Here is a 57,671-nt window from a genome sequence, read left to right on the forward strand (position 1 = left end):
GCCGCCAGGTCTTCCAGTCTACCCTCACAAAACTAAGCCAAAACAAAATCAGCACTCTCTCAACCGCGGGGTGGAGCAGCCCGGTAGCTCGTCAGGCTCATAACCTGAAGGTCATAGGTTCAAATCCTATCCCCGCAACCATGAATTATCCAATATAAACAGCATGTTAAGCCGCCCTTACGGGCGGCTTTTTGCGTTTCTGCTTTACGCGCAGGATGCGTATAGGATGCAAATGGGAGTGAAACTCCAGCGTAGTTTGGGCTGATTTCACGTGTGCGTGAGGCTCTTTAGGCAGCCTGATCAAACTCGAAGCGCAATGTCGTGAGCAAAGTTCTGGCCAAGAGCTTCAGTTGTGATCGACGCCATACGATACCGACCTCGCTCAGGCTCCACGGAAATGGCCGCGTCAGGCACGTTCGCGAGCGACTGTGAACGCCATTATGGAAGCGACTGCTCTGCTTCTGGAAGAAGGAAAGTCCTGCAGCACTAACGCAATTGCGGAGCGTGTGACCCTGCCTTGAACTGGGGGCTGGCAATATCCGTCGGCCGCGCGATCTCTTAGCTATTGATTCTGCGAAGGAGGTTAGTATATAAACTATACGCATTATTGTGGGCACCTACATAATTTATATTCGAAAGAAATTGTTTGTGCGCTGGGGCATCGAGCAGAGGCTTGAGTTTATTGAGTTCCGCCTCTTCTGGGAGGGCTCCATCAACCGTGCCGATATTGTCGAATTTTTCAGCGTATCAGTTCCTCAGGCGTCAAAGGATCTGACGCTCTACCAGGAGCGAGCGCCGGGCAATATGGAGTATGATACGCGCGGTAAACGCTATGTCGCTGTTGAAAAATTCGTCCTGCGTTTTCTCGACCCCGATCCTTATGTCTACCTCCGACAGCTTCGCTCTGTGGCCGAAGATGCTACCCCCTTCCATGATTCCTGGATCGCGGCGTTTCCAGACGCCGACGTGGCCCTAACGCCTAAACGGGACATCGACATCGAGGTCTTCCGCAAGATTCTCAACGCAGTCCGCAAAGATATGTCCGTCGAGGTTTTCTACCAGTCGATGAACAAGATGCGTCCTGACCCGATCTGGCGCAGGATCACACCGCACGCCTTTGGCTATGATGGTTTTCGCTGGCATGTCCGAGCCTATTGCCACCTTGAGCATAAGTTCAAAGACTTCCTTTTGCCGCGTATTCTGAAGGTCGGCGCGACCGGCACACCCGGCGCGACCGGTGAGCAGGACTGGTTTTGGAACAATTATTTCGATGTGATCATCGGCCCGCATCCTGCTCTGACTGAAAGTCAGAAAAAGGTTGTTGCCAAGGATTACGGCTTGGATCAGGGCAATGGCGTCATGTCGGTTCGCTACGCGATGCTGTTCTACGTTTTGAAGAGACTTGGCCTACTCGGTGATGCAGCCAAGCAGAATGCTTACACACAGCATATCGTGACATTAAATCGCAAGGAAACAGAGGCCGCTTTAGACAAGGCGGGTTTTCAACTGTGAATGGGCGGAAAGGAAATGTCGGCGGATGGCGGCAAGGCTCGAAGACGTCAAGAACGGCGCATCAGTGCGGGGTATTGCTTCGTCGCAGGCCGTGCAGATCTTGTCTGTGGATTGGATCGGCGATCAGGCTATTAATGTCGTTTACCGCGATCATAACGGCGCAGTGGCTGATGCTGTTCTTTATCGGGATGACGAACATCGTCTTGAGGTCGAAAAGAACGGTCGGCCTTGGTCGTTCGATGCGGATGGTGCCCTGCTGCGCTTGGTAACGGAAGCCAATCGTATCAAACTGGCGTACTATTTCGATCCGTATCTGGCGATCCATACCAGTCTGATCGATCCTTTACCGCACCAGATATCAGCGGTCTACGGTGAGATGCTGCCTCGCCAGCCTCTTCGCTTTCTCCTCGCCGACGATCCCGGGGCAGGGAAGACGATTATGGCCGGACTGCTGATGAAGGAATTGATCGCCCGTAGCGATCTGGAGCGTTGTCTCATTGTTGCACCGGGCAGCCTGGTTGAGCAGTGGCAAGACGAACTTGGTCAGAAGTTCAATCTTGAGTTCGATATCCTTTCCCGCGAGATGATCGAGAATGCGCGATCGGGCAATCCCTTTAGTGACCGAGATCGGTTGATAGTCCGTCTCGATATGCTGGCGCGCAATGAGGAGCTTCAAGACAAGCTCATGAGTGCGCGCGAATGGGACCTGATTATCTGCGACGAAGCTCATCGCATGTCGGCTACTTATTTCGGCGGAGAGGTCAAATATACGCGGCGCTATCAGGTCGGCCAAAAGCTCGGCCAAGTCTGCCGCCACCTGCTGTTGATGTCGGCGACACCGCATAATGGCAAAGAAGAGGATTTTCAGCTCTTCATGGCTCTCCTCGACAGTGATCGGTTCGAGGGGCGGTTCCGTGATGGTGTTCACTATGCCGACACCGAAGACATGATGCGGCGGCTGACCAAGGAGGAGCTGCTCAAGTTCGATGGCCGCCCGCTCTTCCCAGAGCGGCGGGCACGTACGGTCAAGTATCAGCTATCGGAAGGAGAAACTGCGCTTTACACAGCCGTCACTGAATATGTTCGCACAGAGATGAACCGTGTGCAGCGCTTCGCCGAGGGTGACGGGAAAAAGCGCAACAATATCGGCTTCGCCTTGCAGATTCTTCAACGACGCCTCGCTTCGTCGCCAGCCGCCATCTACCAGTCACTCAAGCGCCGTCGGGAACGACTGGAAAACGAGCTTGGCGAAGCACGCCTTGCTGCAAAGTGTCGCCGGACTGGAACCGAGGTGGCCATTAATTCTGACATGCTGCGGAACATAGAGGAGTATGGCCAGGAAGAGATTGACGAGCTTGAAGATCTGATTTCGACAGGCGCGACGACGGCAGAGACAGTCGAGCAACTCGCCTTGGAAGTCGAGACACTGAAAGGGCTTGAGACGATGGCGCTCGGCGTGTTGCGCTCGGGCGTGGACACGAAATGGAGTCAGCTCAATCGTATTCTTGACGACGATTTGATGATGGACGCGGCCGGTAATCGCCGCAAGTTAATCATTTTCACAGAACCCAAGGACACGTTGCATTATTTACTCGACAAGGTACGGGCACGGCTCGGAACCTCCGAAGCCGTGGATGTGATCCACGGTGGCGTGTCGCGTGAAGAGCGCCGAAAGGTCGTTGAGCGCTTTATGCAGGACAAGAATATGCTGGTCCTCATCGCCAATGATGCGGCAGGTGAAGGTGTGAACCTCCAGCGCGGTCATCTCATGGTTAACTACGATCTGCCGTGGAATCCTAACAAGATCGAGCAGCGCTTCGGCCGTATCCATCGCATCGGTCAGACCGAGGTCTGTCACCTCTGGAATCTCGTCGCGGCTGATACCCGTGAGGGTGAGGTTTACGCGCGATTGCTGGAAAAATTGGAAGCTGCGCGCGAGGCGCTGGGCGGCCGTGTTTACGATGTGCTTGGCGAATTGTTTGAAGGGGTGGCACTGAAGGATTTGCTGTTCGAGGCGATCCAGTACGGCGAGCAGGAGGACGTGAAAGCGCGTCTTTTCCAACAGGTTGATGGTGCAGTCGATCAAGGGCATCTACTTGAATTGCTGCGGCGTCGCGCACTAACCAACGATGCGATGCCAGAGGCGAAGGTCGAGGAACTGAGGCTCGAAATGGAGCGCGCCGAGGCGCTACGCCTACAACCGCACCACATCCAGAGCTTTTTCGTCGAGGCGTTTCAGCATCTGGGTGGCCGGATCAAGCGTCGCGAGGAAGGACGTTGGGAAATCACTCATGTTCCTGTGCGCATCCGCGAGCGGGATCGCCAGATCGGGACAGGTGCACCGCTTCAAACTCAGTATGAGCGGATATGCTTCGAGAAGGATAAGATCAACCAGCAGCCCGTCGCCGCTTTCGTCTGTCCCGGCCATCCGTTGCTCGAAGCGGTAATTAGCCTAATCCGAGAGCAGTATGAGCAGATCATGCGGCAAGGGGCGATCCTGGTAGACGACACCGATGCAGGCGACGCGCTATCGGCAATTTTTCTACTGGAGCATACGGTCCAGGACGGACGTGTCACCAGTGCAGGCAAGCCGCATGTGATTTCGCAGCGGCTTCAGTTCGTAGCCATCGACAAGGCTGGGAACACTGTCAATGCTGGGATCGCGCCCCATTTGAATCTGCGGCCAGCTCAGGCGGAAGAGGTCGCCTGTGTGCGTGATCTTCTAGACGAGAGCTGGCTGACCACCGATCTTGAAAAGGCCGCTATCCGGTTTGCGACGGTCGAGCTGGCGCAGCGCCATGTCGCCGAAGTTAAGACCCGGCGTTTGCCGGAGATCGAGAAGGTCGAGCAGGAGGTTCGCGCTAGGCTTAAGAAAGAGATCAATTACTGGGACTCGCGTGCCTTCGAGCTGAAGGAAGAGGAACGTGCCGGCAAGAAAACGCGCGTGAACTGGCAGAACGCGCAGCGCCGGGCTGAAGAACTGGCGGATCGGCAGAAGCGTCGCATGGACCAGCTTGAGCGGGAGCGATTTATCTCATCACAACCGCCGCGGATACGGGGCGGCATGGTCGTTATCCCACGGGGCCTGCTGGAGGCCCGGCAGGCGGCAAGCGTTCCGGACCATTTCGCGGTAGACCCGGCAGCCCGCAGGGCGATTGAGTTGGCGGCGATGGAAGCCGTTATGGCGGCCGAGCGGTCGTTGGGCAACGAACCGGCCGATGTCTCCGCTCAGAAGATCGGTTATGATATCGCTTCCCACGATCCGAAATCAGGCCACCTGCGTTTTATTGAGGTCAAGGGCCGGATCGATGGTGCAGATTCCCTGATGGTTACACGGCAAGAGATCATCACCTCCTTAAACGAACCAGAAAAGTTTATTTTAGCGATTGTTTCCGTGACTAGTGGCATTGCGCAAGCACCGCGCTATGTGCGTGGTCCACTTGTTGATCGCGAACCATCGTTTCTCGAAACTGCTATTCAGTTTGATTTGAAACGCCTGTTGGAACGAGGAGAGGTGCCGAGGTGACCTGCGTCTCAACGATTAGAAGTAAGATATATGATCGCTTCAATTCGTCACAAAAACATAAGAACAAATATTGTGGTTTTTCTTCGGAAGATGATTACGCGGCTTACTATACCGCAATGTACCTCATTGATGATGCCCATCTTGCTTTATCAGAACACCGCTCGAAAGGATTTAGCCAATTATCAGGATTGGCTTATCTAGAACTCTGGGGTGTTCTACAGACCGTTATCATTCAGCAAGATGCGATAATGGAATTATACAGGGCCCTAAAAGGTGAAAAGCCAAACAAAGTTATGCTTGGCGGCTCATGGAAAGAGATTCGCGATCTAAGAAATGAAATCTCTGGTCATCCCATTTCGAGTGGTTACGGAAAATCACGGTCGTTTCTTGGGCGAGATTTCGGAAATTATCATTATATACAGTATGAGCGTTATAATGTCAGCGGCCAGGCAACAGAGCTCGGTATGCCAATCAGTTCCCCAGAAATTCATCTTGGTGCACTATTGGATTGCTACTATCGGCACGCAACTATCGTTTTGTATTGCGCTTACAGGCAGATGAGGAAGACATGGTGACCTCCCCCTACAAAAAGAAACTCATCGAAGTCGCCATCCCGCTGGAAGCGATCAATGCAGCGTCGGCACGAGAAAAGTCGATCCGGCGTGGGCATCCGTCCACACTGCATTTGTGGTGGGCGCGGCGGCCGCTTGCCGCTTGCCGGGCTGTGCTGTTCGCGCAACTGGTGGACGATCCGTCCAGTCATCCCGATCAGTTCCCCACTCATGATGAACAGGAGGCAGAACGCCAGCGATTGTTCGCCATTATTGAAGATCTTGTGAAATGGGAGAACTCGACCAACGAGGAAGTACTGGAACGTGCGAGGGTGGAAATTCGGCGATCATGCGGCGGGATGCTTCCGCCAGTCTATGACCCGTTCTCAGGCGGCGGATCGATACCCCTAGAAGCGCAGCGACTGGGGCTGCCCGCTTATGGGTCCGACTTGAACCCGGTGGCGGTGATGATCGGCAAAGCGATGATCGAGATCCCGCCGAAGTTCAAAGACATGCCCCCCATTCACCCCGGTATCAAGGAGCGGTCGTTCTATCGCAATGCGGAAGGACTGGCCGAGGACGTAAAATACTACGGGGAATGGATGCGTGAGAAGGCGTGGGAGCGTATTGGGCATCTTTACCCGCAGGTGGATCTGCCTAAGGAATATGGTGGTGGTAAAGCGACTGTAGTCGCCTGGATATGGGCCCGGACGGTACCGAGTCCAGATCCCGCCTTTGCGGATGTGCAGGTACCGATTGCATCGAGTTTCCTCTTGAGTTCCAAGGCAGGGAAAGAGACTTGGATTGAGCCCATCGTGGACCGGCAGGCCAAAACGATCATCTATCGCATCCGACATGGTGGGACAAAGGCTGAGCTTGCCGCAGCGAAGGAAGGAACGAAGGCAGGTCGCGGCGCGAATTTCCGCTGCCTTATGTCAGATACAGCGATCACTCCCGACTATGTGAAAAGCAGCGGACGTGCTGGCAACATGGGGCAGACGCTAATCGCTATCGTCGCGGAGGGCAATCGTAGCCGGGTCTATGTAGCGCCTACGGAGGCGCACCAAGCACTTGCGTTCTCGGCTAAGCCTAAGTCGAAACCGGAATTCAGCTTACCGAACGACCATCGTAATTTCTGGACGGTGGACTATGGCTTGACGACTTTCGGCGATCTGTTTACCGACCGTCAGCTTGTCGCGCTGAACACCTTCAGTGATCTCGTGCATGAGGCGCGAGCGCAGATTGAGGCCGATGCCCTCTCTGCCGGCCTTTCCGAGGATGAAACTCCGCTCCGCAACAACGGCAAAGGTGCTAAAGCATATGCTGAAGCAGTCAGCGTATATTTGTCCTTTGCGATTGACCGGCTTGCTGATGCTGGCAGTTCCATAGCCACATGGTCATCATCGGAGTTTATCCGATTCACGTTTGCTCGGCAGGCGATCCCGATGACCTGGGATTTCGCTGAATGCAATGTTTTTAGCAATAGCACTGGAAATTATCTTGGTGCTGTCGATTGGGTCGGGAAGGCGCTTTGTGGTCTGGGGCCAAACGCCGTTGGCAAGGAAATTCAGCACGATGCGCAAAATGTGCGTTTGCCGGATGGGGCAGTGGTGTCGACCGATCCACCATACTACGACAATATCGGTTATGCCGATTTGTCCGACTATTTCTATGTCTGGCTCAGACGCAACATTAAAGATGTCTATCCCGATCTGGGAAGCACCATTTCTGTTCCGAAAGAAGAGGAATTGGTGGCTACGCCTTATCGTCATGGTGGGAAAGCTAAAGCTGAAGAACATTTTCTCACGGGTATGACGTCGGCAATCTCGAGTCTTGCACGTCAATCATCGTCAGCTTTCCCTGCCACGATCTATTATGCTTTTAAGCAGAGCGAAGTTGAGCAAGATGGATTGAGTTCGACAGGATGGGCGACTTTCCTTCAGGCCGTGACTAAAGCAGGTTACGCGATTGTCGGCACTTGGCCTGTTCGCACGGAGCGCTCAGCCCGGACAATAGCTACTGGCACCAATGCTCTTGCAAATTCAGTTGTCTTGGTGTGCCGAAAAAAGGAGAGTACAGCCGAGGTCATTACCCGAGCCGAGGTCATTCGTGCTCTCAAGCGCGAACTGCCTCCGGCGATCGCCGAGCTTCAGGCCGCCAACATTGCACCTGCTGACATGCCGCAATCAGCCATTGGACCCGGCATGGGTGTCTTTTCGCGCTACAAGGCTGTGCTGGAATCCGATGACAGTCCTATGAGCGTAAAGACCGCGCTTCAACTCATTAATCGAGAACTCGACGAATATCTTGGCGGCATTCAGGGAGAGTTCGATCCCGACACGCGCTTTGCGATTACTTGGTTCGAGCAGAACGGAAACGGCAAAGGGGACTATGGCGTGGCCGACAACCTTGCCCGGGCTCGTGGCATCTCGGTCGAAAGCATCAAGCACGCTGGGATTGTCGAAAGCGCTGCTGGCAAGGTACGTATCCTGACGCGCGACGAACTCGATGAAGATTGGGAGCCGGAAAGGGATGACCACCTGACGGTGTGGGAGTGCCTCCAGCACCTCGTCAAGTCGCATGAGAAGGATGGCATTTCACATGATACCGCCGTGTTGCTGAAGAAGATCGGGAGCCAGGCCGAGGCGGTGAAGGATCTGGCCTATTGTCTTTATGACATCAGCGCCAACAAGCGAAAGGATGCGAAGGAGGCGACCGCCTACAACGCTCTGATCGCCGATTGGGCCGAACTGACGAATGCGGCTGCGGCCATCCACGATACCAGCGGCGATCGTCAGATCCGGCTGGACATTTGAGGGGGAACGGAACGTGGCAAAAAGCACGCGTCAATCTGTATTTGAAGGGATGGAGTTGCTCCCGGCAGCATTAATCCCCTTCGTCGAAAAGAGGTTAGAAACCTCCCTCAAAGGATACTGGCAGGTCCAGGTTCTTGAAAAACTGCCGAACCTGCGCCCCAGCAGCAATGGTGAGATTGGTTGGGATCAGGCCGCGCTGTTCAATGCGATGGACCGGTTTTGGAGCGAAGCATTCAAGGCGGTCCTTGGCCGCGCCGAACGCTCGTTGGTCAACGAGCTGGGTGATGTCCGCAACAAGCTCTCGCATAACGAGACCTTCACGTACGATGATGCCGAACGTGCGCTCGATTCCATGCGCCGCCTGATGGAGGCGATCAGCGCTGGGGAGGCGGCGGAGCAACTCGGCAAGATGCGTGACACGATCCTGCGCACAAAGTTCACCGAGCTTCAGCGCAATGAGGAACGACGGAAAACCCAGCGCCTCGACATTTCGGTTGAGACTGTGGCAGGGCTTTTGCCATGGCGTGAGGTGGTCGAGCCACATCAGGATGTCGCTACTGGCGAGTTCCAGCAAGCCGAGTTCGCCGCCGACCTTGCCAAAGTATATTCAGGCAGCGCACCGGCTGAGTATCGCGATCCGAAGCAGTTTTTCAGCCGGACCTATCTGACCGAAGGTCTTAGCGCGCTTCTAATTGGAGCGGCTCGGCGGCTCTCAGGTACCGGCGGCGATCCGGTCGTCGAACTGCAGACGAATTTCGGCGGCGGTAAGACGCACTCAATGCTAGCGCTCTACCACATGGCCGGCCCGATCCCGGCCCATGATTTGTCTGGGCTCGACCAGTTGCTGGACAAGCAGGGGTTGAGCGTTCCGAAAGACATCAAACGCGCTGTGCTCGTCGGCACATCGCGCGGGCCGCAGGATGTTCTCAATGCCGAAGGTGGTCGTAAGATCCGTACAACTTGGGGCGAACTGGCATGGCAGCTTGGCGGGCCGGACGGTTTCGACATGGTCGCCGAGAACGATGCGAGCGGTATCGCGCCGGGGTCGAACCTGCTTGAGGCGCTATTCAAGACATATGCACCTTGCCTGATCCTGATTGACGAATGGGTCGCCTATCTGCGCCAAATTTACAAAGTTGACGGATTGCCGGCTGGCTCGTTCGACGCCAACCTTTCATTTGTCCAGTCGCTGACCGAGGCAGTCAAAGCCAGCCCCGGTACGCTGCTGGTTGCTTCGTTGCCAGCCTCGCAGATTGAGGTGGGTGGTGAAGGCGGTCAGGAAGCACTGGCGCGTCTTAAGCAAACCTTTAGTCGAGTGGAATCCTCATGGCGGCCGGCAAGTCAGGAAGAGAGCTACGAGATCGTCCGGCGGCGGCTGTTTAAGGAAATACCTGGCGATAAGTTTCATCACCGCGACAACACGTTGAAGCAATTTTCCAAACTATATCGCGAAAATACCAACGATTTCCCGCAAGGCTGTGCGGATGAGGACTACCGGCGTAAGCTTATAAAAGCCTATCCCATCCATCCCGAATTGTTTGATCAACTCTATACGAGTTGGGGATCTCTGGAAAAATTCCAGCGCACACGCGGTGTCCTGCGCCTGATGGCGCAAGCCATTCACGAGCTTTGGATGAGCAACGATCCTTCGGTGATGATCATGCCCGGCAGCGTTACGGTTAGTTCGCCGCGCGTGGAACCGGAGTTGCTGCACTATCTTGATGTGACCTGGCAGTCGATCATCGCTGGCGATGTCGATGGCACGGCATCCACACCATACAAGATTGACCAGTCGGCACCAAACCTAAACCGTTATTCGGCGACGAGGCGCGTTGCGCGCGCGATCTTCATGGGAACGGCGCCGACGCACCAGCAACAAAATACCGGCCTTGATGACAAGCAGATCAATCTGGGGGTCGTGCAGCCAGGCGAGCGTCCGGCGATCTTTGGTGATGCGCTGAGACGACTGACCAACCAGGCCAAGTTTATGCACGCCGATCTCGGACGCTATTGGTATTCTATGTCTGCCAGCCTCAATCGTATCGCAGCGGACAAAGCGGCGCAGATCGAAACCGCACTCGTCGACGTGACCATCGACGCGCAACTTGGCAAGTATGTGAACGGGCTTACCGATCGGGGGCATTTCGATGCCGTGCAGGTCGCGCCAGCATCATCGTCTGAAGTCCCTGATGAAGCGGGCGGAGTGCGTGCCGTCGTGCTGGGCGTCAAGTATCCGCATAATGGACGCGACGGTTCCGAAGCACTCGTCGAGGCAAAGGACATACTTACACAGCGCGGCAGCATGCCTCGCGTTTATCGCAACATGCTGGTATTCATCGCTGCGGAAAATCGTCAGCTTGAGCATTTGAAAGATGCCGTACGCGCCTTCCTTGCCTGGGGCGAGATTGTCCGCGATACAGAGCGGCTGAACCTCACTCAAAGCGACAGTGCACTCGCCAAAACAAAGCTTGCCGAAGCCAACGAGACAATGAAGACGCGTCTTAAAGAGGCGTGGTGCTATTTACACTATCCTGCTCAGGAGAGTGCACAGGCAGATTGGGAGTGGGTATCCGGCAAAATTCCAGCGCAAGACGGATTGCTGACTCGCGCAAGCAAAAAGTTGGTGGCTGAAGAGGGCCTGCTCGTCGAACTGGGACCATCACGTCTTGATCGCGATCTCCAGAAATATATATGGAACGGAAAGCCGCACCTTTCACTAAAGGATCTGCGGGAATACATTAATCGCTACATCTACCTGCCGCGGCTGAAGAACCAAGAGGTTCTGATTAAAGCCGTGCAAGCATCCATCAGCGGTATGTTGCCCGGTCCATTCGCTTATGCCGAGCGATGGGACGAGAAGACGGATACATATGTGGGCTTGGCGATCGAGCGGGCTAGTAATGCTGTCGTGGTCATTGATGGCGATAGCGTCATCGTGAATCCCGACATTGCCGAAGCACACAGACTGGCTTCTGCGCAACCTGAATCGACTGATGGCCCAAAAGAGCCCAGAGGAAAACCACTGGAAGCAGAAGGTGAGCCAGAAGGAACGCCACGCTCGCCTGCTTTAGAGAAAAAGCCTACCCGGTTCATAGGGGCAGTCATGATCTCGCCAGAACGACCGGCTAGAGACATCCATCAGGTTGTCGAAGCTATTGTCGAGCAACTCACGACACTTCCAGACAGTCAGGTGAAACTCAGGCTTGAAATCGAAGCTGAAGTCCCGGGCGGGCTTGATCGCACCAAGGTGAGAACGCTGATCGAGAATGCCAATACTCTTGGTTTCGTGGAAAAAGCGATCGAATGATCGCACAGTCGTTCCGTCAGTCATCAATCAGAAAGAATGAGCTCGCATCAATCAAGGGTGAACCATAATATCAAGCGTGGCAGCGATTATCATAGCAGACCAGCGTGAATGATCGCTCTTGTCTTTCTCCAGAACTATGTAGGCTGCATGTTTACAAAACTCAGGTTAGTTTAAAAACAGGCTGAATTCTTTCAATTTCAGGATAAAATTATAGAAAAATTACCTTTAATCGAAAGAAAATTTGTAATTTGCAGTCTTAAAAATACAACGAGCATTCTGCGATAAGGCTGTAATTTTCTAAGAGGAGCTTATTATGTCATCTATACGCTTATCCTTACTCGATAATCTTATACATTCGCTTATGAATGTAATGGGTTCGTGCCATCCTTATTTGAATGAGGAGGAGTGCGATAATAAACTTAAGCCCGCTATTCGACGTATTCTGCTTCAGAAGGCTTTAGGAGAACGAGCTCTTTTAGCTATTTCGGGCACGCAAGGGGCAGGTAAGACAACTCTCATTAAAAATCTTTATGGTCTGAGTGATGAAGACGCCAAATGGTTCCAAGCTAACCAAGGCCGGGGGGAGAAGCATCCTATTCTTATTACGGAGCATTTAGAGGGTCAAATAGAGGGTATTATTAAAATTTTTACCAAGGATGCTGACGGCAATAGGACTCTCAAAGACATCACGCTGAGAGAAAAATATAATACGTTAGAGGCTGCACAAGCTGAGTTCTGCCGCGCGGCTGCCGATCGTGATAATAATGCAGGTGAGGTGATGTTAGAACTTCGTCTGCCGCCACGATTCAACTTGGGGAAAGATCGTGGATGGGTGTTGCTCCCGGGGTATGAGAAGAGCGACGGAGACAGTCAGTCTTGGCAGGACACAATGAGCGCAGTGGCTGCCAATGCGTATGGGGCGGTTATCGTGACGGATGAGAAGCGCCTTGCCGGTGATCAGGCAACACTTATCCGTGACACGAGCATGAACCACCTAGACGGTATGCGGCCTATCGTGGTGGTTACGAGAACAGAAGATAAAAGCGAGGAAGCTTGTCAGGAGCTACGAGAAAGGGCTTCTAAAATCTTTAGTATAGAAAGTAACCGTGTCGTGTGTAGTGGGTCGAAAGACGACCCTGCTTATATGAAAAAATGGCAGGACACGTTTAAAGATACAGCGAAAAATTTTGTTGGGGGAGAAGGGCGCGGGAGCGGCAACGCACGTAGCCTTACGCTTGCTAAGCTTATTAATAGCGACCTACGTACAGCCCTGGCCGGAATTAAGCGAGATGTAAGCGACCAAGTGTTAATAAATGAGGTTGATGATCCTTCTGAGAAATGGGTCGAAAAGCTCATGGAAACATTTGATGAAGCGGAGAAAAAATTCCGGCGCCGCTATGAAAGAGATATTCGTAACGCGATCGAGGATAGTGCAGCAGGGGTTCAGGAGGCTGTTCTAAAAAATCTTGCTGATGGCCACGAAGGGATGGTTCGTAATGTCGTCAATTTCTTCAGAAGTGATACGAAACAGCTTTTAGAGTTGCAAGATATTGTCAAAAAAAATGTGAATGAAGCTGAGCGGAATAAACCGTTAGGGCAGGCAGTCAGCCAGGCTGTACGTGGGAGATTGCGCAGCGTTTTGGGGGGAAGTGCCAATGATATTGGTCGGGGGCTACTCTCCTATGAGAAAGGTGGTGATCCTGACAAGGAAGGCACTCCCTCTTTTGCTCTAATAACTCTTTATAAGAACGATGAACAGAAGGTCGGGAAAATTGAGGGACTAGAGCAAGCTGTGGAGGCTCTTCCAGCGTTGGCGACCAATTTTGCACTAGAGCTAAGTCAATTTGAGCCGCTCCAAAAAGAAATTCGCGGTTCTGTTGATGGGTGGACAGGTGAACGTAGTGTTTCTTCTATAAATGTGGTGCGGCATATTGCTGATAATTTGGGCGATGCGACTGAACAAGCAACGAATGCGCACAGAATTTTAAATGATTTCACAAAAAATCTAGGGACAAAGAGCCCATCTTTTCGAGGGGGATTGTTGGGCGCGATCGTTGGAACTGTGGGGGCAGAGGCTGCGGGCTCTGCCATATTGGCTGGTGGCCCTTTGACACTTGCTGCTGGGGGTATATTCGCGGCAGGGTATTTGGGAGCACAATTGGTGCAGGACGCAAAAGCTACGGACCGCGCTAACCGAGTGACAGCGTTGGAAATGTTCGAAGGCTTCAAGCAAAGTCGTTTTGATCTTTATATGGAGAGTTATGCGGAACTAATGGAAACAACGCGTGAAAATTTTCGTACGCAGTTACAAAAAAGGTATAAAATTTCAAATAAAATTGGAAAAAAAGATCGTGCCTTTCGTAGTGTTGCGATCGCTCAGGAACTGCGTGAGCAACTGCATGAAGAGTTGAGTACAGACCTTCATGTCGCATGATGCTTCTTTGAGCTTCGATTGGGCGCATAGAGCGTATGACGCTTATTGCGCAGGGCTTCCTCTTGAGGTGCGCGAGCAGCTTCGTAAACCGGCGGGGGAGGCTTTTGTCGTTCTCTATGGGCCGACGCAGGTGGGGAAGACAACGCTTATCCTCACAATGCTCCAACTTTCCGAAGATGGGCAAGCGCGAGTGGGGAAGACTTTGCGCGGCAAACGGTCGAAAGGCGAATCGTCTACAGCAGTAGCAACGCAATATCGGCGGAGTAAGGATGAAAAATGGTCTCTCTCTTGGCAAGGGAGGCACATAACAGCCTCTTCTGATGAAGGAATGGCCAATGAGCTAGAGCAGTTGCGCCGTTCAATGATGGAAGGGATGATTGAGGCCTCTGATGATTATTGCACGATTAATATCCCTTTAAGTTATTTCAAACAGCGAGAAGGGGAAAAATTACAGAAAGTGATTCGCATTCTAGACCTTCCCGGGATTGAGGCTGATAATGCGCAAGAGAAGGAATATGTGCGGGCTATTAGTCGTAAATTTGTTCCGATTGCGACGTTGACCCTTCTTGTTTCCAAGGCGGACGATCTCGGCTTCTTTTTTAAGGGGTTGGAGGGCGTTCCAGAAATACAGCATTGGACACACATCCCTAGTCGTTTTCGTGTTGTTACGACTTATTCTTTCACGCCAGAAACAGTGCGTAAAACAGTCAAAAAGAAGCAGGGGAACATTAAGGCGTATCAGCAAGAGTTGATTGCTCAGATTGGGACTTTTGGGGCATTGCCTGAAAGAGCCAAAAAGGAGGACCTTTATTATCCCTTGGAATTTGGGACCTCTTGGCAAGAATCTAATCTTAGGAAAGATACGCCGGCTCTGGATGAAATGATCCAACAAGAGTTTAAGCGCCTCTACGATGATATCGCACAGGCGGATGATCCGCTTAATTATCTTCTTAGCGTATTGGACAGCCAAGGTTGTGCGGAGGCCTTTTATGAAGAACGCTCTAAAGTGCTTAATGATGAGATAAATACCGTTAGAAAAAAAGTAGAGAGTAGTAGGAAAATCATAGCGAGTTTCAATGAGAGGTTAAAAGAAGTTAAAAGCCAAGTGAAGCTCTATGAGGAAAAGCTGGGTGCGGTACAGTCTTTATCAAAAAAAGATGGCCTGATCAGCTTATTTTGGGTGGATTATAAAAAACGCCAAGAACTTGACCAGAAAGCGATGTTTGATCTGCTACAGAAAAAACAATGGTCTGTTTCTGATCTGAAGAAGTTCACGACACTGCACACGATAGAGAAAAGGGAAGAGAAGCCTGAAGATGAGAAGGCGCTGTTACCTTGGATGATTTTTCAGTACAATTCTTGGTTATATGAGTCTCGTGAAATATTTGAATCTGGAAACTCAATAATTGACAAAACATGCGCACATTTTTTTGATGTTCTTCCTTCTGCTGAAGACCTTTTGCATGATGGGAGATTGTTTATTTTAAATAATTTCCAAGATTTTATGAATAAATTGGATGAATATTGGATAAATTCTTATTGGTCCGATGAAAGCTATCAACAAGATTGCCGCATGTTCATGTCTGCTTACAGAAATTCTGCGGCTAAGCTTAAGGAAATTATTCGTCAAGCTCTGGATGTAGAGCAAAAGCGTTTTGAGGAAAAAATTCGAAAAAGGAAGGATCACACAGAGAGTGATGTGAGGATACTTGGGATACAGAATTCTAAGAGGGAGTTGGAACTAGCATTATTACAGCAGCAGTTTGAGGAGAGTCTGGCACAGAAAAAGCAGATTGACGCTGAATGGGTGGAGACGAAAGAAAAAACGGATAATATGCATTCTTTCTTTCTGAATGAATATTTCAAAGCGGTGAGTAGTGCTTATGAGACGGTTTATACGGCCGAAGGAGCAGGAATGTCTTTGCTGAGTCTGTGCTACGCTCAGAATCTAAAATACAGTCGTTCTGTTATTGAAGAAAAACTATTTCATCAATAGTTGTTAAGATTATTTCTAACAAAAGAGGCAATCATGCTGCAGCCTAAAAAATTCCCTTCAAATAATGATATTGAGAAAAAAGAGCAGGAAATTGAAGCTCTCCTAAAAAAAGTATTACGGAGCCCTATTGGGGAATATAAAGATGAGCGGGAAAAATTAGAAAGAATTTTTAATAAAATACAAGAAATTTCGACGGTATTTGGTGATCGTCTAAGTGCTGTACCTGATACGGTTCAGAGTGCTGTAGAAAAATTACGAAATTACATTGAGGACTCACTTGAGGATTCTGTCGAGGAGTTAGAAAAAAAAGTTGATAGTCTTCATGACGCTAAAATAGTCATTTTAGAGAAATACTTGAATCAATTTGATGAGTATGTACAAAAAACTCCTGATCAAATAAAGAAGATTACTCATGAGTTAAAAGAAGATGTTGACACTCTTGTTGCTGAAAAAACGATGTTGCTTTCAGGTCAAATAGACCGTTTGCCTCACACTCATAAGGCTATGGAAGCCAGAATACAGGTTCTTTTTGAAGCTTTGGAAAGAGATTTGCATAAGCTAGCAGAGAAAAGGCAACAAAAACATTTGGAGATGCTAACGTCATTTGATCAGTGTTTGCAGAGTAATAAAGACCTTTCTTCAAAAGTAACCTGCGAGGTTGAGAAGATTCCAGAGGTTGTTGCGCAACGATTTAAAGAGGTGGTTGATGAATGCCAAAGTTATCTTAAAAACTTCATTAATCGGCATATTGATCAGGTGGAGGAGAATAATCGCCAAACGGCCGAGATACAAGAGAAAATTAAGATAGATTTGCAAAGCAATTCTAAAATTATTCAAGAAGTATTGGATAATCAATTAAATTTATTGATGTCTTCGTCAAAAAAGTTACAGTATTATTTTGATGATATCAAGAATGGTGAGAAATTAATTTTGTCCAATTTGCAAATATCAGGGAGAAATGCTGAGAAAGAACTTTTAATATTAAAAAATGAACTTGCGGGCGTACATCGTAATGCTCAATCGCATAAAATGGTTTTGATGGTTTTATTAATTATCACACTTTTTGTGGCCTGTGGAAATGGGGTATTGGAAGTAGTGGAACTGCTTCAGCATTGAGTGAAAATAAGGCACTCACTCCGTAATTACCCATCCCCTTGCGAGGAGGGGGAATTTCTGAATCCATGCGGGGATGGATCGCGGTGATTTGCAGCAGCTCAGCAAAGAGCAATTGATCGAGTTGGCGCTGCGGCCTCAGCGTCCGGCGAAGACCTCGCATACGTCGTCCATGCCCCATCCACCGACAAGAAGGAAAAGCGGGAAAACGCGCGTCTGCGCGGGATGTTCTGCGATGCGTTCGGGCTCGATGTGAGCGAGGGCGTGTTGATGAACATATTCCTCCGTTCTCACGCCCGGTTCGGGCACGAGGCTTCGAAGGCCCGGGCGATCCTGCGCTGCGCCCGCGTCGTCGCCAGCAACGAGACCGGCGTTCGCATCGAAGGGACGAATGCCTACCATTGGGTCTTCCATTGTGCGGACGGGGTCGTGCATCAGCCCGACCCGTCTCGCGCGGCTCGTGTCGTGAACGACATGATGGGCAGCCATGTGCCAGCGGTCTGGATTTCGGATCGCTATGCGGCGCAGCAGAAGCACGGCGAGCGGCATCAGACGTGTCTGGCGCACCTGGCCCGCGACACGGCTTTCGCCCACGAGCACGGTTCGGACGCTCTGCCTTTCCGGTTCAGGCTCTGGCTGGGAAGGGCGTTCGATCTCGCCCGGGGCATCACAAACCGTAAGCGTGAGCGCCTCCCCACTCTTGCGTGAGACGGCGATGACCGGTTCATTTCTTCCAACCTTCGGGAGCAGATCAGTCTCGGTGTAGCAGTCAGAGTCAGAGGGCTGCGCGGATTTTCGTGACGGGTTGAGAGGGTAGGAGAGAGTCTCCTGTCCGCCTGTCATGGAGTTTTTCGCCATGGCGACCGCTATTCCCAAAATCACCCTGAGTTCGTCCCGCGACATCCCGTTCAACCGGCTGGTTCTGTCCCAGTCCAACGTGCGGCGTGTGAAATCCGGCCTGTCGATCGAGGAACTGGCCCGTGACATCGAGCGCCGCGGACTGCTGCAGAGCCTGAATGTCCGTCCCGTGCTTGATGGCGAAGGGGCCGAGACCGGCACTTATGAAGTCCCAGCCGGCGGACGGCGCTTTCGCGCGCTCGAACTGCTGGTGAAGCAGAAGAAACTGGCGAAGACGGCCCCCGTGCCCTGCGTGGTGCGCGAGGCCGGATCGGCCATTCTTGCCGAGGATGATTCTTTAGCCGAGAACGTCCAGCGGCTGGCCCTGCATCCGCTGGACCAGTTTCGCGCCTTCCGTGACATGCTGGAAAAAGGCATGTCCGAAGAGGAAATCGCCGCCGCGTTCTTCGTGACACCTGCTGTTGTCAAACAGCGCCTGCGCCTGATGACCGTATCGGACAAATTGCTCGATGTTTATGAGCAGGATGGCATGCGACTGGAGCAGCTGATGGCCTTTTCCATCAGCGATGACCATACCCGCCAGGAGCAGGTCTGGGAGATCGTGGCCCAGAGTCATAATCGCGAACCCTACGTCATCCGTCGCATGCTGACGGAAAAAACGGTGCGGGCCTCGGACGCCCGTGCGCGGTTTGTCGGTCTGGACGCCTATCTCGCCGCCAGTGGTGCTATCATGCGCGACCTGTTCGAGGCCGATGATGGCGGCTGGTTGCAGGATCCGGCCATTCTGGACCGGCTGGTCATGGAAAAACTGCACGCTGCCGCCGAAGACATCCGTGCCGAGGGCTGGAAATGGGTCGAGACGGCCCTGTCGTTTCCATGGGGGCACACACGGCAGTTCGCGGAAATTGATGGCACGGAAGTGCCACTCTCTGATGAAGAAACCGCCCGTCTCGAAGCCCTACGTGCTGAGCAGGAAGCCATTGAGGCTGAATATGCCCAGGCCGATGAATACCCTGACGAGGTCGATGCACGGCTGGGCGGGATTGAACAGGCGATCCTTGCCCTGGAGGGAACGGCCTCTGGCGTTCGATCCTGCCGACATGGCGCGGGCAGGGGCCTTCGTCAGTCTCGCCAGCGATGGCACATTGCAGGTGGAGCGGGGCTTCGTGCTGCCTGAGGACATGCCGGCTGAGCCTGAAGAGACCGATGAATATGGTCATCATCCGCATGATCGGTACGACGAAGATATCGCAGGCGATGGTGATGAGGACGGGGTGGGCGATACTACCGTTTCCGACGTTGAGCCCGAAGAAGAAGACGGGATCAAGCCGTTACCCGACCGGCTTCTCACCGAACTGACGGCGTGGCGCACGCTGGCCCTGCGGGATGCGTTCGCCAGCAATCCGCACATTGCCCTGACTGAATTCCTGCATACGCTGGTATTGTCCTCATTCCGGCCGATTTTTCCGATGCCGGACATGCACCGGATTACCGCGTTCACCTGATTGACGCCGATGGTCCCGAGGTCGGAGCCGGATGGAAACGCACCGGTGAGAAAGCGCGCGACTACGTGGCGGTGGCCCTCGACGACCCCGCCTTTGCACAACCGATCCGTGCCAATCTCTTCCGTGCCGGTGGAGAGCGTGCGGTCTGGGTGCTGAACTGGACGCGCCCGTCAAAACGGGTCGAACGCGGAGAGTAAGGCCATGCGATGCACGGTTCTTCTCGCTGTCGCCATCACGTCGATGGGCGTTCCCGGAGCCGCTCTTCACGCGCAGGGTGTACCGGTTTCGGTGGCGGACGATGCTGATCCTTATGCAGCTTCCATTGCAGAGGCTGTGCGGCGCTTCGACATCCCTGCTGGATGGATACGGGCCGTCATGGGTGCAGAAAGTGCGGGCGATACCGGCGCAATTTCTGCAAAGGGTGCGCGGGGACTCATGCAGATCATGCCTGCAACCTGGAACGATCTGCGTATCCGTTACGGGCTGGGAAGCGACCCGTTTGACGTGCATGACAACATCCTCGCAGGCGCTGCATTCCTGCGCGAGATGCTCGATCGCTACGGTGCGCCGGGCTTTCTGGCGGCCTATAATGCCGGGCCGGGGCGCTATGAGGGTTACCGTGATCGGCATCGTCCGCTGCCGCCCGAAACGCTCGTCTATGTCGCCGGGCTGCTGCCTCTGATCGGTCAGGGCGGTGCAGATCCATTGCTGCCGGTTTCGCATCCCGACCCGCTGTTCCGGACCGATGCGCCGCTTTTCGCCGTGCAGTCGGACAACACGGGGAAGGGCGCTCCGGCTGCAATGAAATCGCCATCGAATGGTGTTCGGCGTGACATCCTCGCGCATGATCTTGCGCTTGTCAGGCCGATTTCCGATGGGTTGTTCGTTGTCTCTTCCGCATCGGGAGCACGGCCATGAATGCGCGTCCAGGCATCATTTCCCCAGCCGGTTTGCGGTGGTTCGCGCCGGGCGATCGGAGCAGGGGCCAGCATCGCGGATCGGGTGCTGGCAGGGGGAAACAGGCGCTCTGGGGCATGGGGAATGAGAGGCGAGATAAAAGGGCGCACATTGCGCCTCGGTTGGGGTGTTGGTTTTCCTGTGTTTTTTCTTCCTTCCGACAATGTTCCGCCTTTACCGGCAATGTTTGCCGACCCCGTATTCCCTTGTTGCATCGGGATTTTTCGCACATTGGAGGCAGTGATGGCGCGCGAGAATGACTTCCGGCCCCGTCTGGGTCGCATCCGCTCGCCGCGTGCCCAACGGCTCAAACCCTTTGTCGCCCAGGCCCTCGCCTCGGCCCAGCGGGCCGGAGGTGGTGGGTTCCGATCGGGCCGCAACGGTGGCAGTTCCCGTTCGTCCTTTGGGCGTGGCTGTGTTGCGGCAGCGAGGGCAAACCGTCTGCTGACCAGCCGTGCCCGCCGTGTCACCGTCAAGGCCCGTGTCGTTCGTCATAGCGGGCGCAAGGCGCCGCTCGCCGCCCATCTGCGTTACCTGCGCCGGGAGGGGGTGACGAAGGATGGTGAAAAGGCGCGGCTCTTCGGCCCCGGCATTGACGATGCCGATCCGAAGGCGTTCGCCGAACGCTGCGAGGACGACCGTCATCATTTCCGTTTCATCGTCTCGCCCGAGGACGCGCCCGACATGGCTGACCTCAAGGGCTATGCCCGTGAACTGGTCGGGCAGATGGAAAAAGACCTCGGCACGAAACTGGACTGGGTGGGGGTGGATCACTGGAACACCCGGCATCCTCATGTCCATATCCTCGTGCGCGGCGTAGCCGAGGATGGCAGCGACCTCGTGATCTCCCGCGATTACATCAAAGACGGGTTGCGCGCCCGCGCCCAGGATCTGGTGACGCAGGAACTTGGGCAGCGCAACGACATCGAAATTCAGCGCGCCCTGGAACGTCAGGTTGATGCCGAATACTGGACCCAGGTTGACCGGCAGCTCCAGCGTGATGCTGGCCGTAACGGCATCATCGACATGGCGCCAGCGCCGGATCGGCAGCCTGATCCGTTCGAGGCCCTGAAGGTTGGACGCCTGCGCCGGTTGGAAGGGCTCGGTCTCGCCCATCAGGTCGGAGCAGGGCAATGGACGCTGGATGAGTCCGCCGAGGCGATGTTGCGCGAACTCGGTGAGCGCGGTGATATCATCAAACGCATTCACCGCTCCCTGGCCGGGCGCGGCATTGAGCGGAGCACGTCGAGCTATGTGCTGGCGGGCGAGAGCCTCGACGTGCCGGTGATCGGCAGGCTGGTCGATCGGGGTCTGGATGACGAACTGAAAGGCACCGCCTATGCCGTCATCGACGGCGTGGACGGTCGCACGCATCATGTCCGTTTCCCCGATCTTGACGCCACAGGGGACGGGGCACTGGGTTCGGTGGTCGAATTGCGCGCCTTCGATGACAGGAAGGGGCAACGTCGTGTGGCTCTGGCCGTGCGCTCTGACCTGTCGATCGAGAATCAGGTAACGGCGCGCGGGGCCACCTGGCTCGACCGGCAGGCGGTGGCGCGTGATCCTGTCGCATTGGGGCAGGCGGGTTTTGGCGCAGAGGTGCGTGAGGCGATGGAGCGGCGCGCCGAGCAACTGATCGAGCAGGGGCTCGCCGAGCGCCGCGCACAGGGAATAGTCCTTGCACGCAATCTGATCGGCAAACTCAGGGACCGGGAGGTCCACGAGGTCGGAGAGCGGCTGGCCAGCGAGACAGGCCGGACATTCAGCCAGTCGGCATCGGGGGAGTATGTCACGGGCACCTATCGTCAACGCATGGTGCTGGCTTCGGGTCGCTATGCGATGATCGACGACGGGCTCCAGTTCCAGCTTGTGCCCTGGACGCCCTCGCTGGAGAAGCAGCAGGGCAGGCACGTGTCCGGGGTTGCGCGCGGCGATGGCGGGATCGACTGGAGCTTCACCCGGAACAGAGGGCTGGGTTTGTGAACCAGCACTCCTGTCAGTCCGGCTGGGGTTCCCACGGGTTGAGCAGGGGAACGCCGCATGGCAGGAAATCCGCGACGTTGCGGGTCACGACCGTCTTGCCATGGACCAGCGCGGTCGCGGCGATGAGCGCATCGCGTTCTGAACGGGGATCGGGGACATGGAGCCGGGCGCAGCGCAGGGCCACGGACGTATCGACGGGAAAAATACGCCCTTCGAACGCTGGAAGGACATGCTGTTCCAGCCAGGTCCGCAGGATCGTGCCGGTGGCTCCGTCGCGACGCTCCACGCGCAGGATGCCGGTTTCCAGTTCCATGACGGTGATGGCGGAGAGATACAGATCGTCCGCCTCCACACTGTCGGCCCAGAGCGCCACGTTCGGGTCGGCCTTCCCGGCGCGGATTTTTCTCAGTTCTGAAACGACGTTCGTGTCCAGCAGGAACATCAGGAAAAATCGGCCGGGCGGAGCGTGATATTGGCGCGAGGCGGATCGAATGCGATGTCCGCCGCGTCCGGCATCGCCAGGGCGTCCGCAATCTTGCGCGGATGGTGCGTCAGACGGCGGTATTCCTCAATGCTGAGCAGGACATGGGCAGTCCTGCCCCTGTCGGTGATGAATACCGGTCCATCGGCTGCCGCCTTTTTGGCTCGGCTGGTATCCTGGTTAAACTCGCGGCTTGAAAGTGTGGTGATGCTCATGTCATCGCCTCCATATCATATATGTAGTCACGTTACTACATTTGGGGCGGGGAGGCCAGTAAATTCAATGCTCGTCCGTTTGGGCCATGCATAGGTATCCTGCCATGCGGGCCGCCAGCCCGGCGCAGATGCTGGCAGAAAAGGGAAATATAGGTTAAATTTGTGGTCGCATTTTCTCCCGATTAAAAACAAAACGGAAAAGTAATTAACACTGTGAATGTGATAGAAAAAATACCTACCAGCATTATTGGGTTGTTAAGTCAGATTTTCCCTGATCGTTATACTCAGGCTGAAATAGATGCGTTGTTTCTATTCTCGGGTGCTCCAGAGCCAATCCCAGACGGAAGCAAGGCGACGAAAGTTCAGGCATGGCTGAGACAGATTAATTCAAGGTGCAATGAACCGCTGAAAATTCTCGGCTCCATATTAGATGATTTTTTGGAAAAACAGTCACCTGGAAATACGTTCTGGCTGAGTTCCACTGATGACCATGTTGCGAAGCTGGCGGCAGAAAAAGATCGTATCCGCGAGACCCTGACACGCGAAGGGCTGACATATGTTCGGGGTGGCAATATCGTTAAAGGAGGTGCCGTATCGACCCTATCGCTTGATGAGAGCGTCAAGAAATATGGACTCAAATCTGTTGATATCGAGATTCAGAGGGCACTTACGCAGATCGAACAAGATCCGCATGCCGCAGCCCAATATGCCGGGAATGTTCTTGAGGCTGTGCTTAAGGCGTATCTTGATCACAAACAAAAGGCCTATAATACAACTGATACACTTGCAGAACTCTGGAAGTCGGCAGCAGACGTGATCGGACTGAGGCCAGCCGACTGGGATAATAAAGATCTGAAGAGAATTGCATCAGGTCTGTACAGTATCGTTGATGGTATCGCACATCTGCGTAATGCTAAAAGCGGTGCGCATGGAAGGTCTGAAGAACAATTGCGGAATATTACGATTAAGCCACGTCATGCAAGGCTCGCAATTCATTCAGCACATACGGTTTGTGCATATGTATTGGAACTTTTTGAGTAATTCTAAGGACGACACAAATCTGTGTTAAATATCAGCAGATAACTGTATTCCCGTAGACCCTATGTGATCGGAATAATGGCGAACTGAACCTGTGTGTTACAGGTTCGAGAACTCGTCGCTCAGAAAGCCAAGTTGCGCGTATACGTCGTTCACAGCCTTGATCACGCACATAAGTTTCTGCTGGTCTTTCTCGATATCCCGACGCGCAACAGTCGTCATGACTTCCCATTTTGCATGGATGATGACCGCATGGATGACTGGCTTGGTCAAGCTCCGACTCCCTGATGCAAGTTCTATGCACATTCCTGAAGAATTCAGGCGTTCACCGCACCATGCAAGTATTTTTTCGCTTCTGACCGACCGGGTACGATCGGGACGATAAGGTGCTTGCATCCCCTGAAATGAAGGCTGTCCGCTGTTTCTCCGAATTATCGGAGGGAGCAATGCAACAGCCAGGAACACAAATTCTCTGGGGCCAGATTGCGCTGGTCCTGTCCCTGATTGTCCTGTCCTGGTGGGCGGCGACCCAGTGGACGGCATGGGAACTGGCCTTTCAGCCTGAACTGGGGCGGCCCTGGTTCGTGCTGTTTCATCGATGGCCGGTCTATGCGCCACCACTGTTCTTCTGGTGGTGGTATGTCTTCGATGCCTATGCCCCGAACGTCTTCGCGCGCGGGGCCTGGATCGCAGGGTCCGGCGGTGTGCTGGCCTTTGCCGCCGCCGTGGCGCTGTCCGTCCATCGCGCCCGCGAGGCCAGGAAGATCGAGACCTATGGATCGGCGCGCTGGGCGGAGCCGGATGAAATCGCGAAAGCCGGCCTGCTCGACCCGGACGGGGTGGTGCTGGGTCGTTATCGCAAAACCTATCTGCGCCATGACGGGCCGGAGCATGTCCTGACCTTCGCACCGACGCGCAGCGGCAAGGGTGTCGGTATGGTCATCCCCACACTTCTGACCTGGCCCGGCTCAGCCATTGTCCATGACATCAAGGGCGAGAACTGGGAACTGACGGCCGGATTTCGCGCCCGTTTTGGTCGCGTCGTGCTGTTTGACCCAACCAATGCAGCCTCCTCAGCCTACAACCCCTTGCTGGAAATCCGGCGTGGAGAGTGGGAAGTCCGGGACGCTCAGAACGTCGCCGATATTCTGGTAGACCCGGAGGGTAGTCTGGAGAAGCGCAACCACTGGGAGAAGACCTCGCACTCCCTGCTGGTCGGCGCCATCCTGCATGTCCTCTATGCCGAGCCGGACAAGACCCTGGCCGGTGTCGCCAATTTCCTGTCAGACCCGAAGCGCCCGATCGCCACCACGCTGTCAGTAATGATGCGGACACACCATCTTGGGGAGAAGGGACCACATCCTGTTGTGGCCTCGGCCGCGCGCGAGCTGCTGAACAAATCGCCAAATGAACGCTCGGGCGTACTGTCCACCGCCATGTCCTTCCTCGGCCTGTACCGTGATCCGGTGGTGGCGGAGGTGACGCGGCGCTGCGAATGGCGCATTGCCGATATCGTTGGTGGGGATCGCCCGGTGACGCTTTACCTGACCGTGCCGCCTTCGGATATCAGCCGTACCAAACCGCTGATCCGTCTGGTGCTGAACCAGATCGGCCGTCGGCTGACGGAAGATCTCGATGCAGCGGCACAGCGCCGGCGGCTCCTGCTGATGCTCGATGAATTCCCGGCACTCGGGCGGCTGGATTTCTTTGAATCGGCGCTGGCCTTCATGGCGGGCTACCGGATCAAGAGCTTCCTGATCGCTCAGTCTCTCAACCAGATCGAGCGGGCCTACGGGCCGAACAATTCAATCCTCGACAACTGTCATGTCCGGGTGAGTTTCGCCACCAATGACGAACGCACGGCGAAACGTGTGTCGGATGCGCTCGGCACCGCCACCGAGATGAAGGCGATGAAGAACTACGCCGGGCACCGGCTGTCTCCCTGGCTGGGGCATCTGATGGTCTCGCGCTCGGAGACCGCGCGCCCGCTCCTGACAGCGGGCGAGATCATGCAGCTTTCTCCGTCCGAGGAGATTGTCATGGTCTCAGGCCTCTACCCGATCCGCGCGAAGAAGGCCCGTTATTTCGAGGATGTGCGCTTTCAGGAACGCATTCTGCCGCAGCCGAAGCCTACACGTCCCAAGGACGGCTGTCCGGATGACTGGAGCAACCACCCTCTTCCGCCCACACCGCCCACGCCGGATGCGGGAGCAGGGGCGGTAGCCATGGAGGATGAAGAGGAAGACCCGAAGCAGTCTGCCCGACGTCGCCAGCCGGAACTGGGTGAGGGAGCAGTCGAGAAGAAGGAGCCGATGGAAAATGAATTCGCACCCGATCCGACCGATGAATTCGACGACATCGCGCCCCGTAATAACCGGATGAACGATCTCATGCGCGGTGTCGCCCGACAGGCGTCACTCGACCGTGGTGATGAGCTGGAACTGTGAGGTAGGTATGGCGATGGCAAAAAAGAAAGCCCAGATTTCCGTCTATCTCGACCCTGATGTGATGAAGACCCTCTCCGCCTATGCCGCGCGACGCGGGCAGCCGATGTCCCTGATCGTGGAGGCCGCTGTCGCCTCCTTCCTCTCGCCCGACGGGGAGGAGCGCCGCGAGGCGGCGACATCGAAACGTCTCGACCGGCAGGACCGGCGTCTTGCGCGGCTGGAACGCGATATAGGAATCACGGTCGAGACGCTGGCGCTGTTCATCCGCTTCTGGCTCACCACGACGCCGCCCTTGCCTGAACCGGCCGCCAGGGCAGCACGGGCGCAGGCCGGGGCGCGTTACGATAATTTTGTCGCGGCCCTCGGTCGCAGGCTGGCCCAGGGACCGAGACTCCAGCAGGAAATTCCAGACGACGTTTCCGATCCTGCCATACAGGATGAACCGGATTCGTAATTTCCGCACCCTGCAAGTATTTTTGCCCTGCGTTTCCCTATCTACCTGGTCGCCTGTTTCTTGGCCTCATGGGCGGCGTCTTCGTAGCCTCCCTGATCTCCGGCGCGGTTCTGTATGGCCGGTTCATGAAGCGGCTGCCGTTCGGCTCGGTCCGGCGGGATCGGGCCTCGCGCCTGACATGGCTGGACCTGCATAACCTGCTGGGGGCCGCCACACTGGTCTGGGCGACGGTGGTGGGCTTTACGGGACTGGTCAACGAACTCCAGACACCGCTGTTCGGCCTGTGGCGTGTGACGGACGTGCGGCAGATTTTGCGTCCCTACGCCAACCTGCCCGTACCGTCGCAGAATCATCTGTCTTCCGTGCAGGCCGCATTCGACACGGCGGCCAAAGCAGCTCCCGGTAACGAGGTGACGGGCCTGTCCTTCCCCGGTGCGTCCTTCGGCAGCCCGGTGCATTACGTGCTGTGGACACGAGGCGCGACACCGTTGCGCGCCCGCCTGTTTACCCCGGTTCTGGTCGATGCCCGCACGGGGGAGCTGACTGGAGCGTATCCGATGCCCTGGTATCTGCGCTTCCTCGAAATCTCCCGCCCGCTGCATTTTGGCGATTATGGCGGTATGCCGCTGCGTATCCTGTGGGCGCTGCTCGATATCGTTGCGATCGGAGTGCTGGTCAGCGGTCTGGTGCTGTGGGCGGGTAAGCGGAAGATCGCCACCGATGCCCGGCTGCGGGCACTGGGGTATGATCTGGATGATGCGCCTGTTTCTGCCCTGACAGGGGAGAGCGCGCGATGAACGCCTTACGACCCGAAACGCCCCAATCATCCTTTGCAGCATCTCCGTCGCGTGCTCCGGTTGCTGTCTGGCCGTGGCCGATCGCATTGGGTCTGCTTACCACTTTCGGCCTGCTCTCTGCTCTGCTGGGCCAGCACGGCATCTGGTTGCTCCTGTCGTGGGCGGCTCTTTCCATCCCCCTCATTGTGACTGTCGTCTGCCTGATCCGGGCATGGAGCCGACCGTCTTCCAAAGGAGGTCTCTCATGACCGATCTTGCTCCTATCTCCTTTTCTCCGTGGGAGATGTTCCTCAATGCTGGCCCGGTTGTTCGCTGCGTGATGATCCTGCTGGCTGTGGCCTCTTTGCTGACCTGGACGATCTTCATCGCCAAATCGGTCGAACTGCTGCGCGTGCGGGTAAAGCTGACCAAAGCAGAGAAAGCACTGGAAGAGGCGAACACACTGGATCTGGGGGAAGAGTGGACACGCGGCTCGTCCTCCATTGCCCACACGCTGGTCATGGCCGCCGAGACCGAACGCAAGCGCTCAGCCGACATTCCCGATGACAGCGAGGGCCTGAAGGAGCGTGTTGTCCTGCATCTCGAACGGCTGGAAGCCGCCGAAGGCCGCAGGCTCATGCGTGGCACGGGCGTGCTGGCGACCATTGGCGCGACCTCGCCCTTCATCGGTCTGTTCGGCACGGTCTGGGGCATCATGACCTCGTTCACCGGCATCGCGGCCAGCAAGGCGACCAGTCTTGCCGTCGTGGCTCCCGGCATCGCCGAGGCCCTGCTGGCGACAGCCCTCGGTCTGGTGGCCGCCATCCCGGCGGTGGTGATCTACAACCATCTCGCCCGCCAGACGGCTTCCTGCCGCGCGCAGGTGGCTGATCTGACCGCGCTGGTCATGCGACTGGTCTCGCGTGATCTCGGGCGCATGCAGGCCCTGACCGCCAGCGGACAGGTGGTGCGACTTGGCGCATCGCGCGACAGCCGCTCGGTTGCCGGGGAGTAAGCGGCATGATCCGCATCCGTCATACTGATGAGAACCCACATGAGGCGAGCGAGATCAACGTCACGCCGTTCATCGACGTGATGCTGGTGCTGCTGGTGATCTTCATGGTCACGGCTCCGCTGACCACGGTGAACGTGCCGGTGGACCTGCCGTCCTCGACCGAAAAGCCCACACCGCGTCCGGATGATCCGGTATTTCTCACCGTTAAGGCCGATCATGGTCTGGCTCTGGGCGAGGATGACATCAGTACCGACGCGCTTCCCGGCGCGCTGGAAAGTGCGACCAAGGGCAACAAGGACGAACGCATTTTCCTGCGCGCCGACAAGACGGTCGATTACGGCACGTTGATGGGCGTGATGGATAAGCTGCGCACCGCCGGATACCTCAAGGTCGCACTGGTCAACCTGCAGGGACAGGAAGAAGGCAGTGAAGCCGGCTCCACGCCTGTACCGTCCGGCAACGCTGCTGCGCCAGCATCTGGAAAAACACCGTGAGCGGCACCGCGGACATGGTGCCGGGGCAGGGTTAGGCTGTCGAAAGCTCCTCCATGTCCTTTGCCGACTGGCAGCGCGGGCAGTTGCGGCAGTCCCGGCGTGAGGACGCACTGCGCTGGAGCCTGTCCTTCCTCGCCGTGCTGGCGGTTAGTGGCGGGGCGGTCTGGTGGATCAAGCGCCTGCCGCCACCGGTTATGGCCGTGCCTGAACCGCCCCCGGCTGCGATCGCCATCGATATGGCCCCGGAACCGGTCTCCACACCGACCCCGCCCACCGATCTGCCGCCAGGACCGCAGCAGACCCAGTCCATTCCGGATCCGGCCCCGGTCGAACCGCCCAAGATCACGGCGCCACCTTCACCTGCGCCCAATCCGCCAATCCCGGTGCCCAAGCCCGAAAAGCCAAAGAAGCTGGTAAAGAAACATAAGCCGGTGCCGATGCTCAAAAAGCCGATCCCGGACAAGACGCCACCGGCCGAGGCGACGACGGCACCGCCTTCTTCGGAAGCGCCGCCCGCGCCCACACAGGCAGCACCTGCACCGGGTGCATCGTCCTCAAAAGCCTCGCACGATCCGGTGACCTGGCAGGGGGCTTTGCTGGCGCAGCTTGAAAAGTTCAAGCGCTATCCGTCCGACGCCATGGCCGATCATCAGGAAGGGGTGCCAACGGTGACCTTCTCCATGGACCGCAAGGGTCATGTGCTTTCGGTGACACTCGCCAGCTCTTCCGGCCATCCGCTGCTGGATCAGGAAGCCATTGCTCTACCCAAACGTGCTCAGCCGCTGCCCATCCCGCCGGACAGTGTCGCGGGTGATCCCATCACCCTGACCGTGCCCGTCGAGTTTTACATCCACGCTGGCGGAAACTGATATTTTTTCCGTTCTGGCTCCCATTCCCTTTCTCTGATCGTGACAGGATCAAACCCGTGCTCGCCTTCTCCGAACATCGCCGTTCTTCACCGTCCCTGAATGAAATTCGCCCCGGCATGGGCGCCAGCCGCAGCGCCGTGCGCAGCCTGGAAGAACGGAGCGAGGAGGTCGGCATCAAAATGACCGATCTGCGGCGCATCCTGTTTCATGGCATTCTGGAAGCCGGGCCACGTGCGACGGCGGTGGAAATCTGGAAAACGCTCGGCCGGATCATGGAGCAGGGACACGTTCCCTCACAGGGGTCGATCCAGCGCAATCTGAATCTGTTTCTGGAGCGGGGCATCCTGCGCCGTGATGTCACGCCCGACCGGCAATGGCTCTACAGTGTGGCTCCGGAGCCGAGGGCAGCGCTCGCGATTACCTTTGTGGAGGCGGGGACGGGACGGAAGATCGCCTGTCACGCACCGGAAGTGGCGACCCTGCTGCGCCGGGTGGCCGCCGAGCATGGACTGGCTGTGCAGGGTGCGGCCATCACGGTCACGTCGTCAGCCGGGTAGGATTTGAAAGCCCGCTGAAGAAGGCGAATATTTTTTCGTGCTCCTTTGAAAAAACACCCGCATCGATCGTCTTATAGAGTGAGCCCTCCCGCAGGGACGGGACATCTTCCTTGAAATTCATCGCCTGGTTCGTCCATCGCCCGGTGGCGACAACGCTGCTGCTGCTTTCCGCCGTGCTGTCCGGGCTGATGGCGCTGCCCCGTCTGCCGGTTTCCGACCTGCCCGATGTGGACCTGCCGGTGATCTCGGTTTCCGCCTCCAACGCCGGTGGATCGCCCGAGGTCATGGCCCGCACGGTGGCCGCCCCGCTGGAACGGCATCTGGGCAATATCGCGGGTGTGACACAGATGCAGTCCACCTCCACGCGGGGCGAGACCACCATCTCGCTGGGGTTTGAACTGGGCCGTGATCTCAACGGCGCGGCGCGGGACGTGGAAGCGGCGATCCGGGCCGCGCGGCACGATCTGCCAACGACGCCGGGATCGGACCCGAGCTATCATCGCGCCAATCCCAACGCGACGCCGGTGCTGATCCTTGCAGTGACACCGGGCATGCAACCCATGTCCCACCTGTATGACCTGGTGAACACCACCCTGCGGCCGATGCTGCTGCAGGTGCCGGGTGTGGGCGATGTGACGCTCATGGGCAGTTCCGCGCCCGCCGTGCGGGTGGAGATGAACCCGCTGCTGTTCTTCAAATACGGCATGGGGTTCGAAAACCTGCGCGCAGCGCTGGCTTCGGCCAATGCGCATACACCGAAAGGTGTGATCGATACGGCTGGTCAGCGCTACCAGCTTTCCGTCAACGATCAGGCCGAGCACGCCGATGCCTATCGCAATATGGTCATCGCCTACAAGAACGGACGACCCATCCTCCTGCGTGACGTGGCGACCGTCACGGACAGCATGCAGGACGTGAACGCCGCCGCGTTCTTTGACGGCAAACCGGCTCTGACCCTGATGGTGCGCGCCCAGCCGGGAGCCAATCTGGTCGGCATTGTCGATGCGGTGAAGGCCCGCCTCCCACAGTTGCGGACACTGATGCCACCCGGCGCGGATATCGCCGTGGCGCGGGATGGCTCGGCGGTGATCCGGTCCTCCCTGCACCATACGCTGGTGACGTTGCTGGCGGCCTGCATTCTGGCGCTGGTCGTGGTCTGGGTGTTCCTGCGCTCATGGACCGCCTCCATCGCAGCGGCGATCATCGTGCCGTGCTGCCTGATCGCCAGCCTCGGGCCGATGCATCTGGCGGGGTTCGGGCTCGACAATCTCTCGCTCATGGCGCTGACGGTGGTGACGGGTCTGGTGGTGGATGACGCCATTGTGGTGATCGAGAACATCATCCGCATGCGTGAGCGCGGTCTGTCCGTTGACGAGGCCGCCATTGCCGGGGCCAGCGAGGTGGCCTTTACGCTGCTGTCCATCACCGTCTCGGTGCTGGCGGTGTTCCTGCCGATCGGGCTGGCGTCTGGGCTGACGGGACGGCTGTTCCGGGAGTTTGCCGGGACGGTGGGGGTCGCCGTGACGGTGTCGCTGGTCCTGTCCTGCGTGGTCACACCGTGTCTGACGGCGCTGTGCATGCGCTTTGCCGAAAACAGAACCGCCGTGCATCCAGAAGTGGATGTCGCAGATTTTCTGGATCATGAAAAACACAGCGGCAGTCTGTATCGTCGCACGTTGGGAGTCTGCCTGACCCACCCCGGCAAGACGGCACTGCTGCTGCCGCTGACCCTGCTGGCGACCGGTTTTCTGTTTCTGCGTATGCCAAAGGTCGTGTTCCCGCGTCAGGATATCGGCATTGTCTCGGGCGGGTCGCGCGGCAGCGGCAGTTCTCTGGCCCAGACAAAAGAGCGGCTGGGGCGGTTCAGCAGGGTGCTGCTGGAGGATCCCGCCGTCAGCCACGTCATCGCCTATCTCGATACCGGCGAAGGCTCCAGCCACGGCATGGTGTTCGCAACCCTGCGCAACCTGTCCACCGGGCGGGCCTCGGGAACAGACGTGGCCGCCCGCGTCGTGGCCCGGATGGGGAAAGACATTCACGCCGAATATCACGCGCAGGCGCCCGGCAACATCATGATGCGGGTCGGCTCGAACAGCAGCGGAATCAGCTACATCCTGCGCAGCGAAGATGACCGGCTGCTGGAACCGGCAACACGGAAACTGGCAAAAGCCCTACGCCACCATCCGGAGTTCACGGATGTGGATCCCGATGTCGATCCACCGGGACAGGGCATCACGCTGGCGATCGACCGCGATACTGCCGCCCGTGTCGGGGTCACGCCACAGGTGATCGGCAACACCCTCTCCGACGCGCTGGGCCAGACCACGGCCTCGGTCGTCTACACGACACACGGGCAATACAACGTGGTGCTGACGGTGGAAAACCGTTTCCAGCGCGATCCGGAGATCCTGAAACAGTTCTGGATCAGCCCCTCGGGCGGCTCCGCCTCGGGCAGTTCGGCGTCGAACACCATCCGGGTGGTGACATCGGCGACAGCCAGCACCACGGCGTCGACTAGTGCGACGGCGTTTCGGAACCAGATCGCCAATTCGCTGGCGGGCGGAGCCAACACTTCCACGGGTTCGGCTGTGGCGACCGGGGCGGAAACTCTGGTGCCATTGTCGGTGGTCGCCCGGATTACCCCCAGTCTCGACCCGGTGGCGGTCACCCATATCGGTTACGCCAGTTCCGCCTCGCTGGCGCTGGAGCTGGCGTCCGGGGTTAGCCTGTCACAGGCGCAGGCGATCATCGATCAGGAGTGGCGCAATCTTCATCTCCCGGAGACCATCAACGGTGAACTGCAGAGTGATGAAGGAGACGTCGGCAAAAGCACCCATGACAGCGAGATTCTGATCGTCGCTGCTGTGCTGGCCGTCTATCTGACACTGGGCATGCTGTATGAAAGCGTGTGGCACCCGCTGACCATTCTCTCCACCATCCCCTCGGCCGGGATCGGGGCTGTCATGGCGCTCGACCTGTTCGGGCTGCCGTTCTCGGGCATGGCGGTGATCGCCATGCTGCTGCTCACCGGCATCTCGCTGAAGAACGCCATCCTGCTGGTGGATTTCGCCATCCATGCCGAGCGCGAACGCGGCATGACGCCACGGGACGCCATCCGCGAGGCCTGTCTGCTGCGGCTGCGGCCCATCGTCATGACCACCTTTGCTGCCGCTCTTGGCGCGCTGCCGCTGGTGCTGATGGGGGGCTACGGCATGGAACTGCGCCAGCCTCTAGGCATCGCGCTGATCGGTGGCCTGCTCGTCAGTCAGGCCCAGACCATGTTCACCACGCCCGCGCTTTATCTGTTGGTAGAAAAGGCGGCGGCTTTCCTCTCCTTCATCCGAACAAAGCGCCCGGCGCGAAAATATCCATAGCGGCTTAATCGACTGAGGTTGGTGACGTGACACGGCTTGTCGCGAGAGCTGCAGAGATTTTGAGGTCGATCCCTTTGACCGCACGCTGGATAGGCTCCTTCTTGAGGTGGGCGTAACGTGCGGTCGATTTAAGATCGCGATGGCCCAGAAGTTTTCCGATCATGATTAGATCCTCGCCGAGTTCAAGCGCGTCGGATGCAAAGGAATGACGAAGATCGTGAATGCGGACGTCCTCCAACCCGGCTTCCTTCCGGATGCGTCGCCACGGCTTCTCCAGATCGGTCAGATGACCACCGTCCTTCCGTCCAGTGATGACATACGGATTGCCCGCGATCATGGGGATGCTCTTCAGCAGGCCCACCGCGCTCTCGCCCAACTGCACGGTGCGAGCGCCATTTTTGCTGTCGGGAAGCCTGATTACTCCTTCGTCCAGAAAGACATATTCCCATTTCAGACGCTGGATCTCTCGAAGACGGCAACCAGTTAAAAGCAGGAGTTGAAAGGCATTGACGGCTTCCGGCATCGTGGACCTGGCATCGTCGAGTGCTTTGCCGAGGCGCTGATGTTCTTCTGCTGCGAGGTAACGCTCGCGCTTCTGCTCCTTATAGCGTTTCACGCCCCTGCATGGATTGACGTTGTCTGTCCGTACACCCCAGAGAATTGCCAGAGAGAACATTTTCGACAGCACCCCCAGAGTCCGGTTGGCCTGATACGGGATATGCCGATAGGTGTGGTGGAATGTGACGACATCAGAATGCGTGACAGCGGCCATCTTCCGGCTGCCAATTTTTTTCGTAATGAACAGGTCAATCGCGCGTTGATATTCGGCTTGTGTGGTTGATTTCAGATGCGTCTTCACATGCCGTTCAATGAAAATCTTGCAGAACTGGCTGACAGTGGGGGAGGTCCGCTCTTCGCCGCGTTCGGTATTTGGATCGTTACCGTCTTTCACACGGGCGAGGATTTTGATTGCTTCGTCGCGTGCTTTGTCTGCCGTCCAGGGACCGTGATGGCCGATCGTATAACGACGGAACCGGCTATTGGATCGATAATGAACCACGTAGCTCATCCGGCCCGAAGGCCAGACCCGCAAGGCGAAGCCGGCGACCTGATCGTCCCAGACGATGTAGTCCTTTTCGGCAGGCTGGAGGACGGCGATTATGCGCTTTGATATCCGGGGCATGGCTTCCTCCACAGGATGCATATAGGATGCAAATGGGATTGAAACGTCAGCGTGAGTAAGCGTAGGCAGAAGAGCCAAAATGAACGACTTATTCAATTAAAATAATAGGATAGTAGTGGTTCTTCGGGATGCGTCGGGGAATTTCGTGGTGGGGCGTAGTTCTTACCTACAAACTCATAACCTGAAGGCCGCAGGTTCAAATCCTGCCCCCGCAACCACGCATATCCGTCTGAAAAGACACGATAAACCCGCCCTCAACAGGCGGGTTTTTTTGTGGCTATCGAACAGCGCAAGAAAAACGGAAAATCATCCCAGTCTCTTCAGCTAGATCACCGTGAAAAAAATTCTAAACGCAAGGAGGGCAGACATTTGTGAAAAATAGGATTCGTCATAAAAGAAATCTATGGACATCAAATGGCTTGAAGATTTCGTGACGTTATCGCGTTTGCAGAGTTTTTCGCGTGCTGCAGAAGAACGGCATGTGACGCAATCTGCTTTTAGCCGTCGCATTCAGGCTCTGGAAACATGGGTGGGGGTGCCGTTACTCGATCGCAGCCGTTTTCCTACGACTTTAACGCCAGAGGGGCGTCGCTTCAGGGAAACGGCGGAAGAAATTCTGCGTAATCTTCTGCAAAGTCGCGCAGCACTGACGGTATCATCCCCGGGTGATCTTCCTTGCATCGCTGTGGCAGCGTTGCATACTTTATCTGTCACTTTTTTCCCCCAATGGCTTTCCCGTATGGAAAAAGCCGCTGGAATGTGTGGCAGTCGTTTATTGCCCGATGATTTTCATAACTGCATGGCCGCTATAGTTGATGGTTCTTATGATTTTTTCCTGACTTTTTATCATGAAGCTGTTCCACTGTTGCTCCACCCCAGCCAATTCCCCCATTGTGTTCTAGGGCAGGATTCTCTGGTTCCTGTTGGGCATTCTTTACATCAGGCGCATTCAGGCTCCTCCTATCCTTTGCTGATGTACAGTTCCAACTCTTTTCTCGGTCAGGTTTGCCAGTGCCCGCAAGCGCAGGCGGTACTGCCATATGGTGCTGATACTGTTCGACACGTAAATGAAAATGCCATGGCAGAAGGTCTTAGGCAGATGGTTCTGGCTGGCCACGGATGTGCATGGTTACCCAGAAGTCTGATTGAAAAAGACCTCGAAACCAACAGAATGGTTGTAATGGGACAAGAAATTCCCTTGGAAATCAGACTGTACCGCAAGGCTGAACATACGCGTCCCATTGTTGAGCAGGTCTGGCAGGCTTCTCAGCAAATAGCGTTATGCAAATGAGGAATAACCTAGACTAACGCAGCATTGGACGGGTTGTTATGGCTCTCCTATTCAGGAGCGAGTGTTGTCGGAGGCAGGGGGGGGACGAGCGTGCGGTGCAAAGCAAAAGCTGTCTTGCCCCGCTGAGTGCTCGCTTTGTTTGTTAACTGCTTTGCAAAGTTGGGTCGAAGCAGACCGAATAAGTTCGTCGGTCGTTCTGGCTGAGGATATGACTGCTGGCTGTATTGTAATGCAGGAAAATGCAGGCCGAGCCCATGGCACCGACATCCCTGACAAAGATCATGACGACCTAACGTGGTCTTTGATCCGCCTGAGCAAAGTAAGACGAGGCTGGATCGGCCCCTCACTGTCATGCCGTTTGCGTGGAAGAGATGGCGTGGCGTTGGAAGAAGTAAAACATGTCGATTATTTTTCTCAATGGTGCATATGTTCGTGCCGAGGATGCGCACATTTCTCCCTTTGATCGTGGCTTCACATTCGGGGAAGGTGTTTATGAAGTCTGTATTGCTGTAAACGGAAATTTTGTGGATGCGCCAGCACACCTTGCGCGTCTGGATCGTTCTTTGGCCGCATGTGGAATTGCTGCACCGCCCGAAAGGGCGGAACTGCACAGCATCATGAAAGAGCTGTTGCAAAAAAATGATGTTCTTACGGGTCTAGTTTACCTTCAGGTAACATCGGGCGTGTCCCCTCGCAATTTCACGGCCTGTCCTGAAGGACGATCTACGCTGATGATGCTTGCGCAGGCGTCGGACTTTGAACAGACCCCTGCGTTCAGGGACGGTATTCATGTCCAGTTGCAGGAAGACATCCGCTGGTTGCACCGGGATATTAAAACAACCATGCTGCTGCCCCAAGTGATGGCTAAGCGCAACGCACTGGCCAACGGTGTATCTGATACCCTGTTCTATGATGCACTGGGCATTACCGAAGGGGCATCGTCAAACCTGTTTCTGGTGGACGGGCATGGCACTCTTGTGACCCGGCCTTTGTCTAACCTGCTGCTGGCGGGGTGCACGCGTGAGCGTATTCTGGAACTAGCACAAGGGGCGGGTTTTTTAATTGATGAACGTCCGCTTCAGCGGGCTGAACTTGCGACTGCCGCAGAATGTTTTGTGACCAGTGCTACTTATCTGGTCACGCCGGTTCTGAGTGTTGATGGTCGTGCGATTGCGGATGGCAAGGCAGGACCGGTTACACGCAGGCTTCAGCACTTGTATTGTGCTTACATTGCTGGTGAAGGTCGCGCCTGCGCAGATATGTAAAGTCTGGAAAACAGCGCATCTCGACGGAAAAGCGAGATGTGCATAAAATAATATGAGCATGTTGATGAAGAGGGCTCATATATGTCGCGCGAGAATCTGAATGACTTAGTCTCGTTTCTGGCTGTGGCGCGGGAGAAGAGCTTTACGCGGGCGGCTGCAAAACTTGGGGTCTCGCAGTCGGCCCTGAGCCATACGGTCCGGTTGCTGGAGGAGCGTCTTGGCCTGCGGTTGCTGACACGGACAACACGTAACGTGACCCCCACGAACGCAGGTGAATACCTTATCCGCAATCTTGGCCCGCATTTTGACCAGATCGAAACCAAGATTGCCTCTCTGGGCGAGTTGCGTGATCAACCGAGCGGTATGATCCGTATTACGGCAACGGATGATATTATTGCCTATGTTCTGCGGCCAAAAATTGAACAATTCCTGAAAAAATACCCCGATGTCAAAATCGAGATTAATGCCGATCTCAAGCTTGTGGATATTGTGGCCGAGCGTTTTGATGCCGGGATCAGGCTGGGGGAACAGGTTACAAAAGAAATGACCTCGGTGCCGCTAACACCAGATATCCGTTTTGTGGTTGTGGGGACAAAATCCTATTTCAGAAAGAACCCTAAACCCAAAGTGCCGCATGATCTGCTAAAACATCAATGCATTACAATGCGCCTGCCAACATATGGTGGGATTTATGCCTGGGAGTTTGAAAAAAACGGCCGGGATATTCGGGTGCGTGTTGATGGCCCCCTTATATTCAACAGCATTTTTCCCGTGCGGGATGCCTGTCTGGATGGATTGGGGCTTGCACATATGCCTGAAATGGTTGCGGAAAAATACATTGCCGAAGGCCATCTGGTACAAGTGCTGGAAGACTGGTGCCCCTACTGGACAGGCTACCATCTCTGCTTCCCGCATCATCACCAGAACACCATGCCTTTTTCACTTTTTGTTGAAGAGATGCGGCATAAAGCCAGCACCTCTGGGCATTCATGAGCAAAATGGAAGACCATCAGTGATAATAGGGGGCTAATCAGACGCGCAGGGAAGACCTAAGTAAAGCATCAGTCAGTTTGACAGATAAAACAGGCGAACCAACACCATGAAAGCGGTTTATCCTATTGTATGTGCGGTTTTCATGTTCGTAACGGGGCAGGCTCTTGCCGCGCCCACGTTGGAACAGGCGGTTCATTCTGCCACGCGGGATGCGCGGTTTGTGGCGCGTGACCCTATCCGCCATCCTGTGGAAGAATTGCAGTTTTTTGGTCTGCGGCCGGATGCCAGCGTGATTGAAATCTGGCCCGGTGGTGGGTACTGGACGCAAATCCTTGGTCCGTATCTGCACGACAAGGGGCGCTACACTCTGGCGCTGGGGCCAGAGGATGGGGCCGGGTCAGCCTTCACTAAAATGCAGGCAGCACACCCTGAACTTAAGGGAACATTCAGAACAACGCAGTTTGATGGCGAACATCTTGATTTTGCCCCGCCCGAAAGTGCCGATTTTGTTCTGACATTCCGTAACCTGCACAACTGGATGGAAGCCGGGAATGTGGCGCAGATGCTTGCCGCCATTCACCGGGTGTTAAAACCCGGTGGGATTTTGGGGGTTGAAGATCACAGAGGCCACACAAATACCCCGCAGGACCCGCGCGCGGAGGATGGGTATGTCCGTCAGGCATATGCGATCTCGCTAATTGAAAAAGCCGGGTTCAGGCTGGTTGGCACATCGGAAATCAACGCTAATCCGCGTGATACGGCCAACTGGCCCAAAGGGGTGTGGACATTGCCGCCCACCTTCGCCTTGGGGGACAAGGACCGCGCCAAATATGCAGCGATTGGCGAAGGCGATAATTTTGTCCTCAAGTTCGAGAAAATTGACCGTTAACACTACGGAGACTGATCATGACAAACACCATTGCCAACAAGATCATTGTTATCACCGGTGCCAGCAGTGGTCTGGGGGCGGAAGCTGCACGGCATCTGGCCGAGCAAGGGGCAACAGTTGTGCTGGGCGCGCGGCGTGAGGAGCGGATCAAGGCACTTGCCGCAGATGTTACCGCCAAAGGTGGAAAGGCGCTGGCGATTGAGACAGATGTGACGGATCGCGCCTCTGTGCAGAATCTTGTTGATACGGCGGTCAAGACCTATGGCCGGGTTGATGTGCTGCTCAACAATGCAGGGGTTATGCCGCTCTCTCCACTTGAAAAGCTGCGTGTGGATGAATGGGACCTGATGATTGATGTGAATATCAAAGGTGTTCTGTACGGCATTGCCGCCGCCCTTCCGCACATGAAGGCACAGAAGAGCGGGCATATTATTAACGTCTCTTCTGTTGCAGGGCATCATGTGCTGGAAAGCAGTGCTGTTTATTCTGCCACAAAATTTGCCGTGCGTGCGCTATCTGAAGGATTGCGGGCGGAAGTGAAGCCCTACAACATGCGTACAACGGTTATTTCGCCCGGGGCTGTTCAGTCGGAACTGCTTAATGGCGTTCATGATAAGGCAACTGCCGAACAGCTCCAGAGCTTTGTGCCGGGCATTGCCATTAGTGCCAGCTCGTTTGCCCGGTGTGTGGCGTTTGCGATCAGCCAGCCTGAAGATGTGGATATTAACGAAATTCTCTTCCGCCCTACCCAACAGCGGATCTGAGGTAGAACGGCTTATTCACCGTCCTGCATTGGAAAAAAGCCATGGAGCAGACTGCTTCATGGCTTTTTCTATGTTCAGAATTTTAAAGGTGCTGATAATAAAAGCAGTTTTATCTGTGCCCCTTGGTCAGTTCATCTGCCAGTGTCTGCTCATCATACACATGCCGCAGGGCGGCAATGATCGCGCTGGTGTCGGTTGAAACAGCGCGGTTGGAGGTGATGTCGTAATACAGATCACCTGCAAGGCTGGGTAGATTGCCATCAAAAATCAATCCAACGGCATGGCCTTCCCTGTTCAGCACTGGCGAGCCGGAGTTGCCGCCGACAATGTCGTTTGTGGAAACAAAATCCAGATGTGTGGAGAGGTTAAGTCTGCCTTTTGCGTCCAGCCACCGTTGGGGCAGGTTGAACGGTGCGCTGCCAGTGGCATGGCGGTACATGCCTGCAAAATCGGTAAAGGCGGGAATGGTCTTCCCGTTTTGAGTCCAGCCTCGCACCGTGCCGTAGGATAAGCGGGGTGAGAATGTTGCATCCGGATACAATGCATCAAGCCGCCCTTCCGCTTTTGCCTGTGCAAAACGAGCGCGGGCAATTGCCCCTTCGGCTTTGTGCAGGGGAGCAGAAACCTCATCGCGCATGAGATCGCGCAGGGTGACCAGAGACGGGTGAAGGCGGCGTGCAAAGACGATCATCGGGTCGGATGATGCGTTGATGGCATCTTGTCCGCCTTTCCAGAGTGCAAGACGCACGGCAGGGTCAGCCAGCTTTGTTTCATGCACAAGCCGGGCGGCAAGAGCGTCCGGGCTCTCATGCCCCAGTGTCATCTGCACCAGCGGGTCATCCGCGCCCATAAGCTGGCGCAGTGTTGTCAGGCTCAGGGCAAGAGATGTGGTTTCCAATTCGGGGTAAACGGGGGTTTTTGCACCCAGTGCGGCCTCGATCTCGCCGAGTTGTGCATCATGATACCCCGCATTGCGTTTGGCATCGGGTTTGCTGCGTTCGGCGGCACCGTTCACCAGTGTCATGGCCTCACCGGCTAGCCCGTCCAGTGCCATGCGTAGGGCAATATTCTGCGTGAATAACTTGCGCTGGGTGGCAATGGCTTTGTTGACCGTTGCAAATGGTGTTCCAAACTCCTGCCTGCGCGCGGGGGCGGCATCAATCCATGCCTGTAGTGCGGTATCTTCCTTTGCGCGGCGTTCTACAATGTCGCTTGTACGCAGGGCAGATTGTGTGCCGGAATAGGATTTCAGGCTGTTTTGCACACTAAAGAGTTCATCCTCAGCCTGTTTTTCGCGCTCGGCACTTTCGCGCGCATATTGCCACAACATCCCTTCGCGCACGCTGAGCAGCGCGATGACTGTGGGGTTGATAACATCGCGCTGGAAGGCGAGTGCCGCTGCTGGCAAGCCACGCTCCGTCCGGCCCGGATTGCCGGATGTAAAGACAAGTTCGTGCTCGCTTGGGCCGTTGATGTCGAACTGAAGGTAAGGCGTGTGAACAGGCTTGCCGTTTTCGTAAACACGCAGCATGGAGAGATCAATATCGTAACGGGGATAACTGAAGTTATCCGGGTCGCCACCAAAAAAGGCAATGCCCTGTTCGGGCGCCATGACAATGCGCACATCCTGATAACGGCGATACCGGTAGAGAGCGGTTTGCCCACCATGGTAAAGTGATACCATATCGCACCGCCAATGTGCGGCATCGCCTTGCAGGCAGTCTTTTGTCAGGCGGCTTTCAATAGCCTGCATGGCGGCAGAGTAAGCGCTGGCATTCTTGCCTTTGGTTTCCGCCTCGACCTGGGTGGAAACATCCGAGATGGAATCCAGCCGGTCCAGCTCCATGCCTGGGCATTGCCGCTCTTCTGCGAGGGATTTGGTATAAAAACCATCCCGGAAGTAATCGTGCGCTTTGTCCGAGAGGGCCGCAAGGCAGGAATTGGCGCAATGGTGGTTTGTCATCACCAGCCCATCAGCGGATACGAACGAGGCGGAACATCCTTCCGCCAGCCGGGCAGAGGACTGGATGACATGCCTGATCCATTCCGGCGTTGGCGTAAAATGGTAGGCAGACTGCATGGCCGCAATCGGCAGGTGGTCAAAGGTCCACATGCCTTCTTCCGCCCGCCCGGTGTTTGGCCCGGCAAGTGCTGTGGAGACAAGGGCCAGAAACGCTGTCCGGGAAAGGTATTTGCCAAAAAAGCGTTTCATGGCGGATGGGCCTCCAATTGTTATACTGTAACCTTTATGGTTCTTGTGTAGCAGCTTTGTTTTCCAAAGAAAATGCGCGTCTTTTTTGGGGAGGGATCCATACATGGCCGGGTTCGTTGCTGTTTTAAAAACCTGCTTCCCCCATAAAAAGAGCAATGGTTTTGCGGTAGATACGTAGGAGTGTGGATAACGGGCGTCCTTGGATGCAGGCTACCCCCGTGCTCCGCTGTGAGAGGCCGCGGATATGGCCGTAACATGGGCTGGTACTGGCACCAGAAAAGGAGAGTCAGGGTAAAATGTTGCAGCCGCACCAATTTTGAAGCGGCCCTGAATTGGTTCTGATATGAGAACATTTTTTGATTGCAACGAATGAGCGTTTGTGGTGAGTATCGGTAATACGGTTTTTGCAATTCGTATTACTGGAGTCCTCCCCCATGCGCTTCTCATCGCTTTTTCGCAAAGGCCTGCTTGCCAGTGTTTGTGCCGCGGTCTCTCTTTCCTCGGCGTCTGCTGCGTCGTTGAAGATTGGCTATAGTGACTGGCCGGGCTGGGTTGCGTGGCAGGTTGCCATTGATAAAGGCTGGTTGAAGGAGGCGCAGGTTGATGCCGACTTCCAGTGGTTTGACTACAGTGCTTCGCTCGATGCGTTTGCCGCACATAAGCTGGATGCCGTTATGGCAACCAATGGGGATGCGCTGGTAACCGGGGCCAATGGCCACAAGGGGGAAATGATCCTTGTGACCGATTATTCCGATGGGAATGATATGGTCGTGGCGCAGCCCGGTATTAAGGACATGCAGGGCCTCAAGGGTAAATCCGTTGCGGTGGAAGAGGGGCTGGTGGACCACCTGCTTCTGCTCAAGGGGCTGGAAAAATCGGGCATGAGCGAAAAAGACGTCAAGCTCGTGAACACAAAAACGAACGAAACACCTCAGGTTCTGGCCTCGGGGCAGGTTGCGGCCATTGCAGCATGGCAGCCTAACTCCGGTCAGGCGTTGCATGCGGTGCCCGGAGCGCGGCCGGTGTTTACCTCGCATGAAGTACCGGGCCTGATTTACGATACCATTGCGGTCGATCCGCAGTCCCTGCACGATAATCATGACCAGTGGCAGCGTCTGGTTGGGGTGTGGGACCGTGTTGTTACCTATATTCAGGACCCCAAAACACAGCCGGATGCCCTGCGCATTATGGCGGCACGTACGGGTGTGACCCCGGAGGCTTACAAGCGCTTCCTCAAGGGCACGCATCTGCTAAGCCTTGCTGACGGGAAAGGCGTTTTTGTAAAAAAGGAAGGGCTTGGCTCTTTGTACGGATCGACCGAAATTTCGGATGCTTTTAATGTTCAGCAGGGTGTTTACAAATCACCCCAGAACATTGACAGCTATATTGATCCGTCCTTTACGGCATCTGTTAAGTAACGGCAAAGGGCAGGAGCACATTATGCAGGGCTTCCTTGCCTCATGGAGGCTATACGGCCGGACAGACCGGATGTTGCGGAATATATTCGGTATTCTGGCGGTGCTCCTGCCTTTGCTCCTTTGGAGCGCGGTTAGTTATCTGCCTTTTGTCTGGCATCCCCAGGTTCTGATTACCGACCCCGGAGGGGAGGAGTATCTGGAAACGGGGATGCGGATGAACCGCGCGGATTTTGCCCGTGCGGTTACGGAAATGCAGGAGCAGCACCAGCCTGTTCCGCAGGGTATTCCAAGTAACCCTGTTTACCTGCCATCTCCGGGGGATGTGCTGAGCGCGTTTGTGCACGCCTTTACGTCATCTGCCCCTGTTGGGGCTGAACATTCCATTACGCAGGCTTTTGCACACAGTATTCGGATTATCTTCTGGGGGTTTGTTATTTCTTCCGTCATGGGGGTGCCTCTGGGCATTATGTGCGGCTCCATTCCGGCTGTTGCGCGGCTTGTTGAACCCTCGGTCGATTTTTTCCGCTATCTGCCGGCTCCGGCTTTTGGAGCACTCGCAGTGGCCATTCTGGGTATTTATGATGCCCCCAAGATTGCCATTATTGTTATAGGGACCCTGTTCCAGCAAATACTTGTTATTGCCAATACCACGCGCAAACTCGATTTTTCTCTGGTGGAGGCATCCCGCACTTTGGGTGCAAAAGGTCTGCGGCTGCTTTTCCGGGTGGTTATTCCGGGTATTCTGCCCGACCTGTACAGGGACCAGCGTATTCTGCTTGGTTGGGCCTGGACTTACCTGATTGTGGCAGAACTGATTGGCACATCGTCGGGGATTACCTGGTTTATTACACAGCAGGCCCGTTACCAGCATTTTGACAACGTTTTTGCCGCCATGGCGCTGATCGGCATTGTCGGGCTGGGCACGGATATGGTCCTTGGCGTTGTTGGCCGCAAACTGTTTACGTGGAAAAGGGAGAATGGCTGATGGTTGACCATGTAGAGCATACGCTCCCTGACTATCGTATTCTGCCACCAGATGTGGCCGCACGTATGGAGCAGATCAAAAAGCGCGACTATGTTCTGGAAATTGAGCGTGTTACCAAGGTTTTTACACAAAAGCGTAACCGGACCGTAGCTCTGGATTCCATAGAGTTTGGTGTGCACCGGCGCGAACTGGTGTGTGTGGTTGGGCCTTCGGGGTGTGGCAAATCCACCCTGATCCGTATTCTCGCCGGACTGGAGGATGCCACTGAAGGGCGTATTCTCATGGACGGCAAGCCGGTCCGTGGTCCGGGGTCCGACCGGGGTATGGTCTTTCAGAAATACACGCTGTTCCCTTGGCTGGATGTTTGCCGCAACGTCATGTTCGGGATTGAGATGGGGGGCGTGGACCGGCTGGAAGCCCAGCGTCAGGCCATGCAGTGGCTCCAGATGATCGGGCTGGAACAGTTTGCGACCGCGTATCCGCACCAGCTTTCTGGTGGAATGCAGCAGCGTGTTGCCATTGCGCGTGCCCTTGCCGCATCCCCCCGCGTGCTGCTGATGGATGAATCCTTTAGCGCGCTGGATGCCCAGACACGCACAAAAATGCAGAACTACCTGATGGAGATCTGGCGCAAGATCGACATTACCATAGTCTTTATAACGCATGATCTGGACGAGGCCATTTATCTGGCTGACCGTATTCTGGTGCTTAAACCCCATCCCGGGCAGGTGGAGGAAGTGATTGAAGTACCGCTCTCCCGCCCCCGTCGTGCGGAACAGATGACATCGGCCGAGTTTCTGGCAACAAAGGCGCATCTGGAGGGGCTTATCCGTTCCTTTGGCACATCGGATGACATGGAGGAGGAGGAGGTAACAATTGATCTGCCGCTTCTCACCCTTGTAACAGACCAGGTCGAGTAGGGAATACAAGCATGAGTAGCAAGGAACAGATCAGCCGCGTCAGTATTTCCCTGTCGCCAAGCCTTCTGCATGAGCTTGATGCCATGGTGGCGGAAAAAGGTTATGCCAGCCGCTCCCAGGCGATCCAGAACATTCTGCATCAGGAGCTTATGGCGTGCCGGCAGGAAAACGGCGATGAGCTGATGGCGGGTGTGATTATTCTTTTTTACAATAATGCCGCCACAAACCTGCAACAGAAACTTGCAGAGCTGCAATATGAAAACCTTGCAGAGGTTATCAGTTCACTGCACGTCAACCTCATTCGCAGGCAGACACTGGAAGTGCTGCTTGTTCAGGGCAAGGTTAAAAAACTGCAGGATATAGCAGACCAGTTTATCACGCAGCCCGGTGTTATTTCCGGACGCCTGCATCTGATTGCCTCCCTGATCCCCCCCGTTCATGAAAAAGGGCGGGAACTTACACTTGATATGGAAGCGCCCTGAACGCGCATTGCCATTCTTGCCTGAATACAGGAGATTTTCATGCAAATAGACCAGCAAACCCCAGATTGGTACCGGGCCCGCTACAACCAGCTCCGGGATCAGGCGCTCCAGTCCGAAAATACGGTACGCCCCGCTGCAACCCCGATTGAAATGACCGAAACCAGTGTTCTGCACCGCGAAACCATACCCGGCGGGTGGTACTGGAGCACATTTGTGCCGCGTGGGCAGGCACTGCGCCTGATCAACACATCCGGCAACAATGGTGTGTCAGTCATGTTGTGGAATGCGGATGACCTGAGCGAACGCTACAACGCGGGCGATACCATGAAGCTGCAATGGACCACCTGCCTGACCACAGGGCGTGTTCTGTTCTCTGATATGGGGCGCGTGCTGGCATCCGTTATTGGTGATAGCTGCGGGTTTAGCGATACGCTGGTGGGCGGGAGCACACCGCAAAGCAACCAGCGCAATTTTGGGTCTGCCGGTTTACGCAATACTCGCAACAACCTGCGCCTGACTGCGGGAAAATACGGCATGGCGCAGCATGATGTTGCCTCCTGCATTACGTTTTTCTCCCATATCAGCACGCAGGCCGATGGTAGCTTCAAATGGGTGGAAGGCGATGTGCACCCCGGCGCGCATGTGGACCTGCGGGCAGAAATGAACCTGCTTGTTGCCGTCTCCAACTGTCCGCACCCTCTGGCCCCGGATGCCAGTTTTGCACCGGCTCCTGTTGAGGCCGTGCGCTGGCAGGCTCCGGCCCCGGCGGCGGATGATCTGTGCCGGACGTTCAGCGAAGAAGCACGGCGCGGGTTTGATAACACAGATATTCTCTTTGCCTGATCAGGGAGCCAGATTTATGTCAGAACATGATCTCAGCAAGATTTTTTCCAATATTGTTCTTGATCAGCATGTGGCCGCGCGCACTCCGTGGTCGGGTCTGGTGCGCAAAGGGCAGGTTATCCGGATTATTGACCTGAAAAGCCAGCAGGCTGTGGATGCCCTTTTTTACAATGCCCATGCCTACCATGAGCGCTACAGTGCGCAGGATACGCTGCTCAATCAGGGTTCGGCCTATATTGGCAAGGGAACCGGGCTGTATTCCAACGAAGGCAATGTGCTCATGACCGTGGTGGATGACACCTGCGGACGCCACGACACGCTGGCCGGGGCCTGTAGCTGTGAATCCAATACGGTGCGTTTTGGGCATGAGACCAAGTACATGCATTCGTGCCGAGAAAACTTTCTGCTGGAAGTTGAAAAATACGGTATGAGCAAGCGCGACATTGTCAATAACGTCAATTTTTTCATGAATGTACCAGTCCTGCAAAATGGTGAACTGGTGATTGATGATGGCCTGTCCGACCCCGGCGGGTATGTGGACCTGCGCGCGGAAATGGACACGCTTGTGGTTATTTCCAACTGTCCGCAGGTCAACAACCCCTGCAACGGTTTTGTGCCGACCCCCATCCGCGTCGTTATCGGCGACCCTGTTTCCATCTGACCGTTCGGACTGCCTGCCATGTTCACAAAGGTTCTTATTGCCAACCGCGGAGAAATCGTACGCCGTGTCGGCCGGACACTCAAACGGATGGGAATTGCCTCCGTTGCTGTGTGCTCCGAGGCAGACCGGTTTACGCCACCGGTGCTGGAGGCCGATGAATCCATTCTGATCGGGCCTGCCGCGGTAAGCGACAGCTACCTGAACATGGATGCCATTTTGCAGGCATGTGCCACCACAGGTGCGCAGGCAGTCCACCCCGGTTACGGCTTTTTGAGCGAACGGGCCGAATTTGCGGAAAAACTGGCAGCTCAGGGCATACGCTTTATGGGGCCACGGCCCGAGCATATGCGGGCTTTTGGCCTTAAACACACCGCGCGTGATCTGGCTAAACAGAACAATGTGCCGCTCCTGCCGGGCACGGATATTCTGAACAGTGTGGAAGAAGCGCTGGAGGCCGCCGCTGGCATTGGGTACCCGGTCATGCTCAAAAGCACGGCAGGTGGTGGCGGCATTGGCATGCAGATCTGCCATAACGAGGCCGAACTGCGCGACTGCTTTGCCGCTGTTTCGCGCATGGGGGGGAACAATTTTGGCGATGCGCGGGTGTTTTTGGAAAAATTCATTGCCTGCGCGCGGCATGTGGAAGTGCAGATTTTTGGGGATGGCCGCGGGAACATTCTCACACTAGGTGAGCGCGACTGCTCCCTCCAGCGCCGCAACCAGAAAGTGATAGAGGAAACCCCAGCCCCGGGCCTGTCCGAAGCAACACGCGTGGGCCTGCGGAACGCAGCACGGGCCTTGTGTGCGGCCGTTGCGTATGAGTCCGCTGGCACGGTGGAGTTTATTTACGATACGGAAAGTGGTGAGTTCTATTTCCTTGAGGTCAACACAAGGCTTCAGGTTGAACACTGCGTTACGGAAGAAATTTTCGGGATTGATCTGGTCGAGTGGATGATCAGGCAGGCCGATGGCACTCTGGTTCTGCCAGCGCAGGAAAGTCTGGTGCCCAAAGGGGCTGCTGTAGAAGCGCGGATTTATGCCGAGAACGCAGCAGAGAACTTTCGCCCCTCTACCGGGCGGCTGACCGAGGTCAGCTTTGCACCAGGTGTGCGCGTGGATGGCTGGATAGAAACCGGGACCGAGGTCACCCCGTACTATGACCCGATGCTGGCCAAAATTATTGCCCGAGGTGCCACGCGGGAGGAGGCTTTTGCCAACCTGCATGCAGCACTGACCACAACCCGGATCAGCGGTCTGGAAAGTAATCTGGATTATCTGCGCGCAGTTACGGCGGATGATGCCGTGCGTGCAGGGGCTGTTTTTACAGGGCTGCTCAACAGTTTTGCCTATACACCCGCTACGGTGGAAGTGATTGCACCGGGCCTTCAGTCCACGGTGCAGGACTGGCCGGGCCGCGTGGGGTACTGGGATGTGGGGGTCCCTCCCAGTGGCCCTATGGACGACCGGAACTTCCGTCTGGCCAACCAGATTGTGGGGAATGCGCAGGGTGTGCCAGCACTGGAGTTTACGGCTACTGGCCCGGTGCTGCGGTTTAACACGGACGCTGTTATCGGCCTGTCTGGCGCATTCATGCCCGCTACGCTGGATGGCGTGGAGGTGCCCTACTGGGAGCCGGTTACGGTGCAGGCGGGGCAGGTTCTGGCGCTGGGGCAGATCAAGGGGGCAGGGCATCGCACATATCTTGCCGTGCGTGGGGGTATTGATGCCCCACTTTACCTTGGGTCCAGTGCCACGTTCATGCTGGGCCAGTTTGGTGGGCATGCAACCGGGCAGCTCCGCACGGGGGATGTGCTGCGTCTGGCCAAACCTGCGACCAATGCGGCGGCCCCAGTGGCCATTGCCCCACAGGACCGGCCTGAGCTGACCCGTACATGGACCCTCGGGGTCATGTATGGCCCGCATGGTGCGCCTGATTTCTTTCTGGATGAAGATATCGAAACCCTGTTTTCCAGTGAATACGAAGTACACTTCAACAGCGCACGTACCGGTGTACGCCTGATCGGGCCCAAACCACGCTGGGCCAGAACAGATGGGGGGGAAGCCGGTCTGCATCCTTCCAACATTCACGATAACGCATATGCCATTGGGGCCATCGACTTTACCGGGGATATGCCCATCCTGCTTGGGCCGGATGGGCCAAGTCTGGGCGGTTTTGTGTGCCCCGCGGTGCTGACCAGTGATGAACTGTGGAAAATGGGGCAACTGCATCCGGGGGACAAGGTGCGTTTCCAGCGCATACAGCCCAAGCCGGTCAGTGTATCCTTCCTGCCTGAACCTATTGCGGGGGATAGCCCCATCCTGTTCCGTTCGGAAGGGGAAATCCCGGTTGTGTACCGCCGTGCGGGGGATTGTTACCTTCTGCTCGAATTTGGTCCGCCGGAACTGGATATTGCCCTGCGCCTGCGTGTGCAGCTTGTGCTGGAGCGGCTCAGGGCCGCAGCAGTAGAAGGGATTGTGGACCTTACTCCGGGTATTCGTTCGCTTCAGGTCCATTACAATCCGCAGGTGCTCCCCCTGCCGGTCTTGCTGGAACGGCTGCATGGTATTGAACAGGCCCTGCCCTCGGGCGAGGATGATATTGTTGTGCCCAGCCGCATCGTGTACCTCCCCGTTTCGTGGGATGACGAGCAGGCCCGGCTGGCCATGCAGCGGTATCAGGAACTGGTGCGCCCCAATGCGCCGTGGTGCCCGTCCAATATCGAGTTTATCCGCCGGATTAATGGTCTTGCTTCCATAGACGCGGTCAAGGAGATCATTTTCAATGCGTCCTACCTCGTTATGGGGTTGGGGGACGTGTATCTGGGGGCACCCGTGGCCACCCCCATTGACCCGCGGCACAGGCTGGTCACAACCAAATACAACCCCGCACGCACATGGACCCCGGATAATGTTGTGGGTATTGGCGGCAGTTACATGTGCATTTACGGTATGGAAGGGCCGGGGGGCTACCAGCTTTTTGGCCGCACGACCCAAGTCTGGAATACATGGCGCACAACAGATGTGTTCCATGAAAATACACCGTGGCTCCTGCGGTTTTTTGACCAGATACGCTTCTACCCCGTCTCGCACGATGAGCTGATGGAGGCACGGGCTGCTTTCCCCTACGGTCGTTTTTCCGTCAGGATTGAGGAAACACAGTTCAGCCTGTCGGAATACCGGGCTTTTCTGGAAGCCAACAAGTCCGAAATCGCTCAGGCCTGCGCCCGCCAGCAGGCCGCCTTTGAGGCGGAACGTCAGGACTGGATTGCAAAAGGCCTTGATACGTTTGAGGAGGAAGCAAACACCACGCAGGCCGATGAATCCATTCTGCCCGAAGGGTATATGGGCGTGGACAGCCCTGTGCCGGGCAGTGTGTGGCAGCTCAAGGTTGCTGTGGGGGATCACGTAAAGGCAGGTGATGCCGTTGCGATTATTGAATCCATGAAAACGGAAATGAAGATCATCTCCCCCGCAACCGGTGTGGTGAAAGACATTCTGTGCCGCAAAGGCCGCGAGGTGCGTGGAGGTGAGCGGATTATGGTGGTCTGCACGGACTAACCCCCACCCACACACGCCAGAACCTGTAGGCAAGGACAAACATTATGACATTTCCTGATATGTTGCAGATTGACTACCTCCTGACTGCCTGCCGGAACGGGGCACTCACCCCGACAGATATTGTCAGGGAGGTTCTGGCGCGTGTACATGCCTATGCTTCCGTGGATGCGGCGGTGTGGATCAACCTTGTGCCTGCCGAGCGCCTGCTGGCCAGAGCGGCAGAGCTGGAAAAACAACCGGTCGCGAACCTGCCGCTTTATGGTGTGCCCTTTGCGGTTAAAGACAACATTGATGTTGCTGGCCTGCCAACAACCGCAGCCTGCCCGGCCTTTGCCTATGACGCCACGGAAAGTGCCGAAGTTGTCCGTCGGCTGGAAGCCGCAGGGGCTATTGTTATTGGCAAGACCAATCTGGACCAGTTTGCAACAGGGCTGGTTGGCATGCGCTCCCCGTATGGGCAGCCTCATTGTGTGTTCAGTGCGAAGCATGTGTCCGGTGGTTCAAGTTCCGGCTCTGCCGTGGCGGTTGCTGCGGGGCTGGTGTCATTCGCATTGGGGACCGACACAGCGGGTTCAGGGCGTGTGCCTGCGGCGTTTAACAACATTGTAGGGCTTAAACCCTCCCGTGGGGTGCTCAGCACGACAGGTCTTGTGCCTGCGTGTGAATCTCTGGACTGTATTTCCGTCTTTGCTGCCTCAGCAGCAGATGCGTGGCGGGTTGAGCAGCTTGCCATGGCGCCGGATGCCCATGCGCCGTACTCACGCGCCATGGTGTCACGCAGGTTGGCGGCGGATACGTTCCGCTTTGGTGTTCTGCGGCAGAAAGATCGTTTTTTTGATGGTTGCACCGCCAATGCAGCACTCTATGACCGTGCCATCCGCCAGCTTGTGGAACTGGGGGGTACTGCGGTCGAACTGGATTTTGCACCGTTAAAGGAAACAGCCGAGCTGCTCTATAGTGGTCCATTCGTTGTGGAGCGCCTGGCCGCCATTGCGGACTTCTATCACGCACATCGTGCGGATATGGACCCAACGGTTGGCGCCATCATGGACGGCGCGACCCGCTATTCCGCAACCGATGTGTTTAAAGGGATTTACCGCCAGCACCTGCTTAAACAGGTGGCGGACCGGATGTGGGCGGATTTTGATGTCATGCTGCTCCCCACCGCTCCGCGGCTTGTCAGCCGGGAGGAGGTTATTGCGCAACCAGTTGCTGCCAACAGCATGCTTGGCACCTACACCAACTTTGTTAATCTGTTGGATATGGCTGCCTGTGCCGTACCAGCCGGGTTTGGGCCGGATGGCCTGCCATTCGGGGTAACCTTTATTGGTCCGGCTTTTAGCGACCATGACCTTGCAGTCCTTGCCGGGCGCTTCCATGCGGCGGCGCATAATACCAGCGGAGTGTTCCGCAATGCGGTTCTGCCACTGGTGGACAATGCCCCTGTGCCAGCACCGGGTAATGTGCTGCTGGCTGTTGTTGGCGCGCATCTCAAAGGTTTTCCGCTCCATTGGCAACTGGAGAAGGAACACGCCATTCTGCGTGCCACAACCCGTACGGCACCTGACTACCGCCTTTTTGCACTGCCGGATGCCTCTCCCCCCAAGCCCGGCCTGGTGCGGGAAAAAGGTTTTGTTGGTCCCGGTCTGGAAGTTGAGGTTTACGAGCTGGATGCAGCAGGTTTTGGCCGCTTTGTTGCCGGCCTGCCGCAACCTATGGCTATTGGTAAAATATCGCTGGCAGATGGGAGCGAGGTCTGTGGTTTTTTGTGCAGCGAGGCTGTTGCACGGAGCGGTAAGGAGATTACTGCCAGTGGCGGGTGGCGTTACGCAAAACTCTAACTTCTATTTTTTGGAAAACTGTTTTAAAAATTAAAGGATTTTGCGGCATGCATGGTTTTGCATGCTGCAAATGCCGTTGCCTGCAAAGCCGGTCCCTATGAGTTGATTGGGCAGCAAGGCAAGGGCATGGTGTTGTGTGTGCCTGAACGTGCCTGAAACCATTGGCTGAAAAATTCGTTTTATAATCAGTCAAGTCAACGCAGGGGTATCACATGCCGCTTCTTCATTTCCATGTCATCAAAGGGCGGAAGCCTGAAGCCATTCGTGCATTGCTGGATACGGCGCATGAAGCCATGCTGGAAGCATTCAAGGTGCCCGCGCGCGACCGTTATCAGATTGTCACCGAGCATGAGCGGGATCATATGGTCATTGAAGATACCGGGCTGGGTATCCCCCGGACCGATCAGGTCGTGCTGTTGCAGATTACTTCGCGCCCACGCTCCAAGGAGCAGATAACAGCTTTTTACAAGCTGCTGGCCGAACGGCTGCATGAACGCTGTGGTCTGGCTCCATCGGACCTTGTGGTGTCCATTGTGCAGAATGCAGATGAGCACTGGAGCTTTGGGCTGGGTCGCGCCCAGTTTGTAACGGGCGAGCTGTAAGCCCAGGCCCTGCTTGCGCGTGCTCACCTATGGGGGCACGCCAGTTTATACCGTCATTGCTGGGATTACCCCCCGGCCTGTGCAGGTCCTAGGGATTGTCCCACCCAGAGCGGAATGTCGGGCTGATGGCAAATTGCGGTTCAATCCTGTCCATGTGCCGGTGTGCGTCAAAACAGCCAAGTGCAAATTCCACTGTGCCGTCACATTGCCGGGCATGCTGGCCCGCTACGGCGTTTAGCCAGTAAATGGCTCCCTTCCGGCGCTCCCCATGCTGGCCGCCCAGCCAGCGGTTCCACTGCCTGCGCGCAGTCTGCCCAGCCTTGTAGGAGGCGGCATTGCGGTCCATTTGGGGGGAGGGAGCTGATTGCGCCATAATAATATTGTCAGGCGGAGGTGGGGAGCCCGCCAGAATACGCAGGCCGAGTGTAACGGTAATGACCGCAACCAGGCTGACCAGACAACTGCGGATTATACGTGTTTCCCGCTGTTGTGGGGTGGGGGGCACGCTAATGGCGGCCAGCGCCCTGTTGGCTTTTTTCTCACAACGTGCGCAACAGTAAGGGGCATGGGCAGTGTTGAGCATCTCCCGCTCGCACCATGCACAATGTATGTTCATCCATGTCCCCGGCAATGCGTGCCGCTTGTATAATGGAAGCTGCTTCCGCGCGCCTGATATAGATCAGGGGCTAACTGGTTGGCTAGCCCCTTTGCCTACTCATTTACCGTGTTTGGCGGTGTGTGGGCGTTTGCCCCTGCATTTAATCGCGCAGGCGGTCCAGAACTTTCTGGCGCAGGGTCTGCTGGCGTTCGAGTTCCTCCTCACGCAGCCTGCGCTTGCGTGCACGCTCCTGTGCCATGTTCATGCCCAGATGGGTTTCCCCCCTCTCGGCCGCCAGCCGGGTCTGGCGTTCACGCTCGGCATGGCGGGCGCGGTTGTGAGCACTTTGCGTGCCATGGCAATGCGGGCAGCTCACGCCTGCCTCATACTGGGCAGAGGCTTTGTCCTGAGGGGAGAGGGGGGCACGGCAGGCGTGGCATAGTTCCAGATTACCGGGTTTCAGGCCGTGCCCTACGGTCACGCGCTGGTCGAACACAAAGCATTCGCCACGCCACAGGCTTTCTTCCTGCGGAATGGTTTCCAGATATTTGAGAATACCACCTTCAAGGTGATACACGTCCTCCAGCCCTTCCGCCTTGGCAAAAGCGGTGGATTTTTCGCAGCGAATACCCCCTGTGCAGAACATGGCAACGCGGGGTTTGCGCCCCTGTGCCTCCAGTTGTTCGCGCTTCTGGCGGAACCATTCGGGGAATTCTCGGAACGTCTTTATTTTGGGGTCTACCGCACCTTCGAATGTACCAACGGCCACTTCGTAATCATTGCGGGTGTCGATCAGAATGGTGTCCGGGTGCTGGAGCAGGGCGTTCCAGTCCTTGGGAGCAACATAGGTACCAACAATGTGGTTGGGGTCGGTCCCTTCTATTCCCATGGTGACAATTTCTTTTTTCAAGCGGACCTTCATGCGCAGGAAGGGCATGGATGGCGCGCGGGAGAACTTGACCACAATATCCGCACAGCCGGGCAACTGGCGAATATGGGCCAGAACGGCCTCTATGCCTGCATCGCTGCCCGCTATGGTGCCGTTAATGCCTTCCCCCGCCAGTAGCAGAATACCTTTTACGCCGTTTGTCTCGCACGCCTGCAACAGTGGGCCGCGCAGGCCCGCCGGGTCTTTAAACCCTGTAAAGCGATAAAGAGCCGCCACACAGATGGGCAGATCAGCGGGGGTGTTGGTAACAGGCGGGACAGAACTGGCGGTCACGGTATGTTCCTTGCAGGCATGTAAGGCGGTCCGGCCCTGCCAGTACATTCTGCTGGTGGAATGCAGCAGATCGCCTGACAGGCAGGCTCCTGCTTTAGCTGGCCACTTCCCTACCCGACAAGTGTTTTTAACCGGGCCTGTTTTGCCCACCAACAAGGGGCGGGCAGATGGCTCTGTTGCACAATTCCAGCGATTGGGCGTGCTGCAATCTTTGAGGAGTTTTCTTACGCGACAGGGTGCGTGAGGGGGATTCCGAGGGCTGGAAGCGATTGAGGACGGCAATCCGGACATGAACTCCGCTGACGACCGCGGCGCCCCGTCGGAAGACCTTCCCAATTCATGGACGGGTCAAACTACACCGTCAGACACCCACGCTTCTCCAGTGCTGCGTTTTAGGGGGACCAGTTCGTCGTTCGGTAGCGCGTGCGTTTCGGCTTGCTCATCACTCACAGCTAACAAACTGGATTCAAACAGGGAATCCCTTGCCAGTATTTCTGCAACAAAACCCCGCCGCGTAGCAATCCAAGGTATGAGACCCTCTCTCTGCTCAAAATGCAGAGTGAAAATCAGGTCCAGGAACCAGCAATCAACACACCAAAAACCCGAAATCAGGCAAAAGGGAAACCAATCAACGGTTTTTCGATCCCTTCACATTTTCCATCAAATAAAAAAAATTTTTAATGGGTTCATCATTTACTTTCCAGAAATCCAATTCTCCAAATTCATTTTTTTTTGTTAATAACAATGTGATAACAACAGGCGTCTCGTCTATATCTTTGGTTTCACATGTGGATACAGCATGTACTGGGGAGTATATCGTACAGTAATCTGCCCGTATAGAACCCATCTCTTGGTTAACGACCCATACAAATTGATTACTACTCACATCCATACTCATCGGTATGGCTGAGTATAGTATTTTGCAAAAATACAGTTCACAATTGTTAATTATCCTCATTTATCCTCCAAATATTAAAAGTCAAATCTTTAAAATTATATAAATTGTACTAAAACCAAACTTCTCTGAAAGATATAAATCTTTCATTTTGTCCATCTTTAATACGTTTTATTTTTGGTATATACACTAGTATTTAATTTTTCACTTCTTCCTTGTTCAGCGGAGTTTCTTTTTCAATATGCCGCCATACATGATATTCTTGATTCGGATTTCTACCAAAAGATACCGCCCCAGAATAACTTTGTGAATTATCAATTCCTTTAAGTTGTTCTTGTTCAACAACTTTTTTTCCGCTTCGGTCAGGTTTTCTGTGCCCGTTGGCGTTTTTGCCAGAAGCTCTTTTCTTCCCTCTGGTGTCGTCAACAGTCGGTTGACTTCACGAGCCTCTAAAAGCGCATTCTCCATCCTTGAAACGTCATTGTCACTAATAACCCGCGGCTGATTGGGATCTGTTAATGTTTGTAGTTCGGGGTTAGATGGATCCAGTTTGCGAGACCCCTTATTCGCTTCTTTTTCATCATTTTCGTTTGTCTGATTGAACTGCTGTATGGCTGACGCGTAGCCAGCACCAGTCAATGCATTGAGCATGGTGTGCCCAGAACCACCCGCAGCCGCTCCACCTGCGGCTCCAGCGCTGGCCCCTATCGTATTACTCAGCATGTTCTCAATCACACGCAGAGCATTCCCATCATTCGTGATGGCTTGTGC

Annotated in this window: 45 protein-coding genes, 1 tRNA gene and 1 pseudogene (1 of these 47 running past the window's edge); 38 read left to right on the forward strand and 9 right to left on the reverse strand. The window is 55.6% G+C overall.

The window, feature by feature from the left end; translation table 11 throughout:
* Positions 1-64: 64 nt before the first annotated feature.
* The 14 genes and pseudogenes from GOB83_RS11670 (at position 65) to GOB83_RS11735 (ending at position 22,558) form a co-directional block, all read left to right on the forward strand.
* Positions 65-141 (forward strand) — tRNA-Met (locus tag GOB83_RS11670).
* 468 nt (positions 142-609) lie between these two features.
* Positions 610-1,512, forward strand: a complete 903-nt coding sequence (locus GOB83_RS11675) for a WYL domain-containing protein (protein ID WP_264802712.1) — start codon at positions 610-612, stop codon at positions 1,510-1,512.
* 25 nt (positions 1,513-1,537) lie between these two features.
* Positions 1,538-5,038, forward strand: coding sequence for a helicase-related protein (locus GOB83_RS11680; protein ID WP_165926188.1), 3,501 nt, complete (start codon positions 1,538-1,540; stop codon positions 5,036-5,038).
* Positions 5,035-5,613, forward strand: coding sequence for a hypothetical protein (locus GOB83_RS11685; protein WP_165926189.1), 579 nt, complete (start codon positions 5,035-5,037; stop codon positions 5,611-5,613). The genes GOB83_RS11680 and GOB83_RS11685 overlap by 4 nt, the downstream gene beginning before the upstream one ends.
* The gene (locus GOB83_RS11690; protein ID WP_165926190.1) at positions 5,607-8,405 is read left to right on the forward strand and encodes a DUF1156 domain-containing protein; all 2,799 of its coding nucleotides are present in this window, start codon (positions 5,607-5,609) and stop codon (positions 8,403-8,405) included. The genes GOB83_RS11685 and GOB83_RS11690 overlap by 7 nt, the downstream gene beginning before the upstream one ends.
* Before the next feature lie 13 nt (positions 8,406-8,418).
* On the forward strand, positions 8,419-11,712 hold the full coding sequence (locus tag GOB83_RS11695; protein WP_165926191.1) for a DUF499 domain-containing protein: 3,294 nt from the start codon (positions 8,419-8,421) through the stop codon (positions 11,710-11,712).
* 313 nt (positions 11,713-12,025) lie between these two features.
* Positions 12,026-14,146 carry a hypothetical protein gene (locus GOB83_RS11700; protein ID WP_165926192.1) on the forward strand — a complete coding sequence of 707 codons (2,121 nt, stop codon included), beginning with the start codon at positions 12,026-12,028 and terminating at the stop codon, positions 14,144-14,146.
* Positions 14,136-16,142, forward strand: a complete 2,007-nt coding sequence (locus GOB83_RS11705; RefSeq protein ID WP_165926193.1) for a hypothetical protein — start codon at positions 14,136-14,138, stop codon at positions 16,140-16,142. The genes GOB83_RS11700 and GOB83_RS11705 overlap by 11 nt, the downstream gene beginning before the upstream one ends.
* A gap of 33 nt (positions 16,143-16,175) precedes the next feature.
* Complete coding sequence (locus GOB83_RS11710) at positions 16,176-17,258, forward strand: hypothetical protein (protein WP_165926194.1); 1,083 nt, start codon at positions 16,176-16,178, stop codon at positions 17,256-17,258.
* Between the two features lie 267 nt (positions 17,259-17,525).
* Complete coding sequence (locus tag GOB83_RS15285) at positions 17,526-17,963, forward strand: IS66 family transposase (protein WP_408737445.1); 438 nt, start codon at positions 17,526-17,528, stop codon at positions 17,961-17,963.
* A 148-nt stretch (positions 17,964-18,111) separates the two neighbouring features.
* A pseudogene (locus tag GOB83_RS11720) lies at positions 18,112-19,555 on the forward strand (ParB N-terminal domain-containing protein); the annotation flags it as partial.
* 59 nt (positions 19,556-19,614) lie between these two features.
* A complete protein-coding gene (locus tag GOB83_RS11725) occupies positions 19,615-19,815 on the forward strand; it encodes a DUF736 domain-containing protein (RefSeq protein WP_242005847.1) in 201 nt (66 codons plus the stop codon).
* Between the two features lie 43 nt (positions 19,816-19,858).
* Positions 19,859-20,536, forward strand: a complete 678-nt coding sequence (locus GOB83_RS11730; protein ID WP_242005846.1) for a lytic transglycosylase domain-containing protein — start codon at positions 19,859-19,861, stop codon at positions 20,534-20,536.
* 282 nt (positions 20,537-20,818) lie between these two features.
* Positions 20,819-22,558, forward strand: coding sequence for a relaxase/mobilization nuclease domain-containing protein (locus tag GOB83_RS11735; protein WP_165926221.1), 1,740 nt, complete (start codon positions 20,819-20,821; stop codon positions 22,556-22,558).
* A 13-nt stretch (positions 22,559-22,571) separates the two neighbouring features.
* Here GOB83_RS11735 and GOB83_RS11740 read toward each other — a convergent pair whose 3' ends face one another.
* On the reverse strand, positions 22,572-23,000 hold the full coding sequence (locus GOB83_RS11740) for a type II toxin-antitoxin system VapC family toxin (protein WP_019092489.1): 429 nt from the start codon (positions 22,998-23,000) through the stop codon (positions 22,572-22,574).
* Entirely contained in the window at positions 23,000-23,254 is a 255-nt protein-coding gene (locus GOB83_RS11745) for a type II toxin-antitoxin system Phd/YefM family antitoxin (RefSeq protein WP_165926197.1), read from the reverse strand. Before GOB83_RS11745 ends, GOB83_RS11740 begins: the two co-directional genes overlap by 1 nt.
* Positions 23,255-23,467: 213 nt before the next feature.
* On the opposite strand from GOB83_RS11745, the gene GOB83_RS11750 reads away from it, so the two are divergent.
* On the forward strand, positions 23,468-24,295 hold the full coding sequence (locus GOB83_RS11750; protein ID WP_165926198.1) for an abortive infection family protein: 828 nt from the start codon (positions 23,468-23,470) through the stop codon (positions 24,293-24,295).
* Positions 24,296-24,391: 96 nt separating this feature from the next.
* Here the strand turns inward: GOB83_RS11750 and GOB83_RS11755 are convergent, their stop codons facing one another.
* A complete protein-coding gene (locus GOB83_RS11755) occupies positions 24,392-24,565 on the reverse strand; it encodes a hypothetical protein (RefSeq protein ID WP_165926199.1) in 174 nt (57 codons plus the stop codon).
* A 173-nt stretch (positions 24,566-24,738) separates the two neighbouring features.
* Between GOB83_RS11755 and GOB83_RS11760 the strand changes: the two genes are divergently transcribed.
* The 9 genes from GOB83_RS11760 to GOB83_RS11795 all read left to right on the forward strand — a co-directional run bounded on the left by GOB83_RS11760 (position 24,739) and on the right by GOB83_RS11795 (position 34,278).
* Complete coding sequence (locus GOB83_RS11760; RefSeq protein ID WP_165926200.1) at positions 24,739-26,739, forward strand: conjugal transfer protein TraG; 2,001 nt, start codon at positions 24,739-24,741, stop codon at positions 26,737-26,739.
* Between the two features lie 7 nt (positions 26,740-26,746).
* Positions 26,747-27,193, forward strand: a complete 447-nt coding sequence (locus GOB83_RS11765; protein ID WP_165926201.1) for a ribbon-helix-helix protein, CopG family — start codon at positions 26,747-26,749, stop codon at positions 27,191-27,193.
* Positions 27,193-27,990 (forward strand): PepSY-associated TM helix domain-containing protein, encoded by a 798-nt coding sequence (locus tag GOB83_RS11770; protein ID WP_338420632.1) that lies wholly within the window; start codon positions 27,193-27,195, stop codon positions 27,988-27,990. Before GOB83_RS11765 ends, GOB83_RS11770 begins: the two co-directional genes overlap by 1 nt.
* On the forward strand, positions 27,987-28,238 hold the full coding sequence (locus tag GOB83_RS15290; protein ID WP_373321604.1) for a hypothetical protein: 252 nt from the start codon (positions 27,987-27,989) through the stop codon (positions 28,236-28,238). Before GOB83_RS11770 ends, GOB83_RS15290 begins: the two co-directional genes overlap by 4 nt.
* Positions 28,235-28,984 (forward strand): tonB-system energizer ExbB, encoded by a 750-nt coding sequence (gene exbB, locus GOB83_RS11775; RefSeq protein ID WP_165926222.1) that lies wholly within the window; start codon positions 28,235-28,237, stop codon positions 28,982-28,984. Before GOB83_RS15290 ends, exbB begins: the two co-directional genes overlap by 4 nt.
* Before the next feature lie 5 nt (positions 28,985-28,989).
* Positions 28,990-29,478, forward strand: a complete 489-nt coding sequence (exbD, locus tag GOB83_RS11780) for a TonB system transport protein ExbD (protein ID WP_165926203.1) — start codon at positions 28,990-28,992, stop codon at positions 29,476-29,478.
* Positions 29,479-29,531: 53 nt separating this feature from the next.
* A complete protein-coding gene (locus tag GOB83_RS11785) occupies positions 29,532-30,347 on the forward strand; it encodes an energy transducer TonB family protein (protein WP_165926204.1) in 816 nt (271 codons plus the stop codon).
* Positions 30,348-30,403: 56 nt separating this feature from the next.
* Positions 30,404-30,904 (forward strand): Fur family transcriptional regulator, encoded by a 501-nt coding sequence (locus GOB83_RS11790; protein WP_086640265.1) that lies wholly within the window; start codon positions 30,404-30,406, stop codon positions 30,902-30,904.
* 110 nt (positions 30,905-31,014) lie between these two features.
* Positions 31,015-34,278 carry an efflux RND transporter permease subunit gene (locus GOB83_RS11795; protein ID WP_165926205.1) on the forward strand — a complete coding sequence of 1,088 codons (3,264 nt, stop codon included), beginning with the start codon at positions 31,015-31,017 and terminating at the stop codon, positions 34,276-34,278.
* A 4-nt stretch (positions 34,279-34,282) separates the two neighbouring features.
* Here the strand turns inward: GOB83_RS11795 and GOB83_RS11800 are convergent, their stop codons facing one another.
* Entirely contained in the window at positions 34,283-35,461 is a 1,179-nt protein-coding gene (locus tag GOB83_RS11800; protein WP_165926206.1) for a site-specific integrase, read from the reverse strand.
* A gap of 403 nt (positions 35,462-35,864) precedes the next feature.
* Between GOB83_RS11800 and GOB83_RS11805 the strand changes: the two genes are divergently transcribed.
* The 5 genes from GOB83_RS11805 to GOB83_RS11825 all read left to right on the forward strand — a co-directional run bounded on the left by GOB83_RS11805 (position 35,865) and on the right by GOB83_RS11825 (position 40,663).
* Positions 35,865-36,752, forward strand: coding sequence for a LysR family transcriptional regulator (locus GOB83_RS11805; RefSeq protein ID WP_165926207.1), 888 nt, complete (start codon positions 35,865-35,867; stop codon positions 36,750-36,752).
* Between the two features lie 398 nt (positions 36,753-37,150).
* Entirely contained in the window at positions 37,151-38,017 is an 867-nt protein-coding gene (locus tag GOB83_RS11810) for an aminotransferase class IV (RefSeq protein ID WP_165926208.1), read from the forward strand.
* An 81-nt stretch (positions 38,018-38,098) separates the two neighbouring features.
* Positions 38,099-39,010, forward strand: a complete 912-nt coding sequence (locus GOB83_RS11815) for a LysR family transcriptional regulator (protein WP_095350248.1) — start codon at positions 38,099-38,101, stop codon at positions 39,008-39,010.
* A gap of 106 nt (positions 39,011-39,116) precedes the next feature.
* A complete protein-coding gene (locus GOB83_RS11820; protein ID WP_165926209.1) occupies positions 39,117-39,899 on the forward strand; it encodes a class I SAM-dependent methyltransferase in 783 nt (260 codons plus the stop codon).
* 17 nt (positions 39,900-39,916) lie between these two features.
* Positions 39,917-40,663: an SDR family oxidoreductase gene (locus GOB83_RS11825; protein WP_165926210.1), complete on the forward strand. Its 747-nt coding sequence runs from the start codon at positions 39,917-39,919 to the stop codon at positions 40,661-40,663.
* A gap of 109 nt (positions 40,664-40,772) precedes the next feature.
* Here GOB83_RS11825 and GOB83_RS11830 read toward each other — a convergent pair whose 3' ends face one another.
* Positions 40,773-42,875 carry a S46 family peptidase gene (locus tag GOB83_RS11830; protein WP_165926211.1) on the reverse strand — a complete coding sequence of 701 codons (2,103 nt, stop codon included), beginning with the start codon at positions 42,873-42,875 and terminating at the stop codon, positions 40,773-40,775.
* A gap of 434 nt (positions 42,876-43,309) precedes the next feature.
* Between GOB83_RS11830 and GOB83_RS11835 the strand changes: the two genes are divergently transcribed.
* The 9 genes from GOB83_RS11835 (at position 43,310) to GOB83_RS11875 (ending at position 54,185) form a co-directional block, all read left to right on the forward strand.
* The gene (locus tag GOB83_RS11835; protein WP_095350252.1) at positions 43,310-44,293 is read left to right on the forward strand and encodes an ABC transporter substrate-binding protein; all 984 of its coding nucleotides are present in this window, start codon (positions 43,310-43,312) and stop codon (positions 44,291-44,293) included.
* 22 nt (positions 44,294-44,315) lie between these two features.
* Positions 44,316-45,278 carry an ABC transporter permease gene (locus GOB83_RS11840; RefSeq protein ID WP_095350253.1) on the forward strand — a complete coding sequence of 321 codons (963 nt, stop codon included), beginning with the start codon at positions 44,316-44,318 and terminating at the stop codon, positions 45,276-45,278.
* Entirely contained in the window at positions 45,278-46,198 is a 921-nt protein-coding gene (locus GOB83_RS11845) for an ABC transporter ATP-binding protein (protein WP_165926212.1), read from the forward strand. The genes GOB83_RS11840 and GOB83_RS11845 overlap by 1 nt, the downstream gene beginning before the upstream one ends.
* An 11-nt stretch (positions 46,199-46,209) precedes the next feature.
* Positions 46,210-46,680: a nickel-responsive transcriptional regulator NikR gene (gene nikR, locus GOB83_RS11850; RefSeq protein ID WP_165926213.1), complete on the forward strand. Its 471-nt coding sequence runs from the start codon at positions 46,210-46,212 to the stop codon at positions 46,678-46,680.
* A 39-nt stretch (positions 46,681-46,719) separates the two neighbouring features.
* On the forward strand, positions 46,720-47,523 hold the full coding sequence (locus GOB83_RS11855) for an urea amidolyase associated protein UAAP1 (RefSeq protein ID WP_165926214.1): 804 nt from the start codon (positions 46,720-46,722) through the stop codon (positions 47,521-47,523).
* Between the two features lie 16 nt (positions 47,524-47,539).
* Positions 47,540-48,184, forward strand: coding sequence for an urea amidolyase associated protein UAAP2 (locus tag GOB83_RS11860; protein WP_086647348.1), 645 nt, complete (start codon positions 47,540-47,542; stop codon positions 48,182-48,184).
* A gap of 18 nt (positions 48,185-48,202) precedes the next feature.
* Complete coding sequence (locus GOB83_RS11865) at positions 48,203-51,742, forward strand: 5-oxoprolinase/urea amidolyase family protein (RefSeq protein WP_165926215.1); 3,540 nt, start codon at positions 48,203-48,205, stop codon at positions 51,740-51,742.
* 44 nt (positions 51,743-51,786) lie between these two features.
* The gene (gene atzF / locus GOB83_RS11870) at positions 51,787-53,583 is read left to right on the forward strand and encodes an allophanate hydrolase (RefSeq protein ID WP_165926216.1); all 1,797 of its coding nucleotides are present in this window, start codon (positions 51,787-51,789) and stop codon (positions 53,581-53,583) included.
* Between the two features lie 212 nt (positions 53,584-53,795).
* Positions 53,796-54,185, forward strand: a complete 390-nt coding sequence (locus GOB83_RS11875; protein WP_095350258.1) for a tautomerase family protein — start codon at positions 53,796-53,798, stop codon at positions 54,183-54,185.
* An 88-nt stretch (positions 54,186-54,273) separates the two neighbouring features.
* Here GOB83_RS11875 and GOB83_RS11880 read toward each other — a convergent pair whose 3' ends face one another.
* From GOB83_RS11880 to GOB83_RS11890, 4 genes are all read right to left on the reverse strand, one after another.
* Entirely contained in the window at positions 54,274-54,801 is a 528-nt protein-coding gene (locus GOB83_RS11880; RefSeq protein ID WP_165926217.1) for a hypothetical protein, read from the reverse strand.
* Between the two features lie 142 nt (positions 54,802-54,943).
* Positions 54,944-56,005, reverse strand: a complete 1,062-nt coding sequence (gene trhO, locus GOB83_RS11885) for an oxygen-dependent tRNA uridine(34) hydroxylase TrhO (RefSeq protein ID WP_233129212.1) — start codon at positions 56,003-56,005, stop codon at positions 54,944-54,946.
* A gap of 628 nt (positions 56,006-56,633) precedes the next feature.
* Positions 56,634-56,963: a DUF6984 family protein gene (locus GOB83_RS15295; protein ID WP_373321605.1), complete on the reverse strand. Its 330-nt coding sequence runs from the start codon at positions 56,961-56,963 to the stop codon at positions 56,634-56,636.
* A 156-nt stretch (positions 56,964-57,119) separates the two neighbouring features.
* Positions 57,120-57,671 carry the 3' portion of a hypothetical protein gene (locus tag GOB83_RS11890; protein WP_165926218.1) on the reverse strand. It continues 297 nt past the right edge of the window, so 552 of the gene's 849 nt are visible here — the last part of the coding sequence; its start codon lies beyond the right edge, outside the window; it ends in the stop codon at positions 57,120-57,122.

Source organism: Acetobacter fabarum (genome assembly GCF_011516925.1).
In the GTDB taxonomy this organism is placed as follows: domain Bacteria; phylum Pseudomonadota; class Alphaproteobacteria; order Acetobacterales; family Acetobacteraceae; genus Acetobacter; species Acetobacter fabarum.

Coding starts and splice junctions, on each gene's coding strand:
- GOB83_RS11740 (WP_019092489.1), bottom strand. CDS start 23,000: ATGTTCCTGCTGGACACGAACGTCGTTTCAGAACTGAGAAAAATCCGC.
- GOB83_RS11800 (WP_165926206.1), bottom strand. CDS start 35,461: ATGCCCCGGATATCAAAGCGCATAATCGCCGTCCTCCAGCCTGCCGAA.
- GOB83_RS11840 (WP_095350253.1), top strand. CDS start 44,316: ATGCAGGGCTTCCTTGCCTCATGGAGGCTATACGGCCGGACAGACCGG.
- GOB83_RS11680 (WP_165926188.1), top strand. CDS start 1,538: ATGGCGGCAAGGCTCGAAGACGTCAAGAACGGCGCATCAGTGCGGGGT.
- exbB (WP_165926222.1), top strand. CDS start 28,235: ATGACCGATCTTGCTCCTATCTCCTTTTCTCCGTGGGAGATGTTCCTC.
- GOB83_RS11860 (WP_086647348.1), top strand. CDS start 47,540: ATGTCAGAACATGATCTCAGCAAGATTTTTTCCAATATTGTTCTTGAT.
- GOB83_RS11785 (WP_165926204.1), top strand. CDS start 29,532: ATGTCCTTTGCCGACTGGCAGCGCGGGCAGTTGCGGCAGTCCCGGCGT.
- GOB83_RS15290 (WP_373321604.1), top strand. CDS start 27,987: ATGAACGCCTTACGACCCGAAACGCCCCAATCATCCTTTGCAGCATCT.
- GOB83_RS11735 (WP_165926221.1), top strand. CDS start 20,819: ATGGCGCGCGAGAATGACTTCCGGCCCCGTCTGGGTCGCATCCGCTCG.
- GOB83_RS11805 (WP_165926207.1), top strand. CDS start 35,865: ATGGACATCAAATGGCTTGAAGATTTCGTGACGTTATCGCGTTTGCAG.
- GOB83_RS11760 (WP_165926200.1), top strand. CDS start 24,739: ATGCAACAGCCAGGAACACAAATTCTCTGGGGCCAGATTGCGCTGGTC.
- atzF (WP_165926216.1), top strand. CDS start 51,787: ATGACATTTCCTGATATGTTGCAGATTGACTACCTCCTGACTGCCTGC.
- GOB83_RS11810 (WP_165926208.1), top strand. CDS start 37,151: ATGTCGATTATTTTTCTCAATGGTGCATATGTTCGTGCCGAGGATGCG.
- GOB83_RS11830 (WP_165926211.1), bottom strand. CDS start 42,875: ATGAAACGCTTTTTTGGCAAATACCTTTCCCGGACAGCGTTTCTGGCC.
- GOB83_RS11880 (WP_165926217.1), bottom strand. CDS start 54,801: ATGAACATACATTGTGCATGGTGCGAGCGGGAGATGCTCAACACTGCC.
- GOB83_RS11730 (WP_242005846.1), top strand. CDS start 19,859: ATGGGCGTTCCCGGAGCCGCTCTTCACGCGCAGGGTGTACCGGTTTCG.
- GOB83_RS11815 (WP_095350248.1), top strand. CDS start 38,099: ATGTCGCGCGAGAATCTGAATGACTTAGTCTCGTTTCTGGCTGTGGCG.
- GOB83_RS11865 (WP_165926215.1), top strand. CDS start 48,203: ATGTTCACAAAGGTTCTTATTGCCAACCGCGGAGAAATCGTACGCCGT.
- GOB83_RS11820 (WP_165926209.1), top strand. CDS start 39,117: ATGAAAGCGGTTTATCCTATTGTATGTGCGGTTTTCATGTTCGTAACG.
- GOB83_RS11690 (WP_165926190.1), top strand. CDS start 5,607: ATGGTGACCTCCCCCTACAAAAAGAAACTCATCGAAGTCGCCATCCCG.
- exbD (WP_165926203.1), top strand. CDS start 28,990: ATGATCCGCATCCGTCATACTGATGAGAACCCACATGAGGCGAGCGAG.
- GOB83_RS15295 (WP_373321605.1), bottom strand. CDS start 56,963: ATGAGGATAATTAACAATTGTGAACTGTATTTTTGCAAAATACTATAC.
- nikR (WP_165926213.1), top strand. CDS start 46,210: ATGAGTAGCAAGGAACAGATCAGCCGCGTCAGTATTTCCCTGTCGCCA.
- GOB83_RS11700 (WP_165926192.1), top strand. CDS start 12,026: ATGTCATCTATACGCTTATCCTTACTCGATAATCTTATACATTCGCTT.
- GOB83_RS11835 (WP_095350252.1), top strand. CDS start 43,310: ATGCGCTTCTCATCGCTTTTTCGCAAAGGCCTGCTTGCCAGTGTTTGT.
- GOB83_RS11765 (WP_165926201.1), top strand. CDS start 26,747: ATGGCGATGGCAAAAAAGAAAGCCCAGATTTCCGTCTATCTCGACCCT.
- GOB83_RS11845 (WP_165926212.1), top strand. CDS start 45,278: ATGGTTGACCATGTAGAGCATACGCTCCCTGACTATCGTATTCTGCCA.
- GOB83_RS11875 (WP_095350258.1), top strand. CDS start 53,796: ATGCCGCTTCTTCATTTCCATGTCATCAAAGGGCGGAAGCCTGAAGCC.
- GOB83_RS11705 (WP_165926193.1), top strand. CDS start 14,136: ATGTCGCATGATGCTTCTTTGAGCTTCGATTGGGCGCATAGAGCGTAT.
- GOB83_RS11855 (WP_165926214.1), top strand. CDS start 46,720: ATGCAAATAGACCAGCAAACCCCAGATTGGTACCGGGCCCGCTACAAC.
- GOB83_RS11745 (WP_165926197.1), bottom strand. CDS start 23,254: ATGAGCATCACCACACTTTCAAGCCGCGAGTTTAACCAGGATACCAGC.
- GOB83_RS15285 (WP_408737445.1), top strand. CDS start 17,526: ATGAACATATTCCTCCGTTCTCACGCCCGGTTCGGGCACGAGGCTTCG.
- GOB83_RS11710 (WP_165926194.1), top strand. CDS start 16,176: ATGCTGCAGCCTAAAAAATTCCCTTCAAATAATGATATTGAGAAAAAA.
- GOB83_RS11825 (WP_165926210.1), top strand. CDS start 39,917: ATGACAAACACCATTGCCAACAAGATCATTGTTATCACCGGTGCCAGC.